The 57,671-nt window shown below is 71.5% G+C and carries 50 protein-coding genes and 4 pseudogenes (2 of these 54 cut by a window edge); 35 read left to right on the forward strand and 19 right to left on the reverse strand.

Annotation, left to right across the window (positions count from 1 at the left end; translation table 11 throughout):
- Positions 1–890 carry the 5' portion of an FAD-dependent oxidoreductase gene (locus ACFVHI_RS01480; protein WP_380334583.1) on the reverse strand. Its footprint begins 247 nt before the window's first position, so 890 of the gene's 1,137 nt are visible here — the first part of the coding sequence; it begins with the start codon at positions 888–890; the stop codon falls past the left edge of the window.
- A gap of 126 nt (positions 891–1,016) precedes the next feature.
- On the opposite strand from ACFVHI_RS01480, the gene ACFVHI_RS01485 reads away from it, so the two are divergent.
- Complete coding sequence (locus ACFVHI_RS01485) at positions 1,017–1,610, forward strand: TetR/AcrR family transcriptional regulator (protein ID WP_380334586.1); 594 nt, start codon at positions 1,017–1,019, stop codon at positions 1,608–1,610.
- Positions 1,611–1,632: 22 nt separating this feature from the next.
- Here ACFVHI_RS01485 and ACFVHI_RS01490 read toward each other — a convergent pair whose 3' ends face one another.
- On the reverse strand, positions 1,633–3,024 hold the full coding sequence (locus ACFVHI_RS01490) for a sporulation protein (RefSeq protein WP_380334589.1): 1,392 nt from the start codon (positions 3,022–3,024) through the stop codon (positions 1,633–1,635).
- A gap of 333 nt (positions 3,025–3,357) precedes the next feature.
- Here ACFVHI_RS01490 and ACFVHI_RS01495 point away from each other — a divergent pair, with 333 nt between their 5' ends.
- The 3 genes from ACFVHI_RS01495 to ACFVHI_RS01505 all read left to right on the forward strand — a co-directional run bounded on the left by ACFVHI_RS01495 (position 3,358) and on the right by ACFVHI_RS01505 (position 6,735).
- The gene (locus tag ACFVHI_RS01495) at positions 3,358–4,671 is read left to right on the forward strand and encodes a UDP-glucose dehydrogenase family protein (RefSeq protein ID WP_380334592.1); all 1,314 of its coding nucleotides are present in this window, start codon (positions 3,358–3,360) and stop codon (positions 4,669–4,671) included.
- Positions 4,672–5,099: 428 nt separating this feature from the next.
- The gene (locus tag ACFVHI_RS01500; protein WP_380334595.1) at positions 5,100–6,386 is read left to right on the forward strand and encodes a glycosyltransferase 87 family protein; all 1,287 of its coding nucleotides are present in this window, start codon (positions 5,100–5,102) and stop codon (positions 6,384–6,386) included.
- Between the two features lie 166 nt (positions 6,387–6,552).
- Positions 6,553–6,735 carry a hypothetical protein gene (locus ACFVHI_RS01505; protein ID WP_063352045.1) on the forward strand — a complete coding sequence of 61 codons (183 nt, stop codon included), beginning with the start codon at positions 6,553–6,555 and terminating at the stop codon, positions 6,733–6,735.
- Positions 6,736–6,737: 2 nt separating this feature from the next.
- Here the strand turns inward: ACFVHI_RS01505 and ACFVHI_RS01510 are convergent, their stop codons facing one another.
- Both ACFVHI_RS01510 and ACFVHI_RS01515 read right to left on the reverse strand, forming a co-directional pair.
- Positions 6,738–6,932: a hypothetical protein gene (locus ACFVHI_RS01510; protein WP_063352046.1), complete on the reverse strand. Its 195-nt coding sequence runs from the start codon at positions 6,930–6,932 to the stop codon at positions 6,738–6,740.
- A 77-nt stretch (positions 6,933–7,009) separates the two neighbouring features.
- A pseudogene (locus ACFVHI_RS01515) lies at positions 7,010–8,246 on the reverse strand (RNA-guided endonuclease InsQ/TnpB family protein).
- A 141-nt stretch (positions 8,247–8,387) separates the two neighbouring features.
- Here ACFVHI_RS01515 and ACFVHI_RS01520 point away from each other — a divergent pair.
- From ACFVHI_RS01520 to ACFVHI_RS01535, 4 genes are all read left to right on the forward strand, one after another.
- A complete protein-coding gene (locus ACFVHI_RS01520; RefSeq protein ID WP_380334910.1) occupies positions 8,388–8,516 on the forward strand; it encodes a hypothetical protein in 129 nt (42 codons plus the stop codon).
- 775 nt (positions 8,517–9,291) lie between these two features.
- Positions 9,292–10,425: a DUF4185 domain-containing protein gene (locus ACFVHI_RS01525; RefSeq protein ID WP_063352048.1), complete on the forward strand. Its 1,134-nt coding sequence runs from the start codon at positions 9,292–9,294 to the stop codon at positions 10,423–10,425.
- Positions 10,426–10,626: 201 nt separating this feature from the next.
- Complete coding sequence (locus tag ACFVHI_RS01530) at positions 10,627–11,007, forward strand: VOC family protein (RefSeq protein WP_380334599.1); 381 nt, start codon at positions 10,627–10,629, stop codon at positions 11,005–11,007.
- 168 nt (positions 11,008–11,175) lie between these two features.
- The gene (locus ACFVHI_RS01535; RefSeq protein ID WP_380334602.1) at positions 11,176–11,715 is read left to right on the forward strand and encodes a hypothetical protein; all 540 of its coding nucleotides are present in this window, start codon (positions 11,176–11,178) and stop codon (positions 11,713–11,715) included.
- A gap of 71 nt (positions 11,716–11,786) precedes the next feature.
- Here the strand turns inward: ACFVHI_RS01535 and ACFVHI_RS01540 are convergent, their stop codons facing one another.
- The 4 genes and pseudogenes from ACFVHI_RS01540 to ACFVHI_RS01555 form a co-directional block, all read right to left on the reverse strand.
- Positions 11,787–12,530, reverse strand: coding sequence for a hypothetical protein (locus ACFVHI_RS01540; protein ID WP_380334605.1), 744 nt, complete (start codon positions 12,528–12,530; stop codon positions 11,787–11,789).
- A 267-nt stretch (positions 12,531–12,797) separates the two neighbouring features.
- Positions 12,798–13,604, reverse strand: a pseudogene (locus tag ACFVHI_RS01545) (nucleotidyltransferase domain-containing protein).
- A gap of 176 nt (positions 13,605–13,780) precedes the next feature.
- Positions 13,781–14,827 carry an SDR family NAD(P)-dependent oxidoreductase gene (locus ACFVHI_RS01550; RefSeq protein ID WP_380334608.1) on the reverse strand — a complete coding sequence of 349 codons (1,047 nt, stop codon included), beginning with the start codon at positions 14,825–14,827 and terminating at the stop codon, positions 13,781–13,783.
- A gap of 78 nt (positions 14,828–14,905) precedes the next feature.
- Entirely contained in the window at positions 14,906–16,114 is a 1,209-nt protein-coding gene (locus tag ACFVHI_RS01555) for a glycosyltransferase (RefSeq protein WP_380334611.1), read from the reverse strand.
- Between the two features lie 63 nt (positions 16,115–16,177).
- On the opposite strand from ACFVHI_RS01555, the gene ACFVHI_RS01560 reads away from it, so the two are divergent.
- The 3 genes from ACFVHI_RS01560 to ACFVHI_RS01570 all read left to right on the forward strand — a co-directional run bounded on the left by ACFVHI_RS01560 (position 16,178) and on the right by ACFVHI_RS01570 (position 19,579).
- On the forward strand, positions 16,178–16,864 hold the full coding sequence (locus tag ACFVHI_RS01560) for a response regulator transcription factor (protein ID WP_380334614.1): 687 nt from the start codon (positions 16,178–16,180) through the stop codon (positions 16,862–16,864).
- Positions 16,861–18,261 (forward strand): sensor histidine kinase, encoded by a 1,401-nt coding sequence (locus tag ACFVHI_RS01565; protein ID WP_380334617.1) that lies wholly within the window; start codon positions 16,861–16,863, stop codon positions 18,259–18,261. Before ACFVHI_RS01560 ends, ACFVHI_RS01565 begins: the two co-directional genes overlap by 4 nt.
- A 496-nt stretch (positions 18,262–18,757) precedes the next feature.
- On the forward strand, positions 18,758–19,579 hold the full coding sequence (locus tag ACFVHI_RS01570) for a S1 RNA-binding domain-containing protein (protein WP_380334620.1): 822 nt from the start codon (positions 18,758–18,760) through the stop codon (positions 19,577–19,579).
- On the opposite strand, the gene ACFVHI_RS01575 is transcribed toward ACFVHI_RS01570, so the two are convergent.
- Genes ACFVHI_RS01575 through ACFVHI_RS01590 form a run of 4 tightly spaced genes read right to left on the reverse strand, consistent with a single transcriptional unit; the run spans position 19,576 to position 25,690 of the window.
- Complete coding sequence (locus ACFVHI_RS01575) at positions 19,576–21,387, reverse strand: TniQ family protein (protein WP_380334623.1); 1,812 nt, start codon at positions 21,385–21,387, stop codon at positions 19,576–19,578. The genes ACFVHI_RS01570 and ACFVHI_RS01575 overlap by 4 nt on opposite strands.
- Positions 21,380–22,660 (reverse strand): AAA family ATPase, encoded by a 1,281-nt coding sequence (locus tag ACFVHI_RS01580; RefSeq protein ID WP_380334626.1) that lies wholly within the window; start codon positions 22,658–22,660, stop codon positions 21,380–21,382. Before ACFVHI_RS01580 ends, ACFVHI_RS01575 begins: the two co-directional genes overlap by 8 nt.
- Positions 22,641–24,899: a transposase gene (locus ACFVHI_RS01585; RefSeq protein WP_380334628.1), complete on the reverse strand. Its 2,259-nt coding sequence runs from the start codon at positions 24,897–24,899 to the stop codon at positions 22,641–22,643. Before ACFVHI_RS01585 ends, ACFVHI_RS01580 begins: the two co-directional genes overlap by 20 nt.
- Positions 24,896–25,690: a TnsA-like heteromeric transposase endonuclease subunit gene (locus ACFVHI_RS01590; RefSeq protein ID WP_380334913.1), complete on the reverse strand. Its 795-nt coding sequence runs from the start codon at positions 25,688–25,690 to the stop codon at positions 24,896–24,898. The genes ACFVHI_RS01585 and ACFVHI_RS01590 overlap by 4 nt, the downstream gene beginning before the upstream one ends.
- A gap of 370 nt (positions 25,691–26,060) precedes the next feature.
- On the opposite strand from ACFVHI_RS01590, the gene ACFVHI_RS01595 reads away from it, so the two are divergent.
- The 4 genes and pseudogenes from ACFVHI_RS01595 (at position 26,061) to ACFVHI_RS01610 (ending at position 29,704) form a co-directional block, all read left to right on the forward strand.
- Positions 26,061–26,390, forward strand: a complete 330-nt coding sequence (locus ACFVHI_RS01595) for a S1 RNA-binding domain-containing protein (RefSeq protein ID WP_380334631.1) — start codon at positions 26,061–26,063, stop codon at positions 26,388–26,390.
- A gap of 697 nt (positions 26,391–27,087) precedes the next feature.
- On the forward strand, positions 27,088–28,611 hold the full coding sequence (locus ACFVHI_RS01600; protein ID WP_063352058.1) for an IPT/TIG domain-containing protein: 1,524 nt from the start codon (positions 27,088–27,090) through the stop codon (positions 28,609–28,611).
- Between the two features lie 164 nt (positions 28,612–28,775).
- Positions 28,776–28,991: pseudogene (locus ACFVHI_RS01605) on the forward strand (hypothetical protein); the annotation flags it as partial.
- Positions 28,992–29,023: 32 nt separating this feature from the next.
- On the forward strand, positions 29,024–29,704 hold the full coding sequence (locus tag ACFVHI_RS01610; protein WP_380334634.1) for a zinc-ribbon domain-containing protein: 681 nt from the start codon (positions 29,024–29,026) through the stop codon (positions 29,702–29,704).
- 39 nt (positions 29,705–29,743) lie between these two features.
- Here the strand turns inward: ACFVHI_RS01610 and ACFVHI_RS01615 are convergent, their stop codons facing one another.
- The 4 genes from ACFVHI_RS01615 to ACFVHI_RS01630 form a co-directional block, all read right to left on the reverse strand.
- Positions 29,744–30,409 (reverse strand): maleylpyruvate isomerase family mycothiol-dependent enzyme, encoded by a 666-nt coding sequence (locus tag ACFVHI_RS01615; RefSeq protein ID WP_063352060.1) that lies wholly within the window; start codon positions 30,407–30,409, stop codon positions 29,744–29,746.
- A 229-nt stretch (positions 30,410–30,638) separates the two neighbouring features.
- On the reverse strand, positions 30,639–30,908 hold the full coding sequence (locus ACFVHI_RS01620) for an SDR family oxidoreductase (protein ID WP_380334638.1): 270 nt from the start codon (positions 30,906–30,908) through the stop codon (positions 30,639–30,641).
- A 75-nt stretch (positions 30,909–30,983) separates the two neighbouring features.
- On the reverse strand, positions 30,984–31,181 hold the full coding sequence (locus ACFVHI_RS01625; RefSeq protein WP_079136478.1) for a hypothetical protein: 198 nt from the start codon (positions 31,179–31,181) through the stop codon (positions 30,984–30,986).
- Positions 31,182–35,664: 4,483 nt separating this feature from the next.
- Complete coding sequence (locus tag ACFVHI_RS01630; protein ID WP_380334641.1) at positions 35,665–36,219, reverse strand: hypothetical protein; 555 nt, start codon at positions 36,217–36,219, stop codon at positions 35,665–35,667.
- 376 nt (positions 36,220–36,595) lie between these two features.
- Between ACFVHI_RS01630 and ACFVHI_RS01635 the strand changes: the two genes are divergently transcribed.
- The 11 genes from ACFVHI_RS01635 to ACFVHI_RS01685 all read left to right on the forward strand — a co-directional run bounded on the left by ACFVHI_RS01635 (position 36,596) and on the right by ACFVHI_RS01685 (position 47,232).
- Entirely contained in the window at positions 36,596–36,934 is a 339-nt protein-coding gene (locus tag ACFVHI_RS01635) for a hypothetical protein (protein WP_063352062.1), read from the forward strand.
- 124 nt (positions 36,935–37,058) lie between these two features.
- A complete protein-coding gene (locus ACFVHI_RS01640) occupies positions 37,059–37,322 on the forward strand; it encodes an MMPL family transporter (RefSeq protein WP_380334916.1) in 264 nt (87 codons plus the stop codon).
- Between the two features lie 263 nt (positions 37,323–37,585).
- Positions 37,586–38,329 (forward strand): serine protease, encoded by a 744-nt coding sequence (locus ACFVHI_RS01645; RefSeq protein ID WP_380334644.1) that lies wholly within the window; start codon positions 37,586–37,588, stop codon positions 38,327–38,329.
- A 455-nt stretch (positions 38,330–38,784) separates the two neighbouring features.
- Positions 38,785–39,945, forward strand: a complete 1,161-nt coding sequence (locus ACFVHI_RS01650) for a hypothetical protein (RefSeq protein ID WP_063352063.1) — start codon at positions 38,785–38,787, stop codon at positions 39,943–39,945.
- A gap of 184 nt (positions 39,946–40,129) precedes the next feature.
- Positions 40,130–40,366: a hypothetical protein gene (locus ACFVHI_RS01655; protein ID WP_063352064.1), complete on the forward strand. Its 237-nt coding sequence runs from the start codon at positions 40,130–40,132 to the stop codon at positions 40,364–40,366.
- Between the two features lie 314 nt (positions 40,367–40,680).
- Positions 40,681–41,517 carry a helix-turn-helix domain-containing protein gene (locus tag ACFVHI_RS01660; RefSeq protein ID WP_063352065.1) on the forward strand — a complete coding sequence of 279 codons (837 nt, stop codon included), beginning with the start codon at positions 40,681–40,683 and terminating at the stop codon, positions 41,515–41,517.
- A gap of 123 nt (positions 41,518–41,640) precedes the next feature.
- Positions 41,641–42,804 carry a homogentisate 1,2-dioxygenase gene (locus tag ACFVHI_RS01665; RefSeq protein WP_063352720.1) on the forward strand — a complete coding sequence of 388 codons (1,164 nt, stop codon included), beginning with the start codon at positions 41,641–41,643 and terminating at the stop codon, positions 42,802–42,804.
- 101 nt (positions 42,805–42,905) lie between these two features.
- Positions 42,906–43,199: a hypothetical protein gene (locus ACFVHI_RS01670; protein WP_159398668.1), complete on the forward strand. Its 294-nt coding sequence runs from the start codon at positions 42,906–42,908 to the stop codon at positions 43,197–43,199.
- Between the two features lie 261 nt (positions 43,200–43,460).
- A complete protein-coding gene (locus ACFVHI_RS01675) occupies positions 43,461–45,776 on the forward strand; it encodes a xanthine dehydrogenase family protein molybdopterin-binding subunit (RefSeq protein ID WP_380334648.1) in 2,316 nt (771 codons plus the stop codon).
- The gene (locus ACFVHI_RS01680) at positions 45,773–46,705 is read left to right on the forward strand and encodes an FAD binding domain-containing protein (RefSeq protein ID WP_380334651.1); all 933 of its coding nucleotides are present in this window, start codon (positions 45,773–45,775) and stop codon (positions 46,703–46,705) included. The genes ACFVHI_RS01675 and ACFVHI_RS01680 overlap by 4 nt, the downstream gene beginning before the upstream one ends.
- Complete coding sequence (locus ACFVHI_RS01685) at positions 46,702–47,232, forward strand: (2Fe-2S)-binding protein (protein ID WP_380334653.1); 531 nt, start codon at positions 46,702–46,704, stop codon at positions 47,230–47,232. The genes ACFVHI_RS01680 and ACFVHI_RS01685 overlap by 4 nt, the downstream gene beginning before the upstream one ends.
- A gap of 8 nt (positions 47,233–47,240) precedes the next feature.
- Here ACFVHI_RS01685 and ACFVHI_RS01690 read toward each other — a convergent pair.
- Both ACFVHI_RS01690 and ACFVHI_RS01695 read right to left on the reverse strand, forming a co-directional pair.
- Positions 47,241–47,391 (reverse strand): annotated as a pseudogene (locus tag ACFVHI_RS01690) (IS5/IS1182 family transposase); the annotation flags it as partial.
- Positions 47,392–47,422: 31 nt separating this feature from the next.
- Positions 47,423–48,181: an SDR family NAD(P)-dependent oxidoreductase gene (locus tag ACFVHI_RS01695; RefSeq protein WP_380334655.1), complete on the reverse strand. Its 759-nt coding sequence runs from the start codon at positions 48,179–48,181 to the stop codon at positions 47,423–47,425.
- Between the two features lie 147 nt (positions 48,182–48,328).
- On the opposite strand from ACFVHI_RS01695, the gene ACFVHI_RS01700 reads away from it, so the two are divergent.
- From ACFVHI_RS01700 to ACFVHI_RS01730, 7 genes are all read left to right on the forward strand, one after another.
- On the forward strand, positions 48,329–48,964 hold the full coding sequence (locus tag ACFVHI_RS01700; RefSeq protein ID WP_063352069.1) for a TetR/AcrR family transcriptional regulator: 636 nt from the start codon (positions 48,329–48,331) through the stop codon (positions 48,962–48,964).
- Between the two features lie 301 nt (positions 48,965–49,265).
- Positions 49,266–50,261, forward strand: a complete 996-nt coding sequence (locus ACFVHI_RS01705) for a hypothetical protein (protein WP_380334658.1) — start codon at positions 49,266–49,268, stop codon at positions 50,259–50,261.
- A complete protein-coding gene (locus ACFVHI_RS01710; RefSeq protein ID WP_380334661.1) occupies positions 50,261–51,613 on the forward strand; it encodes a cytochrome P450 in 1,353 nt (450 codons plus the stop codon). Before ACFVHI_RS01705 ends, ACFVHI_RS01710 begins: the two co-directional genes overlap by 1 nt.
- Before the next feature lie 241 nt (positions 51,614–51,854).
- Positions 51,855–52,013 carry a hypothetical protein gene (locus tag ACFVHI_RS01715; RefSeq protein WP_380334664.1) on the forward strand — a complete coding sequence of 53 codons (159 nt, stop codon included), beginning with the start codon at positions 51,855–51,857 and terminating at the stop codon, positions 52,011–52,013.
- A gap of 109 nt (positions 52,014–52,122) precedes the next feature.
- On the forward strand, positions 52,123–53,133 hold the full coding sequence (locus ACFVHI_RS01720) for a polyprenyl synthetase family protein (RefSeq protein ID WP_380334666.1): 1,011 nt from the start codon (positions 52,123–52,125) through the stop codon (positions 53,131–53,133).
- Complete coding sequence (locus tag ACFVHI_RS01725) at positions 53,121–54,083, forward strand: DUF2332 domain-containing protein (RefSeq protein ID WP_380334669.1); 963 nt, start codon at positions 53,121–53,123, stop codon at positions 54,081–54,083. The genes ACFVHI_RS01720 and ACFVHI_RS01725 overlap by 13 nt, the downstream gene beginning before the upstream one ends.
- A 63-nt stretch (positions 54,084–54,146) precedes the next feature.
- Positions 54,147–55,337 (forward strand): cytochrome P450, encoded by a 1,191-nt coding sequence (locus tag ACFVHI_RS01730; RefSeq protein ID WP_380334672.1) that lies wholly within the window; start codon positions 54,147–54,149, stop codon positions 55,335–55,337.
- Between the two features lie 172 nt (positions 55,338–55,509).
- Here the strand turns inward: ACFVHI_RS01730 and ACFVHI_RS01735 are convergent, their stop codons facing one another.
- On the reverse strand, positions 55,510–55,935 hold the full coding sequence (locus ACFVHI_RS01735) for a hypothetical protein (RefSeq protein WP_380334674.1): 426 nt from the start codon (positions 55,933–55,935) through the stop codon (positions 55,510–55,512).
- 372 nt (positions 55,936–56,307) lie between these two features.
- On the opposite strand from ACFVHI_RS01735, the gene ACFVHI_RS01740 reads away from it, so the two are divergent.
- Together ACFVHI_RS01740 and ACFVHI_RS01745 are read left to right on the forward strand one after the other, a co-directional pair.
- On the forward strand, positions 56,308–57,117 hold the full coding sequence (locus ACFVHI_RS01740) for a hypothetical protein (RefSeq protein WP_159398671.1): 810 nt from the start codon (positions 56,308–56,310) through the stop codon (positions 57,115–57,117).
- A gap of 185 nt (positions 57,118–57,302) precedes the next feature.
- A protein-coding gene (locus tag ACFVHI_RS01745) for a hypothetical protein (protein WP_380334677.1) crosses the window boundary here: on the forward strand, positions 57,303–57,671 show its 5' portion. Its footprint extends 318 nt past the window's final position; 369 of the gene's 687 nt are visible here — the first part of the coding sequence; the start codon lies at positions 57,303–57,305; its stop codon lies beyond the right edge, outside the window.

Genomic DNA, 57,671 nt, shown 5'->3' on the forward strand with positions numbered 1-57,671 from the left:
GGGGCGGGCAGGACGAACAGGGGCCGGCTGACGAACCCGCTGTCGCTGTTGCGCAGGACGTAGCGCAGGCTCTCGTCCCAGCCGTCGAACATCCTCAGCAGGTGCGTCCGCACGGCCCGCCGGTCGCCGAGGTCGACACCGGCGGCCGTGTGCCAGTCCTCCGGCACGCGCAGCGCGATGTAGGCGCGGATGTGGCCGTTGCTGTTGCGCTGGGCGACCAGGGACCTGCCGGCGCCCTTCACCAGCATCGAACCGTTGCCGACCAGCCGCGCGAGGTCGGGGTGGCGGGTGTCGCAGTGGTCGAATCCGGTCTCGACGAAGGTGACACCGGTGTAGCAGGGTACGGCGGACGACAGGGCCGGGCGGACGCGCGACCAGGCGCCGTCGGCACCGACCACCAGGTCGAAGTCCTCGACGGTACCGTCACCGAAGCGCAGCCGGCAGGTGCCGTCCGTCAGCGGGGTGACCCCGCTGACGGCGCGGTCCCATCGCACCGTGCCCTCGGCGATCGAGTCCAGGAGCAGGCCGCGCAGTTGACCGCGGTCGATCTCCGGCCGGCCACCGTCGGCGGAAGGCCCCTGCTGCGTCAGGAGCGCGGCGGTGGCGAAGTCGAGCACGCGCCACGCATCTCCTTCGGGGCGGGCGAGGGCGTGGAACCGGTCGAGGAGCCCCGCCGCCCGCAGGGCGGCCTGGCCGGTGTCGGCGTGCAGGTCGAGGGTGCCGCCCTGCGGGCGGGCGTCGGCGGATGCCTCGCGCTCGAAGACGGTGACGGAGCGGCCGTGCTGCTGCAGGACCCGGGCGCAGGTGAGGCCGCCGAGGCCGGCGCCGACGATCGCGATGCGGGGATCGCGGGGACGGCGGAGACGGCGGGGATCGCGGGCAGAGTTCATGGGAGTACCCCTCGGGGAGGTGGGTGGGCCGCTGGGAGGCCTGACATCACCAAGAAAGCACACTCGCTAAATAAGCGCAATGACTAAACTTTTGCAGCGGATGCACTTCGCCGGTATGGTGGGCACGTGACCGAACCGACCGGGCGCCGCGAGCGCAAGAAGGCCCAGACCCGCCAGTCCCTGGCCGACGCCGCACTCGACCTCTTCCTCGAACACGGCTACGACCAGGTCGGTGTCAAGGACGTCGCCGAGGCCGCCGACGTCTCGGTGACCACCCTGTTCAAGCACTTCTCCGGCAAGGAAGCCCTGGTCTTCGACCAGGAGGACGACATCGAAGCAGCACTCGTCGCCGCCGTCCGCGACCGCACCCCCGGCACGTCCATCCCGCAGGCACTGCGCGAGCACCTCCTGCTGGCGCAGACCCAGTTCGCCGTCCACACCGCGGACCCGCGGTTCGCCGACTTCACGCGCATGGTGCAGGAGACCCCCGCGCTGCGCGACTACGCCCACCGCATGTGGACGCGCCACGAAACCGCCCTGGCACGAACCATCGCCGAGGCCGTCGCCGCCCCCGAGGACGACGTCAGCTGCGCCGCCCTCGCCCGTTTCGCCCTTGAGGCCCGCGGCCTCATCCTGCGGCACCCCGAACCGCGCCGAGCCGCCGACGAGGCCTTCGCCCTGCTCGAACACGGCTGGGCAGCCTCCCACCCGGGCACCTGACCCGGCCGCGCCGCCTCTCGCCCTATACGGCGACGCCGAGCTCCCTGCCGGTCCGCTGGAGGAACCCGACGACCTGCGGCTCGCGACGCCAAGGGGTGAGCGCGGTGTTGAACTCGCGGACGTAGTCCTTGGCCCGGCTGGACTGGACGCGGGCGAGGATGTCGACGGCCTGGTGGCCGAGCGCGAGGCCCTGGTCCAGGTGCTTGCTCTGGAGGTGGGCGGTGCCGACGATGGCCAGCCGCATCCCGACCGAGCGGGTGAACACCCCGGGCGGCATGGCGGCCGCCTGCGCGTTCCACGCGAGGGCGGCCCCGGGGTTCTTCAGGTCGCGGAAGATCTCGGCGGCGTCGGCCGAGAGCCGGGCGTGGTGGTAGAAGTCGATCCACGCCGGCTCCTCCGCGCCGTCGTGGGCCTGGTCGAGCAGGCTCTCGGAGGCGGCGAGCGCGGCGGAGGCGGCCCGGGCGTCGTCGTCCCGGGCGTGGGCTCGGGCCTCGATGAGCTTGGTGAACGCGAGCACCCTGGGGGCTGCCCGGCCCCTGGCCCGCTCGAAGGCGCCCTGGGCCATGTCGATGGCCTCGCTCGCGAATCCCCTCAGCAGGGTCTGCATGGCCATCGTGGTCAGGACATAGCAGCCGAGCTGGACGTCGCCGCCGGCCCGGGCCAGGCGGAGGGCCTGGATGAAGTGCCGTTGAGCGACGTCGTGTCGGCCGGCGTCGAAGGCCGTCCAGCCCGCCAGGCGGGACAACTCGGCCGTCGCGGAGAACAGTTGCCGTCCGACCTCGTCGCTGAAGGAGCCGTTCAGGAGCGGGACGGCGCGTTCCCGGAGGCAGGCGGTGACGGAGTCGGCCTTCCAGTTCCCGCCGCCGTACCTGGAGTCCCAGCGCCGGGCATCGTCGGCGGCGTCCCGCAGTTCGGCGAGGTCGGCGGCGCCGACCCGGCCGCGGCCGCGGTGGGCGGCGGTGTCGTCGGCGGGGGTGACCAGCCAGCGGGTGACCGGGGTGGTGAACGCGGAGACGGCGAAGCCCGCACCGGTGAGGAAGTCTCGGCGGTTCACGCTGCTCCAGAACGAAGTGGCCGTACGCACGGCCTCGGCGGGGTCCCTCGGGAAATCCCACCCCATCGCGGCGTCCGGTGTCCCGGCATCGGCCATACCGATCTCGCCGAGTCCCACGGGCCGGCCGAGCCGCTCCCCGATCGCCCGGGCCAGCAGCTTCGGCACGGGCCAGTCCGGCACCATGCCGCGCGTCGTCCAGTTCGCAACGGACGTGTGCGTATAGGTCGTGGTCAGCCCGGCTTCGTGGGCGAGCTGGTTCACCCGGTGGGCCAGCGATTTGCGGCTGGCGCCCTCGCACTTGTCGATCATCCGGGCCAGCGCGTCGTTCGGCGGCCTGGTCCGGCGGGTGGTCGACGCCACGGCGCCCCCTCGATCGGTCCCCGCGCGGGCGCGGGGAGTCGTACGCGACCGGCCACGAGAAGTCGCAGGCCCGGCACCCGAGGCCGGATCACCGAGGGTAGGACATTCGTTGCTCATGGTGAATCGGATGCACGATTTGTGAGCCCCCTTGCGAGCCCTGCCCGCACCGGCTGCCAGGCGGTTGCCTGGTGTTCCGGGCCTCCGCCGGGGGCCTGGGGAAACCTCCTCCCGGCAGGGCCACCACCGATTCACGCTCACGGGTGACAACCGGATGTGCGGAATCGCAGGACCGGCCGGCGCCGACACCGCCCGCCCCTTCGAAAGGACACGTTCGTGAAGCTCACCGTGATCGGCTGCGGCTACCTCGGCGCGACCCACGCCGCCGCGATGGCCGAGCTCGGCCACCAGGTCCTCGGCATGGACACCGACACCGACAAGGTCGACGCGCTGAACAAGGGCCAGGCCCCGTTCGTCGAGCGCGGCCTGGACGACCTGCTCGCCAAGCACACCGCCACCGGGCGGCTCCGTTTCACCGCCTCCTACGCGGAGGCCGCCGACTTCGCCGGCGTCCACTTCCTGGGCGTCGGCACCCCGCAGCGGGACGGCAGCGGCGCCTACGACCTCACCCACCTCCACACCGCCGTGCGGTGCCTGGCCCCCCGGCTCGGCGACGGCGCGGTGATCATCGGCAAATCGACCGTCCCGGTCGGCACGGTCACGGAACTGCGGCAGACCCTGGACGAGCACCTCCGCGCCGGGGTGAGCGTCGGCCTGGCCTGGTCGCCGGAGTTCCTGCGCGAGTCGTTCGCCCTCCTGGACACCCTGGAGCCGAACCGGATCGTGCTCGGCGTCGAGGACGGCGACACCGGCAGCGAAGCCGCCTTCCGGCGGGTCTACGCCGACATCCTGGCCGCCGGCGCCCCGCTGATCGTCACAGGCATCGCGACGGCCGAGCTGATCAAGGGCGCCGCGAACGCCTTCCTCGCCACCAAGATCTCCTTCATCAACGCGATGGCCGAGCTCTGTGAGCTGACCGGCGCCGACGTCCGGCAGATCGTCCTCGCCCTGGGCTACGACCACCGGATCGGCGCCGAGGGCATGCGGCCCGGCCTCGGGTTCGGCGGCGGCTGCCTGCCCAAGGACCTGGCCGGGTTCACCTACCGTGCCGAAGAGCTCGGCGCCGACACCGGCCTGCTCCGCCAGGTCGCGGCGATCAACCGGCGCCGGCGCGAGCACACCGTCGACCTCGCCCGCGAAGCCCTCGGCAACGCCGTGACCGGCAAGCGGATCGCGGTCTGGGGCGCCGCGTTCAAGGCCCACACCGACGACATCCGCGACTCCCCGGCCCTGGCCGTCGCCGACGCCCTCCGGCGGGCCGGCGCCGAGGTCACCGTCCACGACCCCGCCGCCGTGGACAACGCCCGCAGGGCCTACCCCCGGCTCGGCTACGCCGACGACCCCACCCAGGCCGTCACCGGCGCCGAACTGCTGCTGCACCTGACCGACTGGCCCCAGTACTCCGACGCCGACCCGATCGACCTCGCCCGGCACATCGCCGTCCCCCAGGTCATCGACGCCCGCGGCACCCTCGACGCCGCTCGCTGGCGCGCGGCCGGCTGGACCTTCCGCGCCCTCGGCCGCCCCTGATGCGCACGGATGACCCGCGCGTAGCCCCGGCAGCCACGTCGATCCCGTCCGGCTCCGCGCCTGCCCCACCCCTGCGGTTGCCCCCGGGGCTGGCGTCGTCCGTGCCGCCCGGGTCCGCCCTTCTCCGTGCCCTGACGGTCCGGGGCCAGCAGAGTGCCGGTGGACACGGGCGCCTATGATCGGCCGGGGGCGGATCCGCCCGTTCGCGCGCCACCTGCCGGATGCCACCGTCGGGGCCGGCCCGCGGGAACGGATCACGGGAACGGGCCACGGGGGCGGATCGAGGGGTGGGGCACGGAGGGCTTTCGGGTCCGGCTGCCGCCCTGCGGACGGGGCTCCCCCGCGGAGGGCGCGGTACCGGCCTCGCCGTCCGACCCATGACACGCACCCCGGCCGGCCCACCGCACCGCCGACCCGAATGGAGACCGATGTCCGAGATAACCGCCGAGGAGCCGCGTCAGAGCACGGCCGACCCGACGGTCCTGATTCTGGCCGCGATGGCGGCGGTGATGGCCGCGCTCTCGGTCCGCATCCTGATGCTGGACAACGAGTCGACGGACTTCTACTACTTCCTCGGGCCCTGGTACCAGTACATCGCGAACAACGGCGGGTTCCACGCTCTCAGCGGCACCGGTTTCTCGGACTACAACGTCCCCTACCTGTACCTGATGGCCGCGCTCACCTACCTTCCGGTGGCCGCGCTGACGGGGATCAAGTGCATCTCGATCCTGTTCGACCTGGCGCTGGCGTACTACACGTTCCGCATCGTCTCCCTGCGGTCGCCGCAGCAGCCCTGGCGGGCCCTCGGCGCGGCGGTGATCGTCCTCTTCCTCCCCACGGTCGTGACCAACAGCGGCTGGTGGGGCCAGGCCGACGCGATCTTCACAACCTTCCTGGTCGGCGGCGTCTACCACATCCTGCGCGACCGGCCCTGGTGGGCCTGCTCGTTCTTCGGGATCGCGCTGGCGTTCAAGCTCCAGGCGATCTTCCTGTTCCCGCTCCTGCTCGTCCTGGTGCTGGCGCGACGGATCCCGTGGCGAAGCCTGCTGGCCCTTCCGGCGGTGTACGTGGCGCTCGACATCCCCGCCGTCCTGCTCGGCTCCGACCCGTGGCAGCTGCTGACGGTGTACGCCCGGCAGCCGGACACGTACAAGGACCTCACGCTCAACGCGCCGTCGGTCTACCAGTTCGTCTCGGTGCCGTACGAGGAGCAGGACCCCGTACGGCACGCAGGTGTGCTGGTCGCGGGCGCGCTGGTGCTGGTGCTGATCGGGCTGGCGGTCTGGGCCATCCGCCGCGCCGGCGGGGCGGCGGCCCTGAAGAACGGACCGACAGTACGGGAGGGACGGGCCAAGCTCACCGACACGGGGCTCCTGCTGCTGGCCGCCGTCTTCGCGATCGCGGTGCCGTTCCTGCTGCCGTCCATGCACGAGCGCTACTTCTACGTGGCGGACGTGATCAGCGTGATCATCGCCTTCCAACTGCCCCGGCGGCTCTGGTACGTGCCGGTCCTGGTCCAGCTGTCGTCCTTCGGCAGTTACCTCAAGTTCATCGCCCCCAGCGTGTCGCCGTACCTGTCGATGCCGGCCCACGGCGCGCTGATGCTACTGGCGCTGATAGCCGTACTCCGGGCCACCATCGGGGAGTTCCGGAGCGCGTGGACTCCGGGCGACCGCGAAGCGGCCCCGGAGACGGCGGCGGCGCTGACCGCGTAGGTTCGCCGGATCACCCGGTCACGCGCTTCGGGCAGTGGCCTTCCTCCCCGGCGGCGGCTCCTGCGGAATGATGGGCCCCTCTCTCGTCAAGCGTAGTTGACGCGAGAGGGGCCCATCGTGCCGTGGCGGCACGGGAGTTGACCACGAGCGCTCTACCCTTGGGGTCATGAAGCAGCAGTACGTCACCATGGCCCTCGCAGGCCTCCTGATCGGAATCCTCGCGTTCGGCGCCGGCTGGTACACGGCCCGTGCCCGGGAGACCGCTCCGGCCCCGACCTACATCACGGTCACGCCGGAGCCGGTCACCGCGGGCACGATCTCCCCTCCCGCCTCGGCCGGTGCCCGGTAGGGCTACTGACGAACCGCCCAGAAACGGTCGGCCGCGTTGTCGAAGCCGACCGACGCGGACAGGGACTCCGGCGGCTCCTTCCAGAGCATCTGCCACTGGCCGTCGCCCGGGTCATTGTCCACGATCACCTCCAGGCCGCGGGCGGTGTTGACCCAGCTACTGGTCTGGTCGCGGAACCCGTAGTCGGCGAAGTACACCGGCTTGTCCTCGTGGAAGAGGTTGAACTGCAGCCTCCTGCCACCCCAGTTCTTGTCCGCTTGACATCCTCGCCCGCCTAGTGGAAGGCGATTCCCGTCTGACTCGCCGTTGTCGAGCGAGACTTCGGGTGGGTTCCTGCTTCACCACGCTGTGCCGGAACACGCTCCGGTCTTACCTGCGCTCCACAGGCTGACACCGCCAGTCCAGCGGCCCTGGCGACGTTGACCGCCGCGTTGATGTCCCGATCGAGGACGGTCCCGCAGGCCCCGCACGTCCATACGCGGACGCCGAGGGGCTTGGGGCCGTCCTTGACGCCGCAATTCGAGCAGACCTGCGAGGTCGGTTCGAAGCGGCCTATACGGTGAAAGGCCCGCCCGTACCGGGCGGCCTTGTATTCCAGCATGGCGACGAACGCCGACCATCCAGCGTCGTGCACGGACTTGGCCATGCGAGTGCGGGCAAGTCCCTTGACCGCCAGGTCTTCCACGGCGACCGCTTGGTTCTCGCGGATCAACTCGGTGGAGAGCCGATGGTGGAACTCGCGCCGCGCATCGGCCACCCGGCCATGAGCGCGAGCGACCTTAACACGGGCCTTGTCCCGGTTCTTCGACCCCTTCGCCTTGCGACTCAGAGCCTGCTGCGCACGCTTCAGCTTCTTCTCCGCGCGGCGCAGGAACTTCGGGCTGTCGATCTTCCGACCGTCCGAGAGTACGGCGAAGTGGGTGAGGCCCAGGTCGATGCCCACCGTGGTGTCAGCCCGAGGCATCCGCTCAAGGTCGGCGGCGGGATCGGTCTCGACCACGAACGACGCGAAGTACCGCCCGGCGGCGTCCTTGACCACGGTGACCGTGGACGGCGCTGACGGCAGCGACCGCGACCACTTCACCCGAACCTCACCGATCTTCGGCAGGCGCAGCTTCCTGCCGCCGGTGATGCTCCACCCGGCATTGGCGGTGACGCGGATCGCCTGCCTGTTTATCCCTACGGGACTTGAACCGGGGTGGCCCCGTCTTCGGCCGCTTGCCCTTGATGCCATCGAAGAAATTCCGATATGCGGTGTCCAGGTCCCGCAGCGACTGTTGCAGGATCACCGACGACACCTCACCGAGCCAGGCACGCTCGGGAGTCTTCTTCGAGGCCGTCAGCCGCTTGGACAGCTCGGCCGACGTGACGAACGGCAGACCGGCGGCCCGGGTGTCCTCACGTACACGAAGCGCGTCGTTGAAGACCACTCGCGCACACCCGAAGGCCCTTGCCAGCGAAGCGCGCTGACCGGCGCTCGGGTACAGGCGGAAGCCGTACCGAAGCTGCACGACGGCCATCCCAGCAGCTTGGTTTATATCACCACGATGGAATCCAAATCCCGATGTGCGCACTCGTCGTCACGTCGTCTACAACCTGTACATCCACTTGGTTTCGTCACGAAGTACCGGCGCCGCGCCTTCACCGATGCCATGCTGACCAGCTACGAAGAGATCATGCGGGACGTGTGCACGGACTTCGAGGCCAAGTTGAGGCAGTTCAACAGCGCGCAGGATCACGTACAAACTTGTCGCCCGGGACAGCAGAGATGTAGTCGGTGACCTCGACATACCACTCGCCGTCGGCGCCCACCCTCTACTTGCCCGACCATTCGAGAAAGAACAGGGCCGCAGCCTCGATGCCGCCGCCCTGGTCGGTCTTCGGCTGCCGACCCCGGTCTGTTTGTCGCCAGTCAACTGTGGTCTACGCGAACCAGCGGGCACTGCGCCTGTGCCGCCCGGGCTCGATCTCCATGTCCGGCACCAGCCCCTCCCGAAGCAACCACAGCTGACGTCGCGCCACCTGCCGGGCGCGGCGCTCTTCGAGGGAGACAAGATCGGCCACCGCCCTTCCCCGGGTATTGCTGCGGGCGAAGGGGTACACGGCCACAGATCGCCGCACTTCCTGTGGAAGCGAGCACTGTCCCTCCCGAGCGGCCGAGCGCAGGCGCTCGGAGCTGTAGCGAAGCTCACGCACCAGAACCACCCGCCATGGGCTCCAGGGACACGAGGCATCCTGTCCAGGGCGGGAAGTGGTGCGGCGAATGTGATGGGCGCTTCTGGCCATACCCTCACTCCTATCGCACGGCCCTGCACCGTCGCCACCGAGTTTGCCGCGGATCAAGGCACCGCCGTACACCAAGACCACCTGCTGCTCACCGTGCTCATCCGGATGCGGAACTTCCGTGTGGCATAGCCAATTTGGGTGAAGGTTTGCCCACCGATCGACGGCAAGGCGACGGGGCGCCGTAGCCTCGGTGGCGACCCGTCGCCGCCGAGGTGCGCGATCCGTTCGGTGCCACGGGAATTCGTCGACTCGGAAAGGCCATCGGCAGAAATGACACTCTCATCGGGCTCATCGGGCGGGAACGACGCGACGACCGGCGGGCCCTCCCGCCGCAGGGTCCTCAAGATCGGCATCGGCGTCGCCGTGGGGGCGGGGGCCATCGGCTCGGGTGCCCCCGCGGCGATCGCCGGCGGTCCGAACGACCCTCCGAGCCCGACGGTCGCGACCAAGGTGAAGAACCTCAGCGGCCCGGTCGAGACCGGGCCGTTCGCCTCGCCGTGGACCGACCTCGGCATCCCGGTGCTGTGTCCGGACGGCACCATGCTCTTCGTCTGCGGCGACACCTTCGACGGCGCCCAGGTGGGCGCAGCCGACTGGCGTGCCCCGGTCGGCCTGCGCTCCAGCAGCGCCGACCTGAACAACCTGCGCATCGACGGCAGCGTCGGCGGCAGCCACGCCAACAGCCTGGTCGACGAGCCGCACAACCCGGTCGGCGACAAGGCCACGACGGCGATCCCGTCCGACGTGTTCGTCGTCGACGGCGTGATGTACATGCACCTCATGCGCGGCGTCATCTACGACACCCACCACACCGACTTCTGGCGCTCCACCGACAACGGTGAGACCTGGCAGTACCTGTGCCAGTGGCCGGGCGACCTGTACGGCGGCCAGTTCCAGCAGAAGACGTACGCCGTGGCCGACGACGGCTACTGCTACGTCCTGTCCACGGTCTTCAACCGCGACGTGGAATCGGGAATGCTGCTGCACCGGGTACGGAAGGAGAGCCTCGGCAATCCGGACGCCTACGAGCCGTGGGGCTACGCCGACGGCGGCTGGCGGTGGAACGCGCCCGCCCCGACGACCGTCTTCGGCACCCGCAAGTGGGGCGAGATGTGCTTCCGCGCCATGGACGGCAAGTACGTCCTCACGTGGCTGAACATGGACCAGTTGTCGATCAGGGCGATGGTCTTCGCCCTCCCGACCTCGGACCTGACCACGACGCTGGAGCAGGCCATGATCCTCCCCTGCGCCCCGGGCCAGGAGGTCGCCAACCTGGTCGCCAGCCCGTACGGCGGTTTCGTCATCCCCGGCTCGACGTTCGGCAACTTCCACATCGTCGTCAGCCAGTGGTACGACCCGACGAACTACCGGATCATGCAGTACCGGGTCAACATGCTGTCCTGAGCGCGTACCGGCTTCGGGCCCGATGCCGCCGGCCTCGCGTCGGCCCGGGGCGGCCTCGCGTCGGCCTCGCGTCGGCCCGGAAATCGTGTCGACCGTGCTCGCCTCGTCCGGTACGGTCGCGGGGTTGTTTCGCCGCCGGGAGCCCGCGCCGTTCGCGTGTGGTCTCCCCGGCGGTTCCCCGGCTGAGAGCAGGTATTCGTCATGGCGTGTCGTATCGGTGAGCTGGTGCTCGGTTGCCGCGACCCCGAGGTGCTGGCGCGGTTCTGGTGCGAGGTCCTTGACTTCGTCGTGCTCGGTCGCGAGGACGACGGCTCGATGGAGATCGGGCCGCGCGAAGGGTTCGGCGGTGCGCAGCCGACGATCTTCCTCAGCCGCCGGGACGAACCGGAGCCGGGCAAGTCCCGGCTGCACATCGACGTGAACGCCACCGACCCCGATCAGGACGCCGAGCTCGAACGCCTTCTGGCGCTCGGCGCCCGCCCGGCCGACATCGGCCAGACCGGGCAGGAGCAGTGGCATGTCCTGACCGACCCCGAAGGCAATGAGTTCTGCCTGCTCAAGGCCCGCATCGACCCGCTCTGATGACGATCGGCCACGCCTCGGCGCCAGGTTCCGGGCACTCGGGCTCTGCCGCGAAGTCCGGTGCGGCGGAGGTGCCTTGATCGGTCGCGAATCTGACGTGGCGAAAGTCGTGTGCAGAGACGTTCAACCGAGAAGGCCAGGGATGACGAACCCGTGAAACGTACGCCGGTGAAGGTGAAGCAGCGAGCAGGCGGCGCTCGGACTCTGCTGCTGATTCCCGCCGCGGCTCTGCTCGCCTCGGGCTGTGCGTCCGCACCGGAGAGCAGTGCCGCCGGGCACGGTGAGGACCGTCGCCCGACCACCGCCGCGACGACCCCGGCGGAGGTGCGGACGGATGTCGAACCGTTGAAGCGCCACTTCCCGCAGCTGGGTGAGCTGTCCGCGACGAAGTGGGTCGGCCGGGTGCTGACGAAGAACTCCGTGCCGGAGATCCCCGGTCCGACCGACGTGAGCCTGGACGGGGTGGCGCAGCTCGATCCGGCGACGCTGACGGCGATCACGGACAGCGGGACGTGGCGGGAGGGCGGCATCGGATGCGGTGTCCCGCAGGAGATAGCCGCCGAGGTCGGGGACACGATGGCGTGGCTCCACAGTGAGGCCTTCGACAAGTCGGTCACGCGGACCCAGTACACAGGGAGCTTCTACTTCGACAGGCAGACCAACCGCGTGTACTTCTGCACGGTGAACCCGAAGGACCGAACCAGCTGATTCCCGCCGTCCGGCGGTTCGCTGCTCGCCCGATGGCACGGGGCCGGGGTCCGATGGCCCCGCGCGATCGGCTAACGGGAGAAGTAGGCCTTGACGCTCACGGCCGGTCCACCCGAGTATTTCTGAACGGCCGTCCTTGCGTCTCCAGACACAGCCACGGAAACGGTGCCTGCGGGAGGAACGGTGATCAGCCCGCCGATCGGGACCACTTCAATCGCCTGCTGGGGCGTTCCGGCCGGTGTCTGGTTGTAGACCAGGTAGACGATCCGGACCGATACGGCCGCGTTGTTCGGGTTCTTCACGATGACCTGGTCGAATGCGTCGAACTTGGTCAGCTGCTGGCCTGCGAAATCCGCCGGCTCGGCCTCGACCGCGGACGCGTCCGCCGGAAGGTCCGCCGCGGCGAGTTCTTTGACGGTCACTCTGACATTGGCGACCCGTTGGGCGTCAGCCCCGTGGAAGGCCAGGACGTCGTAGCCACCGCCGGGCTGGATGACGAGACTGCCTCGGTCACTCCCGTACGCCGTGGTGACCTGCACGTCGGGCAGATCGTTACCGCTGCCGTCCACTGCCGTGATCGTCAGAGTGGGCGCCGCGCTGGCCTGCCCGTCGTTGTCGATGGACAGCGTCTGATCGATGTACTCATGTTTGCCCAGCGCGTGGTAACTGAAGGACAGTGATGTGGCTGTCGGGCCTGGTGCAGCGGCAGGTGTGGCGGGAGTTGCGGCAGTCGGCGCCGCATCGGTCGCGCTACTTGCTTGGGACGGCCCCTTCGCGGGGGTCGTGGAGGCACCACTCGGGTCGCAGCCGGTCAACGCGGCGACACCGAGGACGATGCCTACAACCGTCCGGATCCGGAGGGCGGAGGTGCCCCACCTGCTCCGAACGAAAGATCGATCAATCCTTGACATTTGCCGGAGACTAGCGGACGCGGAGGACACGGGGGCTCCGCTCTTCGCTCCCGACTGGGCGGGACGGCAGCAGCCGCGCCCGCAGACGTGAGTTCTCCGCACTGTTTGGCGCTGCCCCAGCGATGTCGAACACCGGTGAGCCGACGAGCCGCCAGCGGCAAGGCGCCCGGCTCAAGGTGTGTGCTGCTGCTCGGTGCGGCTCCGAAGCGCGGCGAGGGTCTCCTCTACCAGCGCCCGTGCCTCGGCCACTGTGGCCGCCAGCAGTTCGGCGCTCGATCCGGGTGCCCCCAACAGGCCGCGGACTCGCGGGCCGAAGCCGGTTGGCGCGCCCGGGAGTGTCTCAGCGACGGCCAGCGCGCCCTTCTCGTTGAGGCACCAGCGCCGGTCCTCGGCGAACATCGCTTGCACCAGTACGCCGACGGCCCGGGACAGGCAGAGCGAGACGTACAACGTGTCCGCCCGCGCCGCGCCTTTTGCTGCGGCGGTGACCAGGAATTCCGCCTCCCAGGCTCCCGCCGTCAAGGCCTCTCGCAAGGGCTCGGGGTAGGTCGTGACCGTCTACTGAAGGTCCGTCAGTTCGCGGGCGGGGTCGGCCAGGACCTGGCCGAGCGCCACCTCGCCCGCGTAGCAGGGCGACCAGAAGCCGAGGGGATGACCCGCCTGCACGCCGACTTCGTACCGGCCTTCGCGGCAGTCCGCCCACACCTGCTCGACCCGGTCCACGTCCCGCAGGATCCAGTCCACCGCCACGCCGTCGACCTGCAGCCACGCGCCGCCGTTCACCCACGGCCCCCAGCCGCCCGGGCCGGCCACCTCCACCTCGGGGCCGGCCAGCGCGCGCAACGCGGCGAGGTCGAGCCCGCCACGGTAGTAGACGCCGAGATCCCAGTCCGAATCCGGCCGGTGCTCTCCGCGGGCCCGGCTGCCGCCGAGCATGACTCCGACGACGCCCGGCACCTCGGCCAGGCGGTTGGCCATCTCCTCGATGATCGCTCGCACGGAGCGAGTCTGGCAGTCACCCCTGCGTCGGGCCAGCCGTTTGCGCCGGTGGTCACCGGGTGCGGGGGCTTCGAGGGCGGGTGTGTGCCGGAGCCGGTGGTCGGCTCCGGCACCAAGGCCCCTGCCCGATGGGACAGTTGGCCGCAGGGGCGGCGTCAGACCTGGTAGCGGTCCGGGGCGAGCAGGTGCAGGTGTTCGGCGACCCAGTCGGAGGTGTGGCGCAGGCCCTCGTCCAGGCCGACCTGGGGCTGCCAGCCGGCCAGGTCGCGCGCCTTGCGGTTGTCGGAGAGCAGCCGTTCGACCTCGCTGCCGCCGGGGCGCAGCCGGGTCGGGTCGACGACGATGTCCGCGTCCCGGCCGGAGGCGACGATCAGGGCCTTGGCCAGGTCGCCGATGGACACCTCGCTGCCGGTGCCGAGGTTGACGGTCTCGCCGAGCGCGCGGTCGGCGCGGGCGATGGCCAGGAAGCCTTCCGCGGTGTCGGTGGCGTAGGTGAAGTCCCGGGTGGGGGTGGTCGAACCGAGCCTGATCTCCCGTGCGCCGGAGTGGAGTTGGGCCAGGATGGTGGGGATGACGGCGCGGGCGGACTGGCGCGGGCCGTAGGTGTTGAACGGGCGGACGACGGCGACCGGCAGTTCGAAGGCGTGCCAGTAGGAGAGCGCCATCATGTCCGCGCCGATCTTCGAGGCGGAGTACGGGGACTGCGGCTGGAGCGGGTGGTGCTCGTCGATGGGTGCGGTGATCGCGGTCCCGTACACCTCGCTGGTGGAGGTGTGCACCAGACGGGCGCCGTGCCGCAGGCAGGCGGCGGCGATGTTCTGGGTGCCCACGACGTTGGTCTGCACGTAGGCCTCGGGGGCCTGGTAGCTGTAGGGGATGCCGATGAGCGCGGCGAGGTGGAAGACGGTGTCGCAGCCGGCGACGGCGTCCAGGACCCGGCCGGCGTCGCGGACGTCGCCGGCGAGCATCTCGACGGGGCTGTCGGGGTCGGCCAGGTAGTGGGCGAGGTATCCGCGCTCGGCGTACGGCTTGTAGTGGACCAGGGCCCGGACGCGGGCGCCGCGGGCGACCAGCAGGTCGACGAGGGTGCTGCCGATGAAGCCTTCGGCGCCGGTGACCAGGACGGTCCGGCCGGTCCAGTCCTGGTGTGCGGCGGGGGTGTTCGGGTGGGCGGGGGTGTTCGGGTGGGCGGGGCGGTTCATGGTGGTCCTCCGGTGGGTCGGGGCGGGTCGGGTGGTCAGTGGTCGGCGGTCAGCGATCGGCAATCAGCAGTCAGGCGGTCAGCGGTCGTACGGGCCGGGGACGGGGGCCGGGACGGCGGGCGGCGCGGGTGCCGGGGTCCGGCCGATGACGCGGAGCACCTTGGCGGCCAGCAGGTCGGCGGCGCGCGCGTGGTCGCCCGGGTCGGCGGCCTGCGCCATCGCGGCGAGCCGGGCCGGGTCGGCGAGCAGGGGTTCCACCAGGGCGGCCAGCCGTTCGCCGGTGCACTCGCCGTCCGGCAGCAGCAGGCCGGCGCCGGCGTCGGAGAGGACGCGTGCGTTGTGGGTCTGGTGGTCGTGCGGCGCGTGCGGGTAGGGCACCAGCACGGCGGGCATTCGGAGGCTGGAGAGTTCGGCGACGGTGGCCGCGCCGGCGCGGCACACCATGAGGTCTGCGGCCGCGTAGGCGAAGTCCATCCGGTCCAGGTAGGCGACGGCGTGCGCCACCGGGTTGCCGTCCAGTGCGGCCCGGACCTGTGCCAGCGCGGCCGGGCCGGTCTTGATCAGCAGCCGCCGGTCGGTGCGGTGGCGCCAGCGTCCGGCCAGTTCGACGGCGGCCGCGGTGAGCCGGGCCGCGCCGAGGCTGCCGCCGTTGAAGACCACCAGCCGGACGCCGTCCGGGACGGCGAAGTGCCGACGGGCCTCGGCGCGCAGCGCCGCCCGGTCGAGCTGGGCGACGGCGCCGACCAGCGGCATCCCGACGGTCTGCGCCGAACGGCCGGCGGGCAGGTGCTCGCGGGTGCGGTCGAAGGCGAGCGCGATGTGCGGGGTGAGCCGGGCGGCGAAGCGGTTGGCCCGCCCGGGCACCGCGTTCGACTCGTGCACCACGCTCGGCAGCCCGGCCATCTTGGCGCCGACGATCACCGGCGCGCTCGGGTAGCCGCCCATGCCGACCGCGACCTGCGCGCCCTGGGCCCGCAGGATCTCCCGGCAGTCCCGGCCGGAGCGCAGCAGCGCCGCGGGCAGCAGGTAGCGGCGCGGGCCGAGGGAGGCATCGAAGGGGATCATGTCGACGGTGTGCAGCCGGTAGCCGGCCTGCGGGATGAGGGTGGTCTCCAGTCCGCGTTCGGTGCCGACGAAGGAGATCACGGCCCGCGGGTCGGCTCTGCGCAGCGCCTCGGCCAGTGCGAGGCCCGGGTAGATGTGTCCGCCGGTGCCGCCGGCGCCGATCACCACCGACAGGGGGTGGGCCGGATCGTGGTTGGCATGGTTGCCGTGTTCTGTCCGCATGCCGTCGAGCTTGCTGAGGCCGCCTAAGAGAGTTCTCAGAGTCGTTCTGAGAGGGTTGTCCGCATGAGCAACGGGCAGAGAGTGCTGGTAGTCGACGACGATCCGGAGGTACGGGCCGCCGTCGAGGACGGGCTGGCCGTCGAGGGCTACCAGGTGCGCGGCGCCGCCGACGGGCTGGCGGCGCTGAACGAGGTGTCCGGCTGGCAGCCCGACGCGATGGTCCTCGACCTGATGATGCCCGTCCTCGACGGGCTGGCCGTCTGCCGCCGACTGCGGGCCCTGGGCGACCGGCTCCCGATCCTGGTGCTCACCGCGCGCGACTCGGTGAGCGACCGCGTCGACGGCCTCGACGCGGGGGCCGACGACTACCTGGTCAAGCCGTTCGCGCTGGACGAGCTGACCGCCCGACTGCGTGCCCTGCTGCGGCGCAGCGCCCCGGCCGCCGAGGAGCCCGGCTACCGCTTCGCCGACCTGGAGGTCGACCCGGCCACCCGGACCGGGAGCAGGGCCGGGCGGCCGGTGGAGTTCTCGCGCACCGAGTTCGCACTGCTGGAGGTGCTGCTGCGCCACCCCGGCCAGGTGCTCCCGCGCGAGGTGATCATGGAGCGGGTGTGGGGCGCCGACTTCGGCCCCGACTCCAACTCCCTCGCCGTCTACATCGGTTACCTGCGCCGCAAGCTGGAGGCCGGCGGCGAACCCCGGCTGGTGCACACGGTGCACGGGGTCGGCTACCGGCTGGACCGGGCTTGAGGGCGCACGCGCGCTGGCGGCGCCGGCGCCCGCTGCGCACCCGGCTGGCCCTCGCCTGCACGGCCGCGGTCGCCGTGGTGGCGCTCGGGATCAGCGCGGCCGCGTTCAGCATCGTCCGCTACGAGCTCAACCACCAGCTCGACCAGCACCTCACCCAGCAGGCCACCCTGGTGCAGCAGCAGCACCGCGACCAGGGGCCGCAGGTCGTCTACGGCGAGTGCAACTACCTTGCTGCCCCGGCCTGCGCGCAGATCGTCTCCGCCGACCCCGGCAAACCACCGAACGAGCCGTACCTGCTGCCCGTCACACCGGCCACCCGCCAGGTCGCGAACCGGCAGCGGGCCGGCTACTTCACCGACCTCACCATCGGCGGCCACCCGGCCCGGATGCTCACCACCCCGATGATCGCGGCGCCGCCCGGCGCCCGGCAGGCCGTCCAGGTCGCGCTGCGCGCCGACAGCGTCCAGGAGGGGGTGCGGCAGGCCGGCGCGCTGATGGCGGCCGTCGCGGCGGCGGGCCTGCTGCTGGCCGCCGTCCTCGGGCGCACCGTGGCCCGCACCGCCCTCGCCCCGGTCGCCCGGCTGACCCGCACCGCCGAACGGATCGCCGACACCCGGGACGCGGGGCTGCGGATCGACCTGCCGCCCGGGCGCCGGGAGGACGAACTGACCAGGCTGGCCGGCAGCTTCAACACCATGCTGGGCGAACTGGAGCAGTCCGTGGCCGCCCAGCGCCGGCTCGTCGCCGACGCCTCGCACGAGCTGCGCACCCCGCTGACGGCGCTGCGCACCAACGCCGAACTGCTGGCCCGCGCCGACCGGTTGACCGAGGGCCAACGGGAGCGGGCGGCGGCCGCGCTGCACCGCCAGCTACGCGAGGTGACCGGACTGGTGAACGACCTCATCGAGCTGGCCCGTGACGAGGAGCCGCAGCCGCTGCTCGAACAGGTCGCGGTCGGCCGGCTCGTCGGGCACTGCGTCGACACCGCGCGCGGCCACTGGCCGGCGATCGCCTTCACCCTGGACGACGACGCGGACGGCGCCCCGGGCCACGGCGCCGCCGAGCGCACCGTCCCCGGCGTGCCGGCCCGGCTGGCCCGACTGGTCTCCAACCTCCTCGACAACGCGGCCAAGTTCAGCCCGCCGGGCGCCACGGTCGAGGTCCGGCTCACCGCCGGACTGGAACTGACCGTCCGCGACCACGGCCCCGGCATCGCGCCCGAGGACCTGCCGTACGTCTTCGACCGCTTCTACCGGGCCTCCGCCGCCCGCGCCCTGCCCGGCTCCGGGCTCGGGCTCGCCATGGCGCGCCAGATCGCCCACGCGCACGGCGCCACCCTCACCGCCGAGGCCGCCCCCGGCGGCGGGGCGCTGTTCCGCCTGCGGCTGCCGGGCTGAACGGGACGGCCCGCTTCCGACCCGCCGTCCGAGCGCCCACCCGTCACCGCGCTGCCGGTTGGCGGCAAACGACGGCGCCACGGCGCGTACGCGGACCTGACGCCGGTTTCCGTGTCGGAGGCGAGGGAGTACGCGGAGAAGCACGGCTACGACCACCTGGCAGCGCTGACCGACCCGTCCTACTCCGACGACCCCCACCACGTCCGGTGCAGGTACTGCAGCCGCCTCGCCGCCGAACGGCTGGGGGGACATCGCGTTCGGTTGCCGGTGCCAGACCAACCCGAACCGCGCGCGACAGACCTCCAGCCAACGACGAGGACCCCCGTACCGTCACCGTTGCCGGGCTCGTGTGACTGGAACCGGTACCTGGCGGTTGGAACCGACAGGTGGCGGCGCCCTGGTCTCGCCACGCTGAGTCGCCTGTGACTCAGCAGGCTAGTTGTCGTGTCAGCACGGAATCTGTCGTCTGCGGTTGGCCCCGACTAGGCTCACCTCCATGTCCGAGCCAACCCCTGACCCTCGCCTGCAGTCCTTGATCAACCAGCTCCGGCCGGGGGTTGTGAGAACGGTGAAGGTCATCGGATTCGACGGAGCGGACATCGTGGTGCAACTCGTGGATGCCGAAGGAGAAGCGACCGAGATCGGTCGGATTCCTCTGCACGAAGCGTCGATGCGTCGGATCGAGCATCCATCCGCGCTGTTTGAGGTCGGCCAGGAGATCGATGCCGAAGAAATCGGGCGTTGGCGCGAAGGGCAGCTTCACCTTTCCGCCAGGGCGTGCGAGATCCCGGCCCTGCGGTCCTTCCTCCTCGCGCTCGAACGCGGGCAGGTCGTCACCGGGACGGTCTCCGAGGTTCACAACTTCGGGGTCTTCGTTCACGTCGACGGCGAACCCGAGGGCCTGTGCACCGGCTTCATTCGGGTGCCGGACCTGACGTGGGGCTGGATCAACCACCCCTCCGAGGCAGTCGAAGCCGGCCAGCGGATCACCGCTGAGGTGATCATCGCCGAGACGCGCTCCAGTCAGGTCACGCTCTCCTTGAAGGCTCTGCAGGAAGATCCACTCATTCGGTTCGCGGATCAGGCCGGCCGAATCCTCACCGGGCCGATCACCAAGATCGTTCCCTTTGGCGTGTTCGTGCAGCTTGCCCCTGACGTTGTCGGGTTCCTGCATCTCTCTGAGCTGACTGACGAGCCGACCGAGACTCCGGATCAGCTTGTCGATGAGGGCCAGCTGATCACGGTGAAGGTCGCCGAGGTCGACCTCCAGCGGCACCGGGTGCGACTGGGCGCCGTCGGCGGAGCGGACAGAACCTAGCGGATGGGCGTGCTGGTGCCCGATTCGATCTTCGCGATAAGGGCATCGCCATGCTGACAGAGGAGCCTGCGTAGGGCCGTGTAGTGGTTCAGAGCGTCGGGACGGGAGAGCTGGAACCAGGTGTTCGCCCGGCGCTCCCGCCAGACTTGGCGAACCTCCGGGGGCTGTTCGGCTTCGACGTGCCGTGGCGCGAAGAGCGGCTCGCCGCCGGTGACATAGGCCCAGACGAACGCGGACGCTTCCTGGCGTACTCGGTCGTCCAGGTTGGGGCGAACGGGCCCTGGGACGGGCGGAAGCCTGGTGATGATCTCGTTCCAGATCTCCGATGACAGGGACCAGATTCGCAGCAGCTCGCGCCGGCGCTGGTAGTTGGTGGGGTCTGTCGCGCGGTCGAGTTCCTCGGCCAGGTCGTGCAGAGCGGCATTGAAGGCATCCTGCCCATCTCTGAGCCACCGCAGGAGCGTGCCCGTGGCCACGAACTGGCCTCCGGCAGGGTTGATGCCGAGGAAGTCTGCGGCGTCACCCCGCGCCCTGCCAGAAGCCTGTTGGACAAGGAGGACGGCCGCGAGACGGCGTACGGACTTCGCTTCCGCGTCGATCTGGAGCGGTGCGAGATGCTCCTGATACCAGCGTTCCTCCAAGAACGCGGGAATGTGTTCAGGGCGGTAACCGCCCTGTCGTTCTGGGATTCTGGCTCCACGAGGGCCGGTGCGCCGGTATGTGCGGGTCAGGGGTGCCATCGCTTGTCGCAACCTATCCGAGCACGAGGACTGATGCCGTTCGAAGACGTGGACCCATGGGGCTCTGCTCGCGCTGCCTGGGCGGGCGGCTCGGGCGTGGTCGACGAGTTCGTGGAGATCAGGCTCATCGAGCAAGCGGACGGCCGCCGTCAGCAATCCGGCCGCCGCAACGGGGTCGCTTGGGGGTCTGTCGCGAACCGGGCGGGTGCCTCCGCCAAGGGCCTTGATGTGCTTGCCCACCGAATCCTGGGAATCAGGCTCGATGTGGTCCCGACCGAGAGGCCAGGACGCGCAGAGAGCGGCGGTGACCACCCGAAGATCGGTGAAACCTGACGCGGCGTCTGCTGCTGCGGCCTGGTGGGGTTCGAGGAAGTCGAGGAGTCGCTGCTGCGTCCTGAGCATGTTCATACTCGGTCGGGCAGAACGGGTGCTCCTGAGCTGGTCCAGTCGGGTCCCGCAGGAGGGTCCTTTCCGGCCCTGACCGGCGCGTTGGACTGGATGTCGGCACTGCGCCGGGTGCAGGTTCGCGTCCGCAGGCTGGCCGACGAGGAGCGTGACCGCTCGATTGATCCAGTGGCTTCGAGGGCAGTCGTCCTGCAGAAATACCTGGTGGACCGGGCATGCAAAGGCGACGGGCAGATGCCACGCCTTCTTCCACGGACCCCCGTGCTGCTGCTGGATGGCGGTGCCGTCTCCTGCAAGGCATCTCGGGCAGTAGCGAGGATGGTCGTTGAACAACCAGTCGTCGCGCGACACCTGCGCTCCGGAACCGGGTCGCAGGCGCGCAATTGGCAGGTAGCGGTCTGACCAGGGAACAAGCGTCAGAGCAGTTGCTTCCTCCTCGCTCAGCCGGGTGGTGTGCGCGAAGGCGCGGGTGTCGAGGTCCAGCAGGAGCCTGCGGCCAAGTTGGGTTGTCGAGGGCCTGGTGCAGCCGGTCAGCCGGGCCAGGCGAATCGGTGAGAGCCGGAGACGGTGAGCGAGCCGCAGCAGGTAGCCGCCGAGGGACTCGCCGGGCAGAGGATCAAGGCTCCGGGCCAGCGGTCGGTCGTGGCTGTGGAGTTCAGCCATCGGCGGCCGGCCTGTCGCCCTGGTCGTCGAAGACCGTGTTGCGCGGCCTCCTTCCCGGCTTCTTCCGCGACTGCTGTGGCGGCTTGACGTTCAGCGGGATCTCGGGGACCTCGCCCGCCTCGGGGTCGAGATCGGCGAGATTGCCCAGGCGGATCGAGGTGCGGGCCAGAAGCTCGGGTGTCAGCCGCTCCTCGCCACTGGTGATCGCTTCCGTGCAACCGTCCTCGACCAGCCGTCGAAGCAGTCCGACGATGCCGTGAGTGCGGCGGAACAGGTACTCGGGCATGCCGCCCGTGGTCAGCATGCCCTCGAAGGAGTGGAACAGCCGCAACTGTTCCTCGATCCCCGCGAGGTGTTCGAGGAAGGCGGTGATCCCGGTGGGGGTGGAGTAGTCGAACGGGTCGAGATCGACCATGTCGAAGCGCCGCTCGGTCTGTGTCGAGGCCCCGTCATTGTGGCTCTTGCCTCGCTTGACGTCCGGGAAGACCCACTGCTTGGTGTGCGGGTCGATGTAGGCGCCCCGCAGCAGGCCGGAGTGGGGGATGTCGACACCGATCAGCACGAGCGTGACGTTCAGGTCCATCAGCTCGCGGATCAGGTCCAGGGTGTCCTGGTCGTCGCCGCGGTGGAGCCGAAGACGCGTCACATCGTCGATCAGCAGAGCCGTGGTGTTGTGGTCCCGGACCGCGTCGCGGACCGAGCGAATCAGGTCGTCCAGGGTGTTCGGGTGCGGGTCGCCGTAGACGTCCAGGATGGTCTTGCACAACGCCTTCGGTGTCGCCTTCACCGGCAGCCGGCAGTAGGCGACCGGGACGAACACATCGCGTGTGCCAGCAATCGGAGCCTGGTCGGGCAGGAGTTGGTGGTGGACGTCCCGCCACAGGTCTTCGAAGGCGGCGGCCGCGGAGCACGCTGTCTCGGTCTTGCCCTGGAACCCGCCGCCGTTGATCATCAGACCGTCCCGGGTGCCGGGCATGAACTTCACGGCGTTGTTCTGCAGACGCCCGCGCATCAGGTTGGAGACCCCGCGGCTCATCGGCGTCTCCTGGAGCCGCATGTTCACGTGCGTCGCGGTCCGGTGCAGGTCGTGCAGGGCCCGTCGGCGCGCGCTCATGTCGCTGTACTCCTTCAGCGAGAGCCGCGGTGCCGGGATGAACGTGTCGCGGATCTCGCGCCACTGCTGCCAGCCCTCCCACCTGGTGCGGTCGGGTGGCGGTCCAACGCGCAGGAACGGGACGATCGGGCTGTCGCTCTCAGCCGACCGGTTGTCCACCGTGCTCCTCTTCGTCGTCCTCGGGCAGGAGGAACACGTTGCGCTCGCGGAAGCTCGACCCCAGCCGGGGCGGTGGCTTCGGGGTGACCGGGACGGCGGCTTCTCTCCGGCGGCGCCGCTCGGCGTCGAGACTGCTTCGGGTCTGCCCAGCCCGCTGCGGCCACTGCAGCACGTTCCCCGCGGTCTGCTGGGGCTGACGGGATGGGTGGGCGATCTCGGCGGAGGCCGCCGGCCGGTCGGTCGAGGCCGCCCGGGCCTGCGTGGCCTCGCGGGCGTGTTCGACGCGCTGGGACTTGGTCATCTGGCTGGGCCAGTTGCTGACCGGATCACGGGCGCCGAGCAGATCCAGGAGGATCGGAAGGAGTTCGGCATCGGTCCGCGGTCGCAGGCCGGCTTCGCGGACTCGGGTGAGGAGTTCCTCAGCGCGCAGGTCACCGAAGGCGGGGACCTGCGATTCCGGCGGCAGCCCGGTCCAGCGCAGGGGGTGCCACTCGTGGGTAAGGGGATCTTGGAAGTAGACGACGCGCCGGTCTCGGGGCTCTCGGCGGATGATCCACATCTGTTTGCGCCGCCCGCCGCGTGAGGACGCCTCGTGCAGGTAGGGCTCCAGTGCATCGCCGTAGTAGTAGAGGCCCTTGATCTTCATGCCCCGGCGGCCGTGGATGCGCTTGACCTGGTGCTCCGGCAGGAACCTGTAGTAGAGCTCGGGTTGGGGGATCTCCATCGCGAAGCCGGTCTGCGCGAACGACGCCGCGAACAGCGAGTTGGGGCTGTGGTCCCCGCCGGGATCCCAGGCCGGCGCGTAGTCGCCCAGCCGGCGGTTCTGCCAGACCTTGACGACCCAGGTCGCGATCACGTGTTCCATCGCGTCGATGGTCAAGGTGCCGTCCCGCTCCGGTTCCGCACCGCGGTCGGCGGTGTCGATGCCGGTGTAGCCAGGAAGGTGCTCGAACAGCAGCGACCGGATGCTGCCGAAGACCCGTTCGACCGCCTGCTTGTCCTGGGGCCGCAGCACCCGTGCCGGAAGCACCCGGCAGCCGATCACCTCCTGGACCTCGACCAGGTGGTGGTTGCGGTAGACGCTGCCGTGGTCGGTGGTCACCGTCTCCGGCGCGAAGAACGGCAGGGCCGCGACCCGGTGGCCGACGAACTCCGCCACGACCGCAGCCGGCAGTCCCGGGTAGGGCCACTCCATCTCGCCGTCCCAGTCGGCCCGCATGGGCAGCGGGAGCATCACGTCCCGCAGCACCATCGCGACGTCGACCGATGTGTCCGACACCAGCGTGAGCCGGAAAGCGCAGATGGAGTGGGTGTAGACGTCCAGCGCCAGCGTCAGGTGGACGCGGACCGGGTCACCGAAGACCCCCTCACGGACCATCACCGGCAAGATCGTCGTGTCCAGCGCGACCACCTGGCCCGGCCTGGTGACCAGCACGTGCCCGTCCTTCTCGGGCAGCGACGCGGAGCGTTCGTAGCGCTGCCGACCACGGCCAGGACCGAACCACTCGTGCCAGACTCGCCTGAGCGTGTCGTAGCTGGGGACCTTGATCTCCTGGCCGGGGAACGTCTCGCGGGCGTAGCGGTGGATCATCGTCTCCCGGGTGCGGGCGTCCACCCTGGAACGGTGAAGCCGGGTCTCCTCCCGAACGGCCAGGATCGCTTCCCGGATCTCCTCTGAGATGCTGGGGTGGCCGCCGCTCTCGCGCAGCCATCGGTCGTCCGCGCAGCCGATCACCCCGAAGCGGCGCCGTTTACGCTCCCAACGCTCCAAGGTCCTGACGCCGACCCGGTCCAGCGCCAGCAGCTTCGCGGCGGCCGGGTCCATGGCCTCCAGCTCGGCCACTTTAGCCTGGCGTCGCTCGGACACGGTCGTGCGGTCAGGGTGGTACTCCGGGCGAGGCTCACCTGGCCGCGGGTGTAACGGGTCGCCGCTGCGGAAGCCGCAGAAGACCTCCATCAGGTGCTCGAACCGCAACTGCACCAGCGGGACCTTCTCCGACTTCAGGTCCTTCAACGTCATCTCCTGCCGTCCCCGGTTCGCGCCGGACGAGGAGGTGAGCGACGAGCTGCGGCACTGCGGATGGTTCAGCAGGAATCTGAAGCTGACGCACTGCCGGACACCGGCCCGGTTCATCAGGTGCACTCGGCCGAGATGGGGTTCCTGCCGCTCGACCAGCCACTCGCTCGCGTCGAGGACCAGTGCTGCCCCCGGAGCCAGATCCAAGGCGCCCGCGCTCATGACACCTCCGCCGGCATCAGCCTCGACGCGTCGGTCAAGGGCTCGGACAGATCCACGCCAAGTCGCCGTTGCCACAGCAGGTTCAGCAGCTGGGCCCGCGCGACCGGCCAGAACTGGCAGGCCATCGCGGCCTCGCGGAAGGTCACACCCTGCTCAGCTGCCGCGAGTAGCCCAGGGCGCAGATTCAAGGGGTCGCTCATCGGGCGCCGCCGCGCGTACATCGCGTCCAGGGATGCCTGGACGTGCGGCGACCAGCCGGCCACGACAACGTAGCGCCAGCCGCAGACCAGCGAGAGCTCGTGAGCGGCGGCAAAGGACTCCTCGTCCTCGGACTTGATCAGCTCTGCCGGACGTACGTCGACGACGAAGACCCCGTTGTCGGAGACCACAAGGTAATCCGGGGTATGCCGCCGCCACCGCCCGTTCGCCTCGAAGCGCATCCGGAACGGCTGCGAGAGGAGAATCTGCACGCGGCCGCAGAAGTCGAGCGCCCGTAGCAGCCAGTCCTCCTCCAGGCTCTCGAAGCCGTGCAGCCGCCCCGTGCTGACCATGTACTCCAGCCCCGGCCGATGCCGCTGGTCACGCCGCCAGGCGAAGCCGCGCATCGGGACACTGCCCACCCAGGGCGCCTGCCCCAGTGAGGCCACCGCGCCGGTAACCTCGCCACTTCGGTGACGCCACGTCACTGTCCATCGACGCGTCCACCCCTCGCCGAGGGCCAGACCCTGGCGACCTGCCGTCCTACTGACAGGAACCAGCAGGTCCTCCCACCTGCACAGATGCGACCACAGCGGCCCCGTGTACGTAGAGCCGCGAGTCGTCGGCGGTGCCGGGAAAGTCCTGCGTGACGTATCCACCCCGCCATCGAAGTAGTCAGCTCGCGTCGGCGGGGCGACTTCTTCGGAGTTGGCGACAACTTGCTTGCCAAACGATCACCAGCCGACAGATACCTCGCCGAATCGGCGACAGTTGTCATGCTGACCCGCCCGGAGAGCCGCACGTCGAGTAGTGCGGTTAGCGACAAGTAGCGTGCTGAGTCACATCGCCTGAGCCAGCGACGCGTTGAGTGGGGTCTGCTCACGAGAGTTGAAACCGGTGCGGCCGGCGCCGACTAGGCTCACCTCCATGTCCGAGCCGGCCCCTGCCCCTCGTATGCAGTCCTTGATCAACCAGCTCCGGCCGGGGGCCATGAGAACGGTGAAGGTCACCGGGTTCGACGGAGCGGATGTCCTCGTGCAGCTCGTAGATGCCGAAGGGGAGAAAGCCGAGATCATTCCCTTTGGCGTGTTCGCGCAGCTTGATCCCGACGTTGTGGGATTCCCTCATCTCTCTGAGCTGACCGGCGAACCGGTCGAGACTCCGGATCTGCTTGTCGATGAAGGCGAGCTGATCACGGTGAACGTAGCCGAGGTCGACCTCCAGCGTCACCGGGTACGGCTACGCGCGGCCGGCGGAGCGGACACATCTCACGACTGGTCGCAAGAAGCGTGACCACCCGGTGCCAACAATCACGTCCCGCTGATCAGAAGACGCCAGCTCGCCTGGTCCTACTGGTTCCAACTACTGTGTCCTGGCTCATGACCGCGCCGGAGTTCAGTGGTTGCCGCCGAGAGGGAGTCCTGTGAAAGTCTGATTGTTTCATCCGTTGTTTCGAACTCGCCTTATGCTTACGAGGGTTGACGTCCATCGGGGATGCGGCCTGCTGTGGGCATGGGCGAGGGCAGGGCCTACCCGGGCGATCCTTTACCAGGCCCGTACCGGCTGCCAGTGGCGCCACCTGTCCCCAACTCAAGCTGAAATCCGACAAAGGTTCGCAGAACGCCCTCGCTGGGCGAGAAGTTCGCCATAGGCCACCTCCAGTTCCCGGTGAAGTTCGATCACAAATGAACTCGAACGGACGCTCTCGGGCCGGCTCGCAGCGGTGACGGTCAAGGCGAGGATCGGGCCGATGGTTTCTGTGAGAATGCCGCGCTTTCGGTACGAAGTGGCGTTTCACCCAACGGCGTTGCGGGGATGAAAGGGTTAATTCAACCGCCGGGCTGCCTATCCCTCCTCAGGGGGAGCGGCCCGTGGCTATGCCCAGTGTGCGGTCAGTCGTCGATGTGCCCCAGGGCGGGATCTGCGGTCCTGGACGATTTCTACACGACGGCTCGACGGGACGAGGGCAGCCCCCACCGAAGGGGTCCGCATGAGTACGGACGTTCAGATAGCAGCGCAGGAACTGCTGCCGATCCCCAGCCCTGTTGGCCACGCCCCCACCGGCCAGGTGGCGGCGGCAGGCCCCGAAGACCCTACGATCGCTGTCGGCACCAGTCCTGTCGGGCTGGCGTTCACCCCCAGCGGTGACCTCTACGTCACCAACAGCGGCTCGAACACTGTGACGCTGATCGACACCAGCACCGACACCGTCACCATCGCGAGCATCCCCGAAGGCGGCACCACCCCGAGCTGGCTGACGGTCGCCCCCAACGGCAACGCCTACATCCCCAACAACGGCTCGGCCAACGTGTCGGTGCTGAACACCGCCACCAACACGCTCGTGGGCGCCCCGATCCCGCTGTCCGGCGGTCCGGCCGCGGCGGTGGTCGTTCCCAGCGGCAACGTCTATGTCAGCCAGTTCTTCGCGAACAGCGTGTCCCTGATCAACACCACCACCAACACCGTTACGGGCGGGCCCATCGCCGTCGGCTCCAACCCGGTCGGAATGGCCGTCGCACCCAACGGCAACGCCTATGTCGCCAACCGAGGGTCGAACAACGTCACGGTGATCGACACCAGCACCAACACCGTGGTGGGCGCCGCCATCCCCGTCGGCACCCAGCCGAACTTCATCGCGATCGCCCCCAACGGCAACGCCTACGTCGCCAACATCGCATCCAGCAACGTGACGGTCATCGACACCACCACCAACACCGTCCTGGTCCCCAGCATCCCCGTCGGCTCCAGCCCTTGGGGAATCGCGGCCGCCACCAACGGCATCGTCTACACGGCCAACCTCGGGGCCAACAACGTGACGGTGATCGACACCAGCACCAACACCGTGGTGGGCGCCGCCATCCCCGTCGGCACCGAGCCGATCGACGTGGCGGTCGCCCCCAACAGCAAGGTCTATGTCGCCAACTTCGGGTCGAACAGCGTTAGCGTCTTTCAGGGCGCGCCCACGCTGAGCGGCATCAGTCCCAACCACGGATCCACCACCGGCGGCACCGTGGTGACCATCACCGGTACCAACCTGACCGGCGCCAGCGTCACCATCGGCGGCAACCCCGCCACCAACGTCATCGTCAATGCCGCGGGCACGCAGATCACCGCCACCACCCCGCCCGGGGCGGCCGGACCGGCCACCGTCACCGTCGCCACCCCCAGTGGCACCGCCAGTCTGGTCAACGGCTTCACCTACTTGGCCGACGCCACCTCGCTGACCGCGACCCCGGCGCTGGCCAAGCTGTTCCCGCCGCAAGTGTTCTACCCGTTCCTCAACGCCACCCTGGTCGACCTCGTCACCGGACTGCCGGTGCCCGGCCAGACCATCACCTTCAGCACCGGCAACCGGACCCTGGGCACCGCCATCACCAACGCCGAAGGCACCGCCCAGCTTTCCGAGGCGATCACCTTCCCGCTGATCCTCGCCAACGACGGCTACACCGCCGCCTTCGCCGGCACCGCCGGCCTGCTGCCCTCCACCGCCAACGCAGGCGTCATCATCCCGTAGCCGGCGAGGAGGCAGAAGACGAAGGCGGAGCAGGGCTCTTGGCGTAGTAGCCCGGGGAACGGAGACCTGAGAGCTCGTCACACAGTCCTGCGCTGTGATCACTGCTGGGGCGCGTTTCGAAAGTGCTGGTCGCAGCCATTCGTTGATGGCTGCGACCAGCACTGTTGCAACGACCCCTCCGTTGTCCGCAGGGGCACCACCCGCGAATATCCCCGTACACCTACCTGCACTCGGGCTGCCCCTCCTGCCGGAGCCAGGAGAGCCGCACCGCCCGGCTGGAAACCCTGGAAGCCGTCGCCGTCGAACCCGCCCCGTTCAGGATCGGTCCGGAGATCGCTTCCCAGTGGCACCCGACCCGCAACGGCCGCATCAGCCTGGCCAAGCTCTCCCCCGGGTCACGCAGAACGGTGTGGTGGCAGGGCAGGACCCCTGCTGCGGCCACGAGTGGCAGGACACGCCGGAGCAGCGGGACAAGGGGCAGCGCCTGCGCTGCCCCGAATGCCGCACGATCCTCGACTCGCTCGCGTTCCACTTCCCGGAACTCGCCGCCGAGTGGTCGTCCGTGAACCCGCTCTCGGCCTGGCACGTGCGCCCCAGCGGTCAGACGGCCTTCGTCCCGACATGGGTCTGCACCGCCGACCCCGCGCACGTGTGGCAGACACCCCTGGCCTCCCGCGCGGCCGGCAGCGGGTGCCCCGAGTGCAGGGAACACGGCAAGTCCCGGATCGAGCTCGACCACCACGCGGCCGCCGAACGCGCGTTCGGCAGAGCATCGTCCGGTCAGGCCGTACGCCATGCCGTGTTCGTCCGGCGCAGCGTCTGGCACGTCGACATCACGGTCGAACTCTCCGGCGGCCGGAAGCTCGCCGTGGAGTACGACGGGTCCTACTGGCACGCGGACAAGGCCGATGTCGACGAGGAGAAGTCCCGTGACCTGCCGGCTGCGGGGTACCTCGTCGCGCGGCTGCGCGAGCATCCGTTGCCCGCGCTGCCGATCGACGATCCCGGGTACGCCGAGTTCACCGTCCACTCGACCGTCTCCGACCCGGACGGTGTGATCGAGCGGGTGAAACGCTGGACGTCCGAACACTGATTGATCACGGAACACGCCGTGACGGCAAAAGGTGCGGCCTCAGGCTGTCGCCTGGCGCTCGCGCAGGACGACGGCCCCTTCGCCGTCGAGTTGGTCGCAGTAGGGCGCGCGGCCGGCCATCGCCATGACCAGGGCCAGGGTGGTGCCGGACACCCGTGGGCCGTCACCGGCGACGAAGGGGCCGTCGGTGGCCGCCAGCCGCAGGCCTGCGGCACGCTTCTTGGAGAGGACGGGCAGGTCGGAGCCCTGGTAGTAGGCGGCCAGGGCGGTCAGGACGTCAACCGGGTAGTCGCGCTCGATACCGAGCGGTCGGCGGATGTCCTCCGCATGCACGACGGTCTCTCCGAGCATCGCCACTCTCGGCAGGGGCGGTTTGGTCGTGCTGGTGATCACCTGGCGGAACCGCGCGAGCGTCTCGGCCGGAGCGGCGCCCATGTGCTCGGCCAGCCGCAGGGCGACCTGCCGGTCGAAGTCGAAGCGACAGCGGACCACACCCGCCATCCACCGCACCGGGCCGAGGCTCGCCCCGGCGGTCATGTGCGCGAGCACCTCGCGGACGGTGAACCGGTCGCAGAGGGACCGGGTGGCCCACTGCCCCTCGTCCAGTCCCGCCAGGTCGGCGGCCAGGGCTGCCCGTTCGGCGTGGACCTGCTCCCAGGTGTCCGTCGCGGGTCGAGGACTGTCGTTCGGTGTCGACGGTGGCATGCGGGCACTGCTCCTGTGCGGTAGTCGGACGGGCGCCGAACCGGGCACCGGCGAAGCGAAGCTTCGCACGCGTGAAGCCGCTGCGCATCCTCCGCAGCCGTGCGCGGGCCCGTTGCCGCCGCGCTCACGCGCCACCCGTACCGGACCCCCGAACTGCCGCGCCCGCAAACCCGTGAACGTCTCCACCCTGTGACTCACGGCACCGCACAGTGCCGCTGCAAGCCGCCCGTCAGCGCATGTGTGTCCCACCGTTGATGTCGAACGTGGCGCCGGTGACGTAGCCGGCGTCCTCGCTCGCCAAGTAGGCCACGAGGGCGGCGACCTCCGTCGGCCGGCCCAGGCGGCCGCCGGGCAGGTCCCGGGGCCCGGGGCGGAGGGCCGTCGAGTCGGAGCCTTTGGTGGTCAGCCGATCTTCGCCGGTTCCCGGCTCGCGCCTGGTGTCACGGCCGCAACCCGCTGACGCCGCCGGCGCCGGGCTCCTCGGCCGACGGCCCAGCAAGGTTTCCGACTCGGCATCAAGGTTGTCTGAGCCGGACCTTGGCAGGCGCCGCCGAGTCGGTCGTGCGTGGGTGGGTTACCAGGTGAGGAGGATGTAGCCGGGGCCGCCCTCGTTGCCGGTGCCGGCCGGATTCCGGCCGCTGGCGCCGGCCTGGCCGGGTGTGTCCTCGGAGCTGGGATAGACGCCGCCGCCGTCGCCGCCCACGCCGCCCGCACCCCCGTCCGCGCCGCTCAGGCCGTTACCGCCCCGGCCGGTGCCGGCGGGCAGGGGCACGGTCGCCTGCCCGGGTGCGCCACCGGTTCCGCCGCCGCCGCCGGAGCTCCCCTGCGATGCGCGACCCCCGTCACCCTCACGGCCCTGGAGACCTGTTCCGCCGGCGCGGGCATCGTCGGTGGATCCGGCGCTCCCGCCGGCTGTTCCGGGGGCGCCGGGGGAGCCGACGGCATCGGTCCCCCTGCACGTGTTCCTCGGTGGGAACAGGACGCTGCCGGGCTTACCCGTGACGGCGGGGCCGCCCGCGGCTCCCGCGCCGCCCGCCCCACCCCGTGCCCCGGTTCCGCCCAGACCGCCGACTCCGCCCCGGGTCCCGCCGGCGCGTTCGCCGGGCTTCCCGCCGCCACCCCCGCCTCCGGGACCGCCCGCCCCGCCGAACGTTCCGGACAGTGCATCCGCACGGACGTGGCGTCCCCCGACCGAGGTCGCGCCGCTGTTGGTGGAGCCCTGCGAGCCGTTTGTGCCGGTGCCCCCGCCTCCACCGGCCGTGCCCGGGGTGAACGTGGCATCGGCCCGCCCGCCGGAACCGCCGCTCCCGCCGGTGCCCACGCCCGTGGGATCCGCTCCGGCAACGACCGCGACGAGCAGCCGCTCGCCCGGGTCGACGGGCACCACACACGACACGAACGCCCCACCTCCGCCGCCACCGCCACCGCCGCCCCCTGCGCCGCCGGCGCCGCCGCCGCCCCCACCCCCGTCGGCGGGCCCGATGAAGTAGCTCCCGCCGCCGCCACCACCTCCGCCGCCACCACCACCGGCGCCCACCCCGCCGGGGCCGCCGGCGCCGACCAGGTAGATGGTCATCGACGTCACCCCGGCAGGAACGGTGAAGTAGTAGGCTCCGGGCTCGGTGTACTCCTGTCGCCCGGCCGCGGCCGGCGCCGCCGCGGAAGCTGTCGCCGCAGACGCCGCCGCGGACGGGGACACCACCGCCCCCAGCAGCATGGCGCCGAGGCCGACGGACACCCGTAGACGCGATCGGCGACGCGACCCCACCGGACCTCGTACCGGCGACCGGTGCGTGATCGGGGACTCCGGCGCGCTGTGCAGGGGAGCACGGGAAGCCGTGGGTAGAAGCGGTGCAGGCATGTCGAGGGACCCTTTCGGAGAGCGGATTGTCGGAGGCACGGTGCGAACCGGGGTGAACTCGTGGTGCCGGGTGCGCCATCGGGCGCTTTCGGGAGGATCGCGTCAGGGACGGCTGCGCGCACGGTCCAGGCCGACCCGCGCCTCGTGACGGGACCCTCGGCTACCTACCAGGTGATCAGGACGTAGCCGGGTCCGCCGTTGCCGCCGCTGGCGGCTGGGGACAGGCCTGCCGTGCCGTCGGTGCCGGCCTGGCTTCCGGGGCTGGGGTTCGGCCCTCCGCCATGGCCGCCATTGCCGCCCGCGCCGCCCGCGCCGCCGGGAGCCCCGGTGCCGCCCTGGCCGACGCCCGGAGGCAGAGTGATCGGCAGGGAAGCGGGAGGCTGCGCCGCCGCGCCGCCCGACCCACCGGAGCCCCCGTCACCGCCCTGACTTGCCGCGCCGCCACTGCCTACCGAACCTGCGATCCCGGTGCCGCCCGCCCGCGCCGCATAGCTGGATGTCCCGGCCTGACCGGAACTGCCCCCGTTGCCTCCCACCAGGACGGCCCCGGTCCCGGTACAGCGGTTGGCCCTGCCGCCGGCTGCCCCGCCGCCGCTGCTGCCGCCCGCCGAGAGGCTGCCGCCAAGCCCTCCGACGCCGCCCCTGCTGCCGGCGGCCCGCTCACCGCGGAGGCCCTCGCCCCCGCCCCCGCCTCCGGAGCCGGCTCCGCCCACCTCGCCGCCGAACGCCTCCGCGAGTCCCCTGCTCACCACGGCGTAGACCACCGACTGCCCGCCCTTGATGTTCCCGGTGTAGGCGGTGCTTCCTGCCCCACCCCGGGTACCGTCCTGCCCGGGCGAGAACAGGGAGTCCGCCCTACCGCCCGACCCCGCGCCGCCACCCCTTGCCCCGCTGACGATGCTCCCCGGCCGTCCGACGGTGCCATAGATCTCCTCTCCCGGTTTCACGGCGAGCGTGCACGACACGAAGGACCCGCCGCCACCGCCACCACCACCCCCACCGCCACCCCCACCGGCACCACCACCACCGCCACCACCAGCGGCAGGCCCCAACGTGTAGCTCCCGCCACCGCCGCCGCCACCACCTCCACCGCCCCCACCGGCCACACCGCCGGGGCCACCGCCCGCCATCACATAGACGGTCAGCGACGTCACCCCCGCCGGGACATAGAAGGCGAAGTCTCCCGGTCGGGTGTACTCCTTCTGCCCGGAGGGCTGCGCTACGCGCGGGAGCGTCCCTCCGGCGGCGACCGCCGAGGCCGGAAACACACCGGCCATCATCACCAGGCCACCCACCAACGCCGGTGCGCCCACCGCCGCCCGCCGCAAACGAGAGGGCTCTCCACTCTGTCCGGCCATGACGTCGTCCTGCCTTTCGGGTCCGTTGACGCGGAAACGCGCAAAAGGGGACGACCCACGCCGCCACGGCCCTGGCACCGGCCCCGCTTTGAGCATCGACCGCCGCCCACCACACCGCCACCGTTGACGGGGCATCCGCAGTACCCTGGGCCGGCCACCTCGCCATCGCGATCGCGGCCGACCGCCGGGCAGCCGCTGTCACTGCCACTGCCACTGCCACTGCCACTGCCACTGCCCGAATGGTTCCCTGTGGACGAACCACACCTTGTGGCGACAGGCACCGCAGACCGCGCCGCTGTCTCCAGGCTGACCTGACCTCAGCCGACCCCGGGCAGACCCCGCCCGGCCCGCGGTCCGCACCCGAAGCGGGACCACGTTCGGGGGTGACAGCTGTTACCAGGTGAGCAGGACGTAGCCGGGTCCGCCGTTGTGGCCACTGGTGGCCGGGGCCCCTCCGGCGGTGCCGCTCTGACCGGCCTGGCTTCCGGGACTGGGATCGGGGCCGCCTCCGTGTCCTCCAACGCCTCCGGCTCCGCCGCTCGCGCCGTCAAGGCCGGAACCGCCCTGGCCGACACCGGCTGGAAGGGTGATGGGCAGGGCCACGGAGGACTGGCCGGGCGCACCGCCCTGGCCGCCGGTACCGCCGCTCCCGCCGCCCGTGGACGAGCCGCCGCTCCCCACGCGACCGGCGCTGCCGGTGCCACCGGCGCGCGCGGTCGAACTGGACTGGCCGCCCCGGCCGTAAGCGCCGCCGCCGCCATTGGCCAGGACGGGGCTGGAACCCGTGCAGGAATTGACCCTGCCGCCCGCTGCTCCGGCGCCGCCACTGCCGCCCGGGACTCCGGCACCGCCCAGCCCGCCGACGCCACCGGCGGAGCCGCCTGCCCGCTCGCCCCGGACACCGCCGCCGCCACCCCCGCCGCTGCCACCCGTTTCGCCCGGCAGGCCGCCGAGCGCCGCGGCGCGTCCCTTGCTGGTCAGGGCGGAGACGAAGGACGGTCCGCCCGAGAGATTGCCGAGGAACGTACTGGTGCCCGCCGTGCCCGCGGTGCCGCTCGTGCCGGGAGAGAAGAGGGAGTCGGCCCTTCCTCCGGATCCTCCGGCACCGCCCGCGCCCTCGCGCAGCAGCGTCCCAGGGCTCCCGACGAGGACCACGAGCTGCTCTCCGGCCTGGACAGCGAGCGTGCAGGACGCGAACGAACCCCCGCCGCCACCGCCGCCACCGGCACCTCCACCTCCACCGGCTCCCCCACCCCCACCGCCACCGCCGGCAGGACCCAGGACGTAGCTCCCCCCACCGCCCCCACCACCACCGGCTCCCCCACCGCCGCCGACGCCGCCGGCACCGCCCCCGGCGACCACGTACGCGGTCACAGCGGTCACCCCCGCCGGCACCCGGAAGCGGTACCGCCCGGGCGTGGTGTACTCCTGCTGCCCCTGCCCCGACGCTCGGACCGCAACTGCGGAAGCCCCGCCGACCGGGGCCGCCACAGCGGGAGGCACACCGCCACCCAACAGGCACCCCAACCCGAGGGGAACACCCGCGACAACCCACCGCAGCCTCGCGGCACCCTCTGCCGACCCTGCCATGACACCCTCCATCTCTCTCCGGGACGAAGCGAACGGCACCCGAAGGCACACATCCGTCGATGGATCACCTGATCCACCACCACACGACTCGCCATCGCTGTGCCCGACACGGTGAGCACGTGTGCCCCGGGCAGACGCACCACCACCGTCACCCGAACCAAAGGGAGGCGCCGGTTCCGGCGCCGCGCGGCGCCGGAACCGCCAGGATTGGGACGGCCGCGATGGGCACGGTCACAGCCGATTTCCGGATCGAGACCGAACACGACGGCTACGCCTGCGCCCTGGAGGCAGTCGTCGAAGCGCGGCTCGCCGGCATCGAACCATCGCACCCCCGCCCCCGCGTCCCCGCGTCCCGCATCCTGACGCTCCGATGGATTCGTCACCCACGAGCCGCGCCGGAGGCGCAACGGCTTCTCGATCTCAGGTCTGGACTGGGCTGGGCTTTGTCACAGTGAGGTCAGGGTGAGAGTGACGAGGCCGCTGGCCCCCGAGATGGTGCCGTCCCCGAACGGGCACAGTTCGGGGTTGGTGCCGGTGATGTCGGTGGCTTCCAGGATCTTCTCGGCGGTGTCGCCCGTGTAGCGGCCGGCGGTGACGGTGCCGGTGAAGGTGGCGGCGCCGCCGGTGTCCTCCACGGAGGTCCAGTGCACGGCGCTGGTGCTCTGGTCGCTCCAGGTGATGGTCTCGTCGAACGGGGCGAGAGCGTGGAGCAGGTTGACGCAGGTCTCGCCCGGCTCAGCGCTCGTGGTCGCGCTCGTCCCGGGAAGACCCGCCTCGCACGTCGCGTAGGAGTTCTGGTTGGCGATGCTGACGTCCTGCGGCCGGCTGGTCAGCACGGGGGTGTACTCGCTGGTGAACGTGCCCTCGCACCGCACGTCCAGCAGCCCTTGAGCGTGAGCCGGTGCGCCGGCCGGGGCCAGCAGGAGCCCACAGGCCAGCGCCATGGACCCGGCCAGGCCGACGAGACGGGAGAGCGCGAATCGGGACGGAACGGCGTTCATCGAACCTCCGGACGAGGGAACCTCAATCTGCTTTGTGCACTTACGATGACACGGAACGTCGGCGCGGAGGGAGCGCACAACGACGGCGCGCCGTAGCGCGGACAGCGACGCGGCCCCGCACGCGCCCTGCGGGCACCCCGCACCCCGGACTGCCACGACCGCCGCCTACCACGGCCCCCGGGCCGCCTCCGCACCACCGGGATCGCCGCATCGATCCCCCAACCGCCCAACGGAGCAACCGCCGTGGCGGAGGGCCCCGGTACAGTGGCGCGCGATGAGCGCAGCGGTGATCCTGTGAGCGACGACCCGCTGTCATCTCGGCCGGGCCCTCGTCATCATCATCGTCCTCACGGACCTACAGGCCAGGAGGCCAACGTTGTTCTCCTTCTCCGTCCACCGCCGAGTACGGCGGGCCGCCGCCGTCACCGTGGCCGCCGCTGCGGCAGGCGCCGCCATGCTCTCCCTCGCCGCCGCTCCCGCCTACGCCGCCACGCCCTCCTACGCCTGCGACGACGTGACCACTGTCGGCCCCCTGGGCGAGGGGGTGCTCAACTGCGTCCCGTCCGGCGGCGCTCCCAGTTCCGGGACGATCAGCACCACCTTCACCATCGTCCGCCGCTCCGACCAGGTCACCCTCACCTGCGTCCCGGTCGCCGGCGTCGCCGGGGAGGCCGTCTCCAGCGACCTGGTCACCGGCCTCTCCTGTACCGAGTAGCAGGGCCAGCCGCGGCGGCCAGGCGGCCCTCGCATCGGCGAAGTCGAGCGCCGTCCAGCCCAACGCCGGCTGATTGCCGCACGCCACCCGGTTCGAAGACCTCCTGGCCGAGCTACCACGGCCCGTGCTGCGGCCCCGACCTGGGCCCCGGTCCAGTCCGACCTCGACCACGCCGTGGACGAGGACCTCACGCGCCGAACTCTGGCTCTTCCCGGCTTTGTTCATCCTGCTGCTGCTCTTCATCCGCAGCCTGACGGCCGCCCTGCTGCCCCTTGCCGTCGCCGGAGCCAGCCTGGCACTCTCCTTCGCCGTCCTGGGGTGGGCGGGCATCCCGGGCCGGGGTGGTAGGGGTTCAGTCGAGATGCCTTACAAGAGGGGCGTGGGGTGATCTCGGACTTCTGACCGGCCTTCGCGGCCGCCTCGATCCGATGTCGTTCACCACTGCCCAGGGTGACAGGGTGGCACATGGGTCGTACAGGTGAGGCGGTGGCGGTCAGACCTTGAGGGGGGAACACCTGAGTGCGGTGGCAGCTTGCCGCCCCAACAGAGTTGAAGAGGTATCAGATGCGTGACACAGGCAACGCCGCCCCCTGCGGTGGACGGAACAGCAGAGCGGGAAGAACAGTGGGGAGGACGGTGGTGACACGGGCCGTGGCAGTGCTCGCGGCGGCCGCGGGCCTTATGGCCGGACAGGTCGGCCCCGCGGCCGCCGTCATCGGCGGCACACCCGCCGCGTTCGGGCAGATCCCCTACGAAGTCGTGCTGCAGAACCCCGAGGGCGGCCTGCTCTGCGGCGCCACCATCATCGACCGGACCCACGTCGTGACCACCGCGCACTGCCTCGACCCGCTCGTCCCGACCGGGTACTCGATTCGTTACGGCTCCCTTGACGCCGCCTCCGGCGGCGCCGTCGTCCCCGTGGACCGGGTGGTCACTCCCCCTGACTACGACCCGCTGGTCCCGTTCGAGAACGACATCGCCCTGCTGGAACTCGCCTCTCCCGTCCAGTACGGCACCGATGCCCAGCCCGTCACCCTGCCCGCCCAGGGCAGTGACGCCGAGCCCGGCTCGCAGGGCACCGTCTCCGGCTGGGGCACTCTCACCGAGGGCGGCTCGCTCCCCGCAGCTCTGCACGTCGCGAGCGTCCAGACCGTCGACCGTCTCACCTGCGACACGACCTATGGCGGCGCAGTCACCACCAACATGATCTGCGCCGGAACACCGGCCGGAGGGAACGACGCCTGCCAAGGCGACAGCGGCGACCCCCTGACCTCCAACGGCACCCTGGTCGGCATCGTCTCCTGGGGCCTCGGATGCGGGCGGCCCGGCTACCCCGGCATCTACACCCGCGTCGGAAACTACGTCGACTGGATCCGGGCCGGCAGCGGTAGCTGACCCGCCTCCGGCAGCCGCAGGGCCGGCCTGCCCGCACCGGCCAGCTCCTGGTCCTCGGCGCTGCCGGGCGCCGCGATCGGGCCCCACTGCTCGGGGTCGAGCTTGGCGCAGCCGGCCCGCCGCGCCCTGACTCATCGTCTGATCCGTGCCGCCCATGTCGACCTGGCGATCGCCGACCTGGGCTTCACCGATGTCGCCGGGGCTGCTCGGCTCGGTTCTGAGGAAGTCCTCGGCGGTGGCCGGGGCGCCTGAGCTGCGGGGTGGTTCGCGTGCTGCGTCGTCCTGGGCCGTTCGGAGGTGGCGCGCTGGCGCCGCACCCGAAGATCGCACACGATCTTGCCATGAGATCCAACGCTCCGCGTGGACCCGTCTGCGGTGCCACTCGTTCACCGCTTCCCGTCGTCCCGGCCGCTCTGCCGGTGTCCGCGCCGCGCTGTCGGCGTGCGCTGCTCGGTGTGCCCGTGGCGCTGTGCTGCCTGCTCGGCGCCGGCGCCCCCGCTCACCCCGCCCCCAGCGCAGGCGGGCCCCTCGCGCTGACCGACCAGCCCCACGGCCGGCAGGAATTCACCCGGACGGGCCTCAACAGCTTCAGGGTGCCCGCAGGTGTCACCTCGCTGGACCTGTACCTGCTCGGCGCGGGCGGCGGCGGCGCGCCCGGCGGGGGAGGTGGCGGCGGCGGAGGCGGCGGCGGGGGCGGGAACTGGACCTTCCTCGGCGACGCCACCGGCGGGGGCGGCGGAGGCGGGGCCGGCGGCGGAGGAGGAGGCGGGGGCAGCGGCGGAGGAGGCGGAGCGTCCCTGGTGTGCACCGCCGTTCCGGTCACCCCGGGCGAGCAGTTCCTGATCCGCGTCGGCGCGGGCGGCGCCCCGCGGGACCAGGGCGTGGGCGGCACCGGCGGCGGAGGCGGTGCAGCCGGTGCCACCCTCAAGCCGGCCAGGCCCGGCGCCGCCGGCAGCGCGGGCACCGCCGCCACGAGGCCATCCGTCGGTGAGTACACCGCCCTCATCAGTCTTTCCGGGGCGAAGATCAAGGCGAACGCCAACGGCGGTGACGCCGGGGTGGTCGGCGGCGCGGGCCGGGGCGGAAGCGGAGGCACCGGCGGAGAAGCCTCCACCGGATCGCTCGGCGGAGCGGGCGGCGCGGGTGGGAGCGGCGCCGCGGGCGGGACCGGCGGGGTCTCGGTCGCGGGCGGCCGTCCGCAGTCGACCGGCTGCGGACGCGGAGCCCCGTTCGTCGAAACCGCCGGCCACTCCAGCGGATCCGGCCTGGGCGGTACGGCCAGCGCCGATGCCGGCAACGGCGGCCGCGGCGCCAACGCGGTCCCCATCGGCGGCCCGGGCGGCGGCGGAGCAGGATCGCTCGGCGGCACGGGCGGCAGCGGCGGCACGGGCGGGACCCCCGCGACGATCACCCTGCCCACCGGCGTCACCCCGCCCGCCGACACCGGACAGGGCGGCGCCGGCACCAACGGCACCGGCGGTGGCAGCGGTGGCAGAGGCGGCGACGGCGGCCAGAACCCACCCGGCCCCGACGACCAGCCCGGCAACGGCGGCGCCAACGCCCAGAACGCCTCCGCAGACCCCGGAGGCAACGGCTACATCCTGATCACCTGGTAGCCACCCCGGCCACGCCCGGCCACACGAAGCGCCGGCAGCGCGGCCGGCTCCCGGATCGCGGTGGCTGAACCAGCGGACGGCTGCCGTGCCGGGCTCAGGGTGTGGACGGCGCGGACCGGGATGGCGTCCCGAACAAGTAGGGACGGGGACGCCGGGCGGCTCTCCCGGCTGGTGTGACCAGGCGGTGCGCGACGAAGCCGAAGCGTGGGACGTGACCGCGTTGTCCTTCGCGTCGCTCTGGCCCTCCTACATGCCGTTGGTGCCGATGTTGGAGGTGCCCAGGGTGTTACCGTTCGCGCCCAGCCAGGTGATCACGGCGGTGCCGGCCCCCGTCACGGTCCCGTTGCAGTCGCCCGTTCCGGCGCCGTTCGCGGTGAACGTGCCGGACGCGATGTTCGGCTGTGAACCGTCGTCCGAGTGACAGTTGAACAGCGAGGTCCTGCTTCAGGACGTAGGTGCAAGCGTGTATGTGGGGCAGGGTCGATGCGGACCACCTCGATCCACTCCGCGCCCTGCGGTAGAACCAGGACCGCGCCCCGGACACCGACTGACGGCGCACCTCGTTGAAGGGTGAGGGTTCGGGCCTTCGGGCTTCCCGGTCAGGCACAGGTGTCCACCGGCGCGGGTGGGCTCTCCAGCGGCCCCTGAGGCGTTTCCACTGTCCTTCCAGACAGCCCGCCGCGCTGTGGGGCTCCCCCGCTCCCGGCGGGCCGGATTCAGAGGAGTTTCGCTCGTATGACAACCGACGAGAGCAGTTTGGCCGCGTTTCTGCGTTCACGCCGGGAGCGGCTCAAGCCGGAGCAGGTGGGCCTGGCCTCTCATGGCCGGCGGCGCACGCCGGGGCTGCGCCGCGGGGAGCTGGCCACGCTCGCCGGATTGAGCGTCGAGTACCTCGAACGCCTTGAGCAGGGCCGGGACACCAATCCGTCCGGTGCGGTGCTCGCGGCGCTCGCCGACGCGTTGCGCCTGTCCGTCGAGGAGAAGCAGCACCTGGCGATGCTGGCGATGCGGCAGCACAGCGCCCCGCTCCTTCCCGCTCCCCCGCCGGTGGGTGAGGATCCGCGCCCCGGCGTGCGCGACCTCTTGGACCGTCTGGACCCGAACCCGGCGTGCCTGCTCGGGCCGGTCTACGACGTCGTGGCCTGGAACCGGTCGTGGGAGGTGATGGCGACGCCGATGGGTGTGCTGGACAAGACCCCGCCCAATCTCATCCGCTACCACTTCCTGCACCCCATGGCGCGCCGGATCCTTGATGAGGCGGCCTGGGCGGCGACGGCGGACGGGGCGGTCGGCTGGCTGCGGGCCGCCGAGCCCGACTGGGGCTCCGACTGCGCGTTCAAGGACCTGGTCGACGACGTGCGTGCCGTTCCCGAGTTCGCGGCCCGTTGGGCGGCCCACACGGTCGCCGCCCGGCGGCCCATCAGCAATCGCGTCCGGCACCCCGAGGCCGGAGACCTCAACATGCGCGTGGAGGTCCTGTTCGTCGGCGAGGCCAACCACTGGCTGCAGTTGTGGCTGCCGGGCGACGAGGAGACCGCCGCGGCCTTCGCCTCCCTCCTCGGCGCCGGATGAACCGCAACGTCTCCCTGCCGGTACGGGTATCCCCACGGCGTTCCTGTACGGGACGTCATCGCGCATCGTCGGGGAAGCAAGTCCGACGGAGCGGAAGGGAAACGGCAGATGGACATCAGGCCGATGCGATCCTGGATTCACCACAGCCGGGGAAGGGTACTGCGCCAGGCCGTGACCGGACGGCGCGAACTGGGCGGCCTGTACGAGGACATGCTCACGCGGCAGGGCTTCGAAGGACGCGACGCCTACCTGTACCGGCGCAGCGAGCCGACCGCCTGGAGGCACGCGGAGGCGAGCGCGGGAAACCGCAACTACGACGGGCGGTTGCTGGAGCCCACCGACCACGGCAGTGCCGGCGGAGTCCCGCTGCGGCTGTTCCACAACCCCCACCTGTCCCTCCACGTCAGCCGGCGCAGCGCGAACATGCCCTACTCGGTGCGCAACACCGACGGGGACGAGCTGTACTTCGTACACGAGGGCACCGGCACCTTCTACACCGAGTTCGGACCCATCCCCTACGAGCCCGGCGACTACGTCCTGGTGCCCAAGGGCGTCACCTACCGCATCCGCCCGGCCGGACCGGAGAACTACTTCCTCGTCATCGAGTCGACCGAGGAACTGGGCTTCGCCGACACCGGCGCGTTCGGCCGCCGCGCCCCCTTCGACCCCGGGCTGCTGTACGTGCCCTCCCCGGCCCTGGACGAGCTGGGCGACGGGCGCGACGAGGACGGGCAGTGGCCGGTCCGGGTCAAGCTCCGCGGCGAACGCGCCACCATCGTCTTCGACTCCGACCCGATCGACGTCGAAGGATGGTCGGGCGACCTGTTCCCGTTCAAGATGAACATCCGCGACTACCGGCCGGTGATGAGCGACCGCATCCACGTCATGCCGTCCGCCTACGCCGTCTTCGCCACATCCACCTTCATGGTGGGCAACTTCCTGCCCCGCCCCTTCGAATCGGCTCCCGACTCGGAACCCTTCCCGCCCTACCACCGCAACGCGGACTACGACGAGTTCACGTTCTTCCACAACGGAACCGTGCTCGGCGTGCCCGTCGCCCCGGCCACCATGTCCCTCGTCCCGCAGGGCCTGCACCACGGCCTGCCCGCCGAACTCCAGGAACAGCTGGCCAAGAAACGCAAGCCGGGCGACCGCATCGACAGCGAGGTCGTCTTCGTGGACACCAAGGTGCCCCTGACCCCCACACCGGACGCCGAGGCCGTCAGGCGCACGGACCAGGAGGCCGGCCAGGCGGGGAAGGCAGCCCCGGCGCCCTCGGCCGGGTGAAGGGCCATCGTCCCGGCGAATGACCGGGTCCGTACGGAAACACCGCCGGCACGGCATCGTCGAGCCGGGTTCGCACGAAGAAGGAGAGAAGGGTTCATCTCGTGATCAGGATTCATCGGGCAGCCGTGATCTGCGGTTCTGTTCTCGCGCTCGTCATGGCCGGCGTGGCGGCCTCGGACGCCGCCGCGCAGCCGTCGGTGACGTACTGCGCCAAGGGGACCACCGCGTACCACACGCCGGGCGACTACGGCTGCGTCCTGCCTCCCGGCACCCGCGATCACGAGCTGTTCTTCATCGGGGCAGGTGGCGGCGGCGGTGGCGGTGGCAGCTGGGGAGGGCACGGGTACGCCGGCGCCCGGGGCGGCGACGGCTGCATCCTGCTGACCGTGCACTGAGCGACTTCGCCCCGCCGGCCCTCTGAGTTGCCCGCCGTGGACACGGCCCCGGAACCGAACGCGCCTGTGGACAGGGCCGTGGGGTTCCCGTCGACCGGATGCGGGTAGGGACCGGTCCGCGTGTTGCCCGCGCACCAGGGTGGGCGGCCCGTACGGTGGGGCTCCCCACGTACACCCGAGCGGGTACGGCCGTTGGCGCCCGCACACCGGGGCGCGGCGGCCAACTCCCCTGTGAGCGGTACGAGTCGCGGAGGTGCAGTCGTGGAGCAGTGGACCAGGCGCGAGGACGAGCGGCTGCTCACCGGCCGGGGCCGCTTCGTCGCCGACATCGAGGTGCCGGGCTGTCTGGACGCGGCGTTCGTGCGCAGCGGCGTGGCCCACGGTGTGCTGCGCGGGGTGGACTGCGCGGCCGCCCGGGAGGTGCCGGGGGTGGTGGGGGCCTGGTCCGGCGCGGATCTGTCGGAGCCGGGCCCGCCCGGGACGGCGGCCTCCGGCTTCCAGGGGCTTCCGGCGGTGCCGTACACGTTGTTGGCCGGGCTGTCCACGGAGGAGGCCGTGGCCGGCCGGGAGTGGCCGGCGCTGGCGAGGGACCGGGTGCGGTACGTGGGCGAGGCGGTGGCGGTGGTGCTGGGTGAGGACCGTTACCGGGCCGAGGACGGGGCGGCGGCGGTGTCCGTCCGGGTCGACCCGCTGCCCGCGGTGGTCACCGCGAACGCGGCGGCGACGGACTCGGTCCGGTTGTTCGACGGTCTGAGCAACACCGTCTTCCGCGGGGAGGCCGGGCGGCCGATCGACGATTCGGTGTGGCGGCGGGCCGCGGTGGTGGTGGAGGGCCGCTACCGCCAGCAGCTCCTGCTGCCCTCCCCGATGGAGTGCCGGACGATCCTCGCCGTGCCCGAAGGGGGTCGGCTGACGGTGTGGTCGGGGCACCAGATGCCGCACCGGCTGCGGCGCGAACTGGCGGCGCTGCTGGGGTGGCCGGTCGACCGGGTACGCGTGGTGGTCCCGGACACCGGCGGGGCGTTCGGGTCGAAGAGCGCGGCGTGGCCGGAGTTCGTCGTGGTCGCCCACCTGGCGGTGCGGCTGGGCCGGCCGGTGCGGTGGATCGAGGACCGGCTGGAGTCGATGACGGCCGCCTCCCGGGGCCGGGGGCAGGACCAGCGGGTGCGGCTCGCCGCCGATGCCGAAGGACGGCTGCTCGCCTACGAGTTGGAGATTGAAGCCGAGGTGGGCGCCTACCCTCAGCTCGGTGCCGGGCTGCCGATGCAGACCGCCTTGATGGCCACCGGCCCGTACGCGACCCCGCAGGTGCACGCGACCGTCCGCTCGGTGCTGACCAACACCATGGTGACGTACCCGTACCGCGGTGCCGGCCGACCGGAGGCGGCGATCGCACTGGAGCGGGCCATGGACCAGGTGGCTCGTGAACTCGCCATCGACCCGGCCGAATTGAGGCGGCGCAACTTCATCCCGCCGCACCGGTTCCCGTACCGGACGCCCACCGGCCGGTGTTACGACAGCGGGAACTACGCCGCCGCGCTGGACCTGGCGCTGGAGACCCTGGACTACCGCGGCTGGCGGGCCGAGCAGGCCCGGCGCCGAACGGACCCTGACGCCCTGCCGCTGGGCATCGGCCTGTCCTGCTACGTGGAACGCTCCGGCGGGGAGCCGGGCGGGCTCCACGAGTTCGGCGGCGTCGAGGCCACGGCGGACGGCACGGTCCTCGTCCGGTGCGGCGCGGCCCCCGCCGGCCAGGGGCACGAGACGGTCTTCCCCGCGCTGGTGGCCGAGGCCCTGGGCGTGGACCCGGGCCGGGTCCGGCTGGTCGAGGGGGACACCGACGAGCAGCCCGAGGGAATGGGCTCCTTCGGCAGCCGCTCCGCCCAGGTGGCCGGCGCGATGCTGCGGCACGCCTCGCACCTGCTGACCGACGAGGCGCGCGAGCGGGCCGCGCGGCTGTGGGGCGTTCCCGCCGAGGCCGTGGACTGGTCCGACGGCGCCGCGCGCCTCGCCCGTGGCGGCTCGCGGGCGATCGGACTGGCCGAGCTGGTGCGGGCGACCGGGCCGCTGCGGGTGGACGACCGGTTCGAGGCGGGCATGGCCTTCCCCTTCGGCGCCCACGCGGCGGTGGCCGAGGTCGATCCCGACCTGGGCACCGTACGGCTGCTGCGGGTGGTGGCCGTGGACGACTGCGGCGTGCAGCTCGACCCGGTGATCGTGCGCGGGCAGGCCTTCGGGTCGGCGGTGCAGGGCATCGGCCAGGCCCTGTACGAGGGGATCCCCTACCGGGACGACGGCGTACCGCTGTTGGCCTCCGGGCTGCTGGACTACCTGCTGCCGACCTTCACCGAAGTGCCGGCCATCGAGGTCAGGGACACCTGCACGCCGGGCCCGGGCACGCCGCTGGGCGCCAAGGGCGCGGGCGAGTCGGGCTGCATCGGCACTCCGGCCGCGGTCGTCAACGCCGTGGTCGACGCGCTGCGGATCGCCGACCCCGACCTGTTGCAGATGCCGCTCACCCCGGACGCGGTCTGGCGGGCGGCCCGTGCCCCGAAGCTTGTGGAGGCGGCTCGGTGAAGCCGGCCGCCTTCGACTACGCCGTACCGCGCACGGTACCCGAGGCCGTCGAGGCGCTCAGCTCCGCGGACGGGACGGCCCAGGTGCTCGCCGGCGGGCAGAGCCTGATCCTCGACATGCGCCTGCACCGCGTGCGCCCCGGGCTGGTGGTCGACATCAACCGCGTCCCGGGACTCGACCGGATCGACCCGGACGGCGGCACCCTGCGGGTCGGCGCCCTGGTACGACACCGCGCGTTCGAATCGGCACGGGCCGTCCCCGGCCCGCTCGGCGCGCTGTTCGCCCGCGCGGCGGTCCACATCGCCCACCCTCCCGTCCGCTCGCGCGGCACGATGGCGGGCAGCTTCGCCTGGGCGCACCCCGCCTCCGAGTGGTGCGCCGTGGGCGCCGCCCTGGACGCCGACGTCGAGCTGTCCGGCCCGCTGGGCACGCGCACGGTCGCGGCCCGGGACTACTTCCAGGGGCCGCACCTGACCGCTCGCCGACCGGACGAGCTGCTGACCTCGGTGGCCTTCCCGCTGCTCGACGGCGACACCGGGGTCGGTTTCACCGAGCACCGCCGTACGCACTTCTGCTTCGCCCAGGTCGCGGTCGCCGCCGCCCTGACGGTGCGGGAGGGGGTGGTCGCCGAGGCCCGGATCGGGCTGGCCAACTGCGCCGACCGGCCGGTGCGGGCCCGCGCCGCCGAGCAGGCGCTGATCGGCGCCGAGGCCTGGGCACCCGTCGGCGGACACCGGCTGCCCGACGGGCACCCGTTCGTCCGGGCCGGCGGGATCGCGGCGCAGCAGGACGCCGCCCCCGTGCCGGAGCCGTACGCCGACACCGAGTACAAGCGGCACGCCGTCGCGGTGCTGGTCGCCAGGACGCTGCACCAGGCGGCACGGGACCTGCGATCCCGCCGCACCGGGCCGGACGGAGACCGCGCATGAGGATCACCCTGACCGTCAACGGCGAGACGCACCGCCTCGACGTGGAACCCCGCCGCATCCTCGCCGACGTGCTGCGGGAGGAATGCCGGTTGACCGGCACCCACCTGGGCTGCGAGCACGGCGTCTGCGGGGCGTGCACGGTGCTGGTGGACGGCGAGGCGGTCCGCTCCTGCCTCGTGTTCGCCGTGCAGTGCGACGGGAGTTCGATGGGCACCGTCGAGGGCCTCGCCGGGCCCGGCGGCGATCCCCACCCCCTCCAGCGGGCGTTCTCCGCCGAACACGCCCTGCAGTGCGGCTTCTGCACCCCGGGGTTCCTCATGGTCGCCGCCGGCGCCTTGGCGGCCGACCCCGGCCTCGCGGACTCCCCCGAGAAGGTCGACGCCCTGGTCGGCTCCAACCTCTGCCGGTGCACCGGCTACGAACCCATCCGCCGCGCGATCCTGCGGGCCGCCCGCGAGCAGAACGCGCCGCGCCCGGACGACATGCGGGATCCGCCGCAGCGACCGTCCGCTCACAACCGCCCGTAGAAGACATCTCATGTGGAGAGTCGGCGGGTGCAGATGGGGGCTGCGGCGGTGCCGGCGAAGGCGGCGAAGTGGTCGGCCTTGCGTTCGTAGCGGCGGTGCAGTCGACGGAAACCGCCGAGCCAGGCGGTTGATCACCCAGCGGTGTCGGCCGAGGCGTTGCCTGCGGCCCGAGACAGGCTCGCCCGGTTGGTCAGAGGAGGGCGCCGCCGGAGACCTCGATGCGCTGGGCGGTCATCCAGCGCAGGCCCTCGGAGGCCAGCGTGGCGATGGCGTCGCCGATCTCCTCGGGTTCGCCGACGCGGCCGAGCGCGGTCCGCCCGGCCAGACCCTGGCGCATCTCGGCGTCATCCCGCATGGCACCGCCGTTGAAGTCGGTGGCGGTCGGCCCCGGGGCGATGGAGTTGACCCGGATGCCGCGGGGGCCGAGTTCTGCGGCCAGAGTGCGGCTCAACGCTTCGACCGCGGCCTTCGAGGCGGAGTAGACCGAGGTCGCGGGACTGGTGTGGCGAGTCAACGACGACGAGACGTTGATGACGTGGGCGCCCTGCGCCAGCAGCAGCACGAGCGACTGGATGAGGAAGAACGTGCCCCGCACGTTCGTGCCGAACACCGTGTCGAAGTCGTCGGCCGTGACAGCTTCCAGCGGACCGAAAACGCCAACCCCCGCGTTGTTGACCACGATATCGAGCCGCGAAGCCCCCCAGCGCTCAAGCAGTCCGCTCAGCTCGGAAGTGAAGGCTCCGAAAGAGGAGACGTCGCTGATGTCGAGACGCACGACAGCGGCAGCCCCACCCGCAGCGTGCACTTGCCGCGCAGTCTCCTCGACCCCAGCCACATCACCGCGATGAGTGACCACGACCCGCACCCCGCGCGCCGCCAGGGCAAGAGCCGTACTCCGGCCCAGGCCACGGTTCGCACCGGTCACCAAAGCGATCCTGTCGGCTGTCATCAGCTGCTCCCTCATCGCACGGCACCAGAGAGACATCGGGCACCGCCATCAGATGCGAGTCGGTTGACTCGCCTTTCCATTGCAGCGTAGGCACAGCAAAAGAGGCGAGTCAAGTGACTCGCCTCGGATCTGGGGCATACTGCACGCATGGCAGCAGAGCTCTCCGCACACCACCGCCGTCTCGCCCAGCAGAAGCGCGAGGCGATCATCTCCGCAGCCACGGACCTCTTCCTGAACCGCGGCTACGACGGAACCTCCCTCGCCCGCATCGCCGAAGGGGCGGCCGTCTCGAAGTCCACCCTGTTCAAGCAGTTCCCCACCAAGGCAGCCCTCTTCGAGGCCATCGTCACCGAGTCCTGGCAGCGTGACACCGCGGACACTGTCGCGCGCCCTCAGGCCGGAGACCTGCGCTCCGGCCTGACCTCCATCGGCCACCGCTACGCCGACCTGATCGGCCGGCCCGGCATGACAGCCCTGTTCCGCATCGTCATCGCCGAGCTGCCCCGCTTCCCCGAACTGGGGCAGATGCAGTTCCAACTCGGCAAGCTGCCCTACTTCACCTCGGTCCAGCACTACCTGGAGTCGGAGCACGAGGCCGGCAACGCCGACGTCCCGGACGCCGAGAGCGCCGCCAACCAGTTCCTCGGGATGATCGCCAACTACGTCCTGTGGCCCCGCATGCTGCTGACCGACTGGAACCCCTCAGCCTCTGACATCCGCTACGCCGTCGAGCAGGCCGTAGAGACCATGTTCGCCCGCTACACCTCCGATCGACCGGCCTGATCCGAAGCTGGAATTCGCACGCCGCCACCCCAGTGCTGGAGGGGCCCGTGGAGCCGTGATCGTGCGGGCCGCCGCCGTCGGCAAACGATGGCGAGCTCAAGCGGTCAGCGCATCACCGCTGTTGAGGAGGCGAGACGGCCAGCCGTGCGCCGGGAGGCAAGGACGGATGCGCGCGCAGTCCATCCCCCTGCCCCGCGCAGGGCTAGTTTCGGCCTCCCAGGCAGGCCGGGCGACCCCACGCGATCGTCGCGGGGCACGGAGGCCGGCTGCGACCCCACACCAGACGAAGGCCGGCGCAACGATGACCGATCTCCGCGACGGGCAACCACACAGCACCCCGGACGCCTTGTGGTGCCCCTTCCCCTCCCTGACGAACCCCCACGCCGAACAGGCCGACCGGCAGAGCCTGGCCTGGCTGGCGCGCCACCGGCTGCTGGACGGTCGGCTCCGGCAGTCCGACCGGATCGGGCGCCAGCGCAGCGGCCACCTGGCCGCCCGGACCAACCCCGAGGTCTCCGCCGAGATGCTGCGCCTGCTGTCCGACTGGTACGTCTGGCTCTTCGCCTTCGACGACGGGTACTGCGAGGACCGTGAACGCGGCCACCGCCCCGGACCGTTGGCCCGCACGACCGCTCTCCTCGCCCGGGTGATCGACCCCGAGCCGCCCGGCGACGAGGCGCCCGGACCGGCCGGCGCCTACGCGGCGGCCCTGCGGGAGATCCGGGACCGGGTCGCCGCACAGGCCTCGCCGTCACAGCTGTTCCGGTGGGAGTGCACGGTCCGCGACTACCTCTCCGCCCAGGTGTGGGAGGCCGCCAACCGCGAGGCGGGCACCGTACCGGGCCCGTCCGAGTACGTGGCCATGCGCAGGCACGCCGGGGCGACGTACACCTGCCTCGCCCTGGTCGACATCGCCGCCGACTACGAAGTCCCGGCCGCGGAGGCGGACGGGCCTTCGCTGCGCAGGCTCAGGGACCTCACGGCGAACCTGGTGAGCTGGGACAACGACCTGTACTCCCACGCCAAGGAGACCGCGGGCGGCCAGGGCCGCCACAACCTGGTCGAGGTCCTCGCCCGCCACCACCACTGCTCCACGGCCGAAGCCCGACGGTCCGCCGTCGCCATGCGCGACGCCGAGATGCACGCGTTCATCGAGCTGAGCCGAACCATCCGCACGGACGGCAGCGGCGCGGCCTCGGCCTACGCCCGCAGCCTCGGGCTGTGGCTGCGCGGGCACATCGACTGGTCCCGCCACACCTCCCGGTTCGACGTGCCGGCCCCCGCGGCGGGGCACTGATGCGCGAGGAGGACACCCCGCCCGGCACCGCGCCGTGCGCGCCGGGCCACCTGCCGCTGCTCGGGCACCTGCTCCCGCTGCTGACCCGCCCCGTACCCTTCCTCCAGTCGCTGGCCGACCACGGCCCGGTGGTGCGGATCCACCTGTGGCGCAGACCGGTTCACGTCCTCACCGATCCCGAGCTGGTCCACCGGCTGCTCGTTCGGGACGCCGCGAAGACCGAGAAGGGCTTCGTCTTCGACAAGGCCCGCGGCCTGCTGGGCAACGGCCTGTTCACCTCCGAGGGCGCGTTCCACCTCCGCCAGCGACGCCTGGTCCAACCGGCCTTCCACCGCGACAGCATCCGCCGGTACGCCGCCCTGACCGCACGCGTGGCAGCGGCGGCGGTGACCCGCTGGGAGCCCGGGCGAGCCGCGCCGATCGAGCCGCGGATGCACCGACTTGCCCGGGACATCGTGGTCGAGGCACTGTTCGCCACCCGCCTGAGCGGCGCCCAGAAGGCCCGGATCGACCGGGCCGTGCCCGTGGTCCTCACCGGATTCGTCCAGCGGGCGCTCTACCCGTCACCGCTGCTGGAAAAGCTGCCCGTACCGGCCAACCGGCGCTTCGACACTGCGGTCCGGGACCTGCGCACCGTCGTGGACGAGATCATCGCCCAGGCCGCCGCCCCGTACCAGGGCCCGGACGACGCGCTGCTGTCCCTGCTGCTGACCACCCGCGACGACGAAACCGGCCGCGCCATGGCACGGGCCCAAGTCCGGGACGAGGCGGTCTCACTGCTCCTGGCCGGCACCGAGACGACCGGCACCACGCTCGCCTGGTTCTTCCACGAACTCGCCCGGCACCAGGACCTGCAGGACGAGCTGAGCGAGGAGGTGCGCGCCGTCGCCACCGACGGCGCCGTGCCCCCTGGCGACCTACCGCGCCTGGAGCACACGGGGCACGCGCTCAGCGAGACCCTCCGCCTCCACACCCCCAACTGGATCCTGATGCGCCGGGCAGTGGCACCACTCCGGTACGGCGGCATCCTCCTGCCCCCGGGGGCGGAGGTCCTCTTCAGCCCGACCGCGCTGCACCGCTCCCCGCGGCTCCACCCCGACCCCTTGCGATTCGATCCCGACCGCTGGCGCCATCCTGCGGGCCACGCCCCACCCAGACTGTTCATCCCCTTCGGCGCGGGCCACCACAAGTGCGTCGGCGAGTCCTTCGCCTGGACCGAGATGCTCGTCGTCGCCGCAGCCGTCCTCGCCCGCCTGCGGCTCAGGCCCGCCACCGCCACCCCCCTCCGGGAGAGCGCCACCGCCGCCACCATCCGCCCGCGCGGCCCGCTGCTCATCGCCGAACCGCGATGAGCAGGGGGTCGCGCGGCACGGGAGCACGAGAACGTCGCCGCGAGGGCATCGAGCCGGGGTACATCAGCGAAGCACCGATACTGACAGATCGTCAGTTCCGCTTCTCTCCTGGGACATTTCCCGTGCACTGACGTACAACCGCTCCGGCTCCCGCCTCCGTAGTGTCACAGCCAGTCCCGGCCCTTGTGCACCCGCAGCAAGCGGCAGGCCAGCGGCCCACTACCTGAAGAGGAGAACTGCGTTGTCGCAGAACATACTTGACGAAGACACCCTCGCCGTCATCGGGGCGGCGGAGCGCCTGCTGGAGGGTGAGCAGCCCGCGGAGCCGAGCACGCCGTCGTCCTGCGCGGACCAGCGGATCGCCGCCGTGATGGGTGGCGGGTTCTACACCTACTGCTGATCGGTGCCCCGCCCGCACTCGCCCGGCGCCCCCTCGGGCGAGTGCGGGCCCTCCCCCGTGCCGCAACGGCCTCCGGAGCGCCGGCGGGCCCGACCACAAGGACACACCGATGAATCCCACCGAGACTGCCGGTCCGCTGACGGTTCCCCCCGGCTGGTTCGCGGCCGTGGGCACGGAGATCGCCATGGTGCTGGAGGATCTGCGCCGTGACCACCCGAGCCTGGCGGACGCGGTCACCGGCCTGCTGGCGGCGGACGGCGGCGGCCGAAGCCCCTTCCGCCTCCTGGGCATGGCCGTCCTCGGGACGATCACCGGTGAGCCCCGACCGGCGGCCGCGGTGTGTGCGGTCTCCCGGCTGTGGTGGGCGGGGGCCGAAGCCCTCGACGACCTCGCCGACGGCCAGGGCCCGGCCGCACCTCGGGGCAGGTCCGAACTGGCCCGCACCACCCTGGCAGCCGTGGCCTGCGGGAGCACACTGCCCCACCGGGTGGCCGACCGGTACTCGGCAGCCCCGGACATCCGCCTCTCCTGGGAGCAGGAACTGGTCCGCACCGCACTGGACGCGCTGGAGGGCCAGTTGGCCGACATCGCCGAGCCGGCGGACGACCCCGTGACGTGGCGGTCCGTCATGGCCTGCTACCGGGGCAAGAGCGGCGCCGCCTACGGCCGCGACGCGGTGATGGCAGCCAGGCTCGCCACGGACCGGCCCGAAACGCTGCGCTCCTGGCGGACCTTCGGCGAACTCTTCGGCGTCCTGCGACAGCTCGGCAACGACGGAGCTCCCAGCGCGGCGCAGGAGTTCGAGGATCTGGCCAACGGCACTCGCACCCTCCTGCTGGCCCACGCACTCGCAGTCGCCGCCCCCGCGCACCGGGAGCACCTGCTGGACCTGCATGCCCGGGCCGGCACCGATCCGGGCGCCCGCGGGGAGCTGCGGACCGCGCTGCGGGATCCGTCCGTCCTCGACGGCTACGAACGCCGGGTCGAGTCGCTGCGGCAGCACTGCTGCGCGGTGCTCGACCGACTCGCTCCGGACGGCCCGTACCGGGAGCTGCTGCACGGCCTGGTCCACACCTCCGCCCGAGCAGTGCCGAACGGAGTCTCCCCGTGCGCGAGTTGATCGACCGACCGGAGCTGCTGCGGTCGATGGCCGCACGGTCCGCCGGGGCCGCTCCCTTCGCATCGGGGCTGCTCGCCAGGCTCGCCGACGACGTCGAGCACGGCGGGCCGGTTACCCGCCTGATCGGACGGCACCCACAGGCCGGCACGCCCCTGTTCACCATCCGCGCCATGGCCGGGGTCCAGGGCCTGCTGACCGCCGGGCGGCTTCCCCGACTGACCTCACACCTGGCCGAGTCGAGTGCGGCGGACGGACTCGAACCGCGCGGCACCGACCGGTCGTGGGACCTCTTCGTCACGGCGATCGCCGACCACCCCGCCGAGATCGCCACCGCGCTGGACAACCCGGTGCAGCAGCACGAGCCCGTCCGGGCCGCGACACTGCTGCACGGGCTCGCACTGGTGCGGGCCCCGCGGATCCGACTGCTCGAACTCGGCGCCTGCGCCGGACTCAACCTGCTGATCGACCGCTACCGGTGGTTCGGGCCCGGCTGGGAGTGGGGCGACCCCGCCTCACCGGTCCGGCTGCCCGCCCACGGTCCGAACCCCGGAAACATCCGGATCGTGGCGCGCGCGGGCTGCGACCTGCGTCCCCGCGACCCCGCCGATCCGGCCGACGTGCAGACCGTACGGAGCTACCTGCCCTTCGAGCACACGTTCCTGCGAGCCGCCCTCGACGACGCGCTCGACCTCGCCGCCCGCACCCCGGTCCGGGTGGACCAGGCGGATGCGGTCGGGTGGCTGCGGCGCGAGCTGGCGACGCCGGCCGATCCGTCGGTGCGCACGGTGGTCTGGCACAGCCTGTTCTGGGGGTTCCTCGAACCAGGCCAACAGGACGCCCTGGAAGGGATCATGACCGATGCCGCCGCCACCGCGCCGCTCACCCGCATCGCCTTCGAACCCCACGACTGGACGATGCCGCCACGGCTCCAGCTGATCCAGTACTCCTGAGCCCACGGCGTTCACGGCACTCGCTCGACCCAGAAACCCGATCCCTACGTGAGGAATCCCGGCATGCTGCCCGGCGAGGCATTCCAGTACCTGGCGTCACCCACCGGCCGCCAGAACCCCTATCCCGCGTACGCCGCCCTCCGGTCCCACGGACCGGTGGTACGCCTGCGACCGGGGTTCTACGCGGCGACCGGGTACGACGCCGTCAACGCACTGCTGCGCGACCCGCGACTGGAAGTCCGGGGCTGGCCGGACGGTGCCGCCGCACGCCTGATCGCGGACTCCATGATGAAGGCCAACGGCCCCGACCACGCCCGCGTCCGGCGGCTCGCCGCAGACGCCTTCTCACCCCGTGGGACGGACCGGCTGAAGGAGGTCGTCACCGCACGGGCGACCGCCCTCGCCGACCACCTGGCCCAGATCGGCCGCGACGGCGAGGCCGTGGACCTCATGGACGAGTTCGCCTACCCGCTGACGATCCGGATCATCGGCACACTGCTCGGTGTCCCGGCCGGCGAGCACCAGTGGTTGCGCGAGCGCGCCCAGGAGACGACCGCCGTCCTGGAGCCGTTCCGGCCCGACGGCCCCGCCACCGCGGCCGACCGCGCGGCCCTCGAGCTGGAAGCGTACGTCACCGAGCTGACCCGGCTCCGGCGTACCGAACCCGGCGAGGACCTGATCACCGCACTGGTACTGGCGCACGACCGCGACGGCAGCGAGCTGTCCACCCGCGAACTCGTCGTGAACCTGGTGTTCCTGCTACTGGCGGGATTCGAGACCTCCGCCAACCTCCTCGGCAACAGCCTGGGAGCCCTCCTGGACCACCCCGACCTCGCCGCGCGGCTGCGGACGGACCCGGGCCTGACCGACCGGTACGTCGAAGAGGTGTCACGCTTCGACGCGCCCCTGCAACTCACCAGCCGGTGGGCACCCGAGCCGATCGAGATCGACGGCATCGGCAGCATCGAGAAGGGCAGCCACATCCTGGTGCTCCTCGGGGCGGGAAACCACGATCCGGCGCACTTCACCGCCCCGGACCGGTTCGACCCGTTCCGGGACTCCCAGCCGTCGCTCTCCTTCGGCGCCGGCGCACACTACTGCCTCGGCTCCGCGCTGGCCCGTACGGAGGCGCGACTGGCACTCCCGCTGCTGCTGGAGCGCCTGCCCGTCATACGGCGCGCCGGCACGGCAGCGCGCCGCGACCGCCTCACCTTCCGCGGCTACGCCAACCTCCCCGTGTCCTTCCGGAACTGACCGGCCGCCCGCCAACCCGTGCTGTTCGCCTGTGTCCAGACCGATTCCCCATGCGGCGGCCGCACTTCGCCTCGGCCGCTTCCGCGCCGGGGCAGGGCAGTTGGGCGGTCTTGGCCCAGGTGCGGCCCAGGTGTCGCCCGGCAGCCGGCCGTCAGCGGCCGCGCCGCCGGTCTCAGCGGACCTCCACCGTCACCGGATCCGAGGTCCTCTCGCGAACGGGGTGGCGGTCGTCCAGGCCGGTCAGGCCGAACAGCACCGCACGGTATTCCAGGACGCCGCTGTGTGCGACCTTGACCTGCACGGCGGCCTCCGCCTCGGTGCCCGTCTCGACCACGGTGCCGCAGGTCATCCGCTCCCACGTCGAACCGCTGCTGCGGCCCTCCAGGCACACCTGCACGTAGGCGGCACCGTCGTCGTCCCCGTGCCCCGTGACCGTGAAGGTCGTGCCGACCCGCGCCGTGTGCGGAGCCGTGACCTCCACGTCGCCCTTGGCGAACGCCGGCCCGGCGGCCAGGGCCACCGATGCCAGACCCAGCGCACCGATCACGGCGGCCCGGCCGCCCCACGCCTTCGTCCCGGTCCTCTTCGTCCTGCTCATGGACTGACCTCCTCTGGAACTCCCCCGCCCGGGGGCTGCGCCCTGCGTAGGCGCCCGATTGCGCCTCACCGATTATCGGGAGTAACCACCTCCCTGACCGGGTTATGACGCGGCCCGGCGTCGTCCAGGCGCGCGGCACCGGCGGCCACCGACAGCACGGAGGGGATGCGCACGGCCCCGGGTCTGCCCTTTCGGCCCTCGCCCCGCCACCCCGCCGCCCGTAGACTCGGCGGGGACGGCCGGAAGGGCGGGGAGGGCGTGCGCGAGACACGGAGAGCCGCGGAGCGGCAGACGGCGGCGCCGGCCACCGCCGGGCACGGGGCACGCCTCACGGGCCTGGCCGCGCTCCAGCGGCAGGTGGGGAACGCCGCGGTGACACGCCAGGTGCAGCGCCAGAAGGGCGGCCTGAACGAGCACTACGCCACGAGGCCCACCGAGCACCCCGAGTGGGGGCCGTACCAGGAGCTGACGAAGGCCGCGGGCATTCCGCAGCCCCAGGCCGACGCCGCCTGGCAACTGCTGCTCGGCGGGGTCGACTCGCAGGGCGCGCTGAACGACGAGGCCGTGGCGAAGACGAAGGACCGCCAGGAGCAGCGCGAGCTCCGGGCGTCGAACACCTGGTACCAGGAGTTCGTCAAGCTCATCGCCGAGCACCTGGAGATCGAGACGCCCACCATGGCCCTGTGGGCGGGCGGCATCGAGACCAGCGACTACGCGTACCGGAAGGGCCACACGCCCCTGGGGCGGACCCGGATCGGCGGCGTGCTCAACGTCCTGGAGCTGCACCCGGACTGGAAGCTGACGGGGCCGATGTGGAGCGTCCTGTCCAAGGCCTTCGTGTCCCGCGCGACCGGCCCCGTGCACATCTTCGTACGGGCCTACGCTCCGGAGAGCATCCTGATCAGGCTGGAAGTCCCGGAACTACGGCTGGTCCAGCGGCTGAACCCGGACGTGAAACTGATCTGGCACCCCGTATACACCGCTCCCGGCGGGCAGATGAGGGAGATCTCGAAGGACTGCCGACTCGTCGACAACGCGGAGTACGACGGGCGGGACACGTGCGTGAGCGCCCTCGTCCAGTACCTCAGGATGTTCCACGACGACAGCAACACCGAGGCCGCCCCCGCCCACAAGAGCATGGAGCAACTGCTCGTCGCGAACGGGCACAAGGACGGCGTCTGAGGCTGCGGCCCGCACGCAGCGCTCTCCGGCTTCGGCCGGGCACACCTCGTCAACTGTCCGGCGGACAAGGCCCATCGGTTTCTGGGACAGGATCGGGATACTTCCCGCACCTGCCTGTGAACGACCCTCGCCTACGGTGATCACACCCGGTGAACCTCACCGGTCGAACGACATCGGGAGACCTCATGCGCACGCGCCGCCTCGCCCTCACCGCCGCCGCCGTCGCGGCGCTCGCCGCCACCGCGACGGCCTGCGGGCCGGACAACAGCGACACGGCCTCCACCGCCGCCAGCCCCGCGGCCACCGCCGCCGCGACCAACGGGGCCGCGACCGCACCCACCGGGGCCGCACCCGCCGGGGCCTCGCCGACGAAGGCCGCCGCCGCGCCCACGACGCCCTCCACACCGAAGTCGTCCGCCACGCCGAAGTCGCCCGACGCGCCCTCCGCCCCCGCCGCCGACAAGACCGGCTACGGCCAGGCCTGCGGCGCCAACGACCTCGCCCTCAGCGCGAAGTCCGAATCCCAGGCCGGCGGCTACCTCCTGATCACGGCC

It is taken from the genome of Kitasatospora sp. NPDC127121 (assembly GCF_042677305.1).
Taxonomy (GTDB): Bacteria; Actinomycetota; Actinomycetes; order Streptomycetales; family Streptomycetaceae; genus Kitasatospora.

Coding starts and splice junctions, on each gene's coding strand:
- ACFVHI_RS01560 (WP_380334614.1), top strand. CDS start 16,178: ATGAGCAACGGGCAGAGAGTGCTGGTAGTCGACGACGATCCGGAGGTA.
- ACFVHI_RS01660 (WP_063352065.1), top strand. CDS start 40,681: ATGACAACCGACGAGAGCAGTTTGGCCGCGTTTCTGCGTTCACGCCGG.
- ACFVHI_RS01665 (WP_063352720.1), top strand. CDS start 41,641: ATGCGATCCTGGATTCACCACAGCCGGGGAAGGGTACTGCGCCAGGCC.
- ACFVHI_RS01730 (WP_380334672.1), top strand. CDS start 54,147: ATGCTGCCCGGCGAGGCATTCCAGTACCTGGCGTCACCCACCGGCCGC.
- ACFVHI_RS01720 (WP_380334666.1), top strand. CDS start 52,123: ATGAATCCCACCGAGACTGCCGGTCCGCTGACGGTTCCCCCCGGCTGG.
- ACFVHI_RS01530 (WP_380334599.1), top strand. CDS start 10,627: ATGGCGTGTCGTATCGGTGAGCTGGTGCTCGGTTGCCGCGACCCCGAG.
- ACFVHI_RS01600 (WP_063352058.1), top strand. CDS start 27,088: ATGAGTACGGACGTTCAGATAGCAGCGCAGGAACTGCTGCCGATCCCC.
- ACFVHI_RS01525 (WP_063352048.1), top strand. CDS start 9,292: ATGACACTCTCATCGGGCTCATCGGGCGGGAACGACGCGACGACCGGC.
- ACFVHI_RS01505 (WP_063352045.1), top strand. CDS start 6,553: ATGAAGCAGCAGTACGTCACCATGGCCCTCGCAGGCCTCCTGATCGGA.
- ACFVHI_RS01705 (WP_380334658.1), top strand. CDS start 49,266: ATGACCGATCTCCGCGACGGGCAACCACACAGCACCCCGGACGCCTTG.
- ACFVHI_RS01685 (WP_380334653.1), top strand. CDS start 46,702: ATGAGGATCACCCTGACCGTCAACGGCGAGACGCACCGCCTCGACGTG.
- ACFVHI_RS01500 (WP_380334595.1), top strand. CDS start 5,100: ATGTCCGAGATAACCGCCGAGGAGCCGCGTCAGAGCACGGCCGACCCG.
- ACFVHI_RS01555 (WP_380334611.1), bottom strand. CDS start 16,114: ATGCGGACAGAACACGGCAACCATGCCAACCACGATCCGGCCCACCCC.
- ACFVHI_RS01615 (WP_063352060.1), bottom strand. CDS start 30,409: ATGCCACCGTCGACACCGAACGACAGTCCTCGACCCGCGACGGACACC.
- ACFVHI_RS01585 (WP_380334628.1), bottom strand. CDS start 24,899: ATGAGCGCGGGCGCCTTGGATCTGGCTCCGGGGGCAGCACTGGTCCTC.
- ACFVHI_RS01695 (WP_380334655.1), bottom strand. CDS start 48,181: ATGACAGCCGACAGGATCGCTTTGGTGACCGGTGCGAACCGTGGCCTG.
- ACFVHI_RS01735 (WP_380334674.1), bottom strand. CDS start 55,935: ATGAGCAGGACGAAGAGGACCGGGACGAAGGCGTGGGGCGGCCGGGCC.
- ACFVHI_RS01630 (WP_380334641.1), bottom strand. CDS start 36,219: ATGAACGCCGTTCCGTCCCGATTCGCGCTCTCCCGTCTCGTCGGCCTG.
- ACFVHI_RS01700 (WP_063352069.1), top strand. CDS start 48,329: ATGGCAGCAGAGCTCTCCGCACACCACCGCCGTCTCGCCCAGCAGAAG.
- ACFVHI_RS01570 (WP_380334620.1), top strand. CDS start 18,758: ATGTCCGAGCCAACCCCTGACCCTCGCCTGCAGTCCTTGATCAACCAG.
- ACFVHI_RS01575 (WP_380334623.1), bottom strand. CDS start 21,387: ATGGCTGAACTCCACAGCCACGACCGACCGCTGGCCCGGAGCCTTGAT.
- ACFVHI_RS01520 (WP_380334910.1), top strand. CDS start 8,388: ATGCTGACCAGCTACGAAGAGATCATGCGGGACGTGTGCACGGACTTC.
- ACFVHI_RS01550 (WP_380334608.1), bottom strand. CDS start 14,827: ATGAACCGCCCCGCCCACCCGAACACCCCCGCCCACCCGAACACCCCC.
- ACFVHI_RS01710 (WP_380334661.1), top strand. CDS start 50,261: ATGCGCGAGGAGGACACCCCGCCCGGCACCGCGCCGTGCGCGCCGGGC.